Annotated in this window: 51 protein-coding genes and 1 pseudogene (1 of these 52 running past the window's edge); 32 read left to right on the top strand and 20 right to left on the bottom strand. The window is 71.1% G+C overall.

Annotation, left to right across the window (positions count from 1 at the left end; all coding sequences use genetic code 11):
• The 7 genes from A3CQ_RS0136265 to A3CQ_RS0136235 form a co-directional block, all read left to right on the top strand.
• Nucleotides 1-58, top strand: the final stretch of a protein-coding gene (locus A3CQ_RS0136265; protein ID WP_020515861.1) for an ABC transporter substrate-binding protein. The gene continues 1295 nt to the left of window position 1, outside the view; only the last 58 of its 1353 coding nucleotides appear in the window; the start codon falls outside the window, past its left edge; the stop codon is at nucleotides 56-58.
• Nucleotides 59-982 (top strand): carbohydrate ABC transporter permease, encoded by a 924-nt coding sequence (locus A3CQ_RS0136260; protein WP_020515860.1) that lies wholly within the window; start codon nucleotides 59-61, stop codon nucleotides 980-982.
• Nucleotides 979-1794 (top strand): carbohydrate ABC transporter permease, encoded by an 816-nt coding sequence (locus tag A3CQ_RS0136255; protein ID WP_020515859.1) that lies wholly within the window; start codon nucleotides 979-981, stop codon nucleotides 1792-1794. Before A3CQ_RS0136260 ends, A3CQ_RS0136255 begins: the two co-directional genes overlap by 4 nt.
• Entirely contained in the window at nucleotides 1791-2780 is a 990-nt protein-coding gene (locus tag A3CQ_RS0136250; protein WP_020515858.1) for a zinc-dependent alcohol dehydrogenase family protein, read from the top strand. The genes A3CQ_RS0136255 and A3CQ_RS0136250 overlap by 4 nt, the downstream gene beginning before the upstream one ends.
• A 94-nt stretch (nucleotides 2781-2874) precedes the next feature.
• Entirely contained in the window at nucleotides 2875-4437 is a 1563-nt protein-coding gene (locus tag A3CQ_RS0136245; RefSeq protein ID WP_020515857.1) for an APC family permease, read from the top strand.
• 20 nt (nucleotides 4438-4457) lie between these two features.
• Nucleotides 4458-4943, top strand: a complete 486-nt coding sequence (locus A3CQ_RS0136240) for a hypothetical protein (protein WP_020515856.1) — start codon at nucleotides 4458-4460, stop codon at nucleotides 4941-4943.
• A complete protein-coding gene (locus A3CQ_RS0136235; protein WP_020515855.1) occupies nucleotides 4931-5221 on the top strand; it encodes a hypothetical protein in 291 nt (96 codons plus the stop codon). Before A3CQ_RS0136240 ends, A3CQ_RS0136235 begins: the two co-directional genes overlap by 13 nt.
• Nucleotides 5222-5268: 47 nt before the next feature.
• On the opposite strand, the gene A3CQ_RS0136230 is transcribed toward A3CQ_RS0136235, so the two are convergent.
• Nucleotides 5269-8496, bottom strand: coding sequence for a S8 family serine peptidase (locus A3CQ_RS0136230; protein WP_157296770.1), 3228 nt, complete (start codon nucleotides 8494-8496; stop codon nucleotides 5269-5271).
• A 69-nt stretch (nucleotides 8497-8565) separates the two neighbouring features.
• On the bottom strand, nucleotides 8566-10848 hold the full coding sequence (locus A3CQ_RS0136225; RefSeq protein ID WP_020515853.1) for a putative bifunctional diguanylate cyclase/phosphodiesterase: 2283 nt from the start codon (nucleotides 10846-10848) through the stop codon (nucleotides 8566-8568).
• A gap of 58 nt (nucleotides 10849-10906) precedes the next feature.
• Here A3CQ_RS0136225 and A3CQ_RS0136220 point away from each other — a divergent pair, with 58 nt between their 5' ends.
• Both A3CQ_RS0136220 and pseI read left to right on the top strand, forming a co-directional pair.
• Nucleotides 10907-11332, top strand: coding sequence for a hypothetical protein (locus A3CQ_RS0136220; RefSeq protein WP_020515852.1), 426 nt, complete (start codon nucleotides 10907-10909; stop codon nucleotides 11330-11332).
• Nucleotides 11332-12360, top strand: coding sequence for a pseudaminic acid synthase (pseI, locus tag A3CQ_RS0136215; protein ID WP_020515851.1), 1029 nt, complete (start codon nucleotides 11332-11334; stop codon nucleotides 12358-12360). Before A3CQ_RS0136220 ends, pseI begins: the two co-directional genes overlap by 1 nt.
• 193 nt (nucleotides 12361-12553) lie before the next feature.
• Here the strand turns inward: pseI and A3CQ_RS0136210 are convergent, their stop codons facing one another.
• From A3CQ_RS0136210 to A3CQ_RS0136190, 5 genes are all read right to left on the bottom strand, one after another.
• The gene (locus A3CQ_RS0136210; protein WP_020515850.1) at nucleotides 12554-14389 is read right to left on the bottom strand and encodes a hypothetical protein; all 1836 of its coding nucleotides are present in this window, start codon (nucleotides 14387-14389) and stop codon (nucleotides 12554-12556) included.
• Nucleotides 14390-14900: 511 nt separating this feature from the next.
• Nucleotides 14901-17102: an MMPL family transporter gene (locus A3CQ_RS0136205; RefSeq protein WP_026206594.1), complete on the bottom strand. Its 2202-nt coding sequence runs from the start codon at nucleotides 17100-17102 to the stop codon at nucleotides 14901-14903.
• Between the two features lie 74 nt (nucleotides 17103-17176).
• On the bottom strand, nucleotides 17177-17821 hold the full coding sequence (locus A3CQ_RS0136200; protein WP_026206593.1) for a response regulator: 645 nt from the start codon (nucleotides 17819-17821) through the stop codon (nucleotides 17177-17179).
• Between the two features lie 13 nt (nucleotides 17822-17834).
• Nucleotides 17835-19139, bottom strand: a complete 1305-nt coding sequence (locus A3CQ_RS0136195; protein WP_020515847.1) for a sensor histidine kinase — start codon at nucleotides 19137-19139, stop codon at nucleotides 17835-17837.
• A gap of 71 nt (nucleotides 19140-19210) precedes the next feature.
• The gene (locus A3CQ_RS0136190) at nucleotides 19211-19732 is read right to left on the bottom strand and encodes a GNAT family N-acetyltransferase (protein WP_040433698.1); all 522 of its coding nucleotides are present in this window, start codon (nucleotides 19730-19732) and stop codon (nucleotides 19211-19213) included.
• A gap of 86 nt (nucleotides 19733-19818) precedes the next feature.
• Here A3CQ_RS0136190 and A3CQ_RS0136185 point away from each other — a divergent pair, with 86 nt between their 5' ends.
• The 4 genes from A3CQ_RS0136185 to A3CQ_RS0136170 are packed head-to-tail and all read left to right on the top strand — an operon-like array spanning nucleotide 19819 to nucleotide 22417.
• Entirely contained in the window at nucleotides 19819-20070 is a 252-nt protein-coding gene (locus A3CQ_RS0136185) for an acyl carrier protein (protein ID WP_026206592.1), read from the top strand.
• A complete protein-coding gene (locus A3CQ_RS0136180) occupies nucleotides 20067-21293 on the top strand; it encodes an AMP-binding protein (protein WP_020515844.1) in 1227 nt (408 codons plus the stop codon). The genes A3CQ_RS0136185 and A3CQ_RS0136180 overlap by 4 nt, the downstream gene beginning before the upstream one ends.
• Nucleotides 21286-22032 (top strand): SDR family NAD(P)-dependent oxidoreductase, encoded by a 747-nt coding sequence (locus A3CQ_RS0136175; RefSeq protein WP_026206591.1) that lies wholly within the window; start codon nucleotides 21286-21288, stop codon nucleotides 22030-22032. Before A3CQ_RS0136180 ends, A3CQ_RS0136175 begins: the two co-directional genes overlap by 8 nt.
• Entirely contained in the window at nucleotides 22019-22417 is a 399-nt protein-coding gene (locus A3CQ_RS0136170; RefSeq protein WP_020515842.1) for a hypothetical protein, read from the top strand. The genes A3CQ_RS0136175 and A3CQ_RS0136170 overlap by 14 nt, the downstream gene beginning before the upstream one ends.
• A gap of 6 nt (nucleotides 22418-22423) precedes the next feature.
• On the opposite strand, the gene A3CQ_RS0136165 is transcribed toward A3CQ_RS0136170, so the two are convergent.
• On the bottom strand, nucleotides 22424-24745 hold the full coding sequence (locus tag A3CQ_RS0136165) for a glycosyltransferase family 2 protein (protein ID WP_084699386.1): 2322 nt from the start codon (nucleotides 24743-24745) through the stop codon (nucleotides 22424-22426).
• Nucleotides 24746-25017: 272 nt separating this feature from the next.
• Between A3CQ_RS0136165 and A3CQ_RS0136160 the strand changes: the two genes are divergently transcribed.
• Both A3CQ_RS0136160 and A3CQ_RS58050 read left to right on the top strand, forming a co-directional pair.
• Nucleotides 25018-25833 (top strand): hypothetical protein, encoded by an 816-nt coding sequence (locus A3CQ_RS0136160; protein ID WP_020515840.1) that lies wholly within the window; start codon nucleotides 25018-25020, stop codon nucleotides 25831-25833.
• On the top strand, nucleotides 25830-27512 hold the full coding sequence (locus A3CQ_RS58050) for a hypothetical protein (RefSeq protein WP_020515839.1): 1683 nt from the start codon (nucleotides 25830-25832) through the stop codon (nucleotides 27510-27512). Before A3CQ_RS0136160 ends, A3CQ_RS58050 begins: the two co-directional genes overlap by 4 nt.
• Before the next feature lie 6 nt (nucleotides 27513-27518).
• Here the strand turns inward: A3CQ_RS58050 and A3CQ_RS55315 are convergent, their stop codons facing one another.
• A complete protein-coding gene (locus A3CQ_RS55315) occupies nucleotides 27519-29810 on the bottom strand; it encodes a hypothetical protein (RefSeq protein ID WP_020515838.1) in 2292 nt (763 codons plus the stop codon).
• Nucleotides 29811-30082: 272 nt separating this feature from the next.
• Between A3CQ_RS55315 and pseB the strand changes: the two genes are divergently transcribed.
• From pseB to A3CQ_RS0136120, 6 genes are all read left to right on the top strand, one after another.
• Nucleotides 30083-31066, top strand: coding sequence for a UDP-N-acetylglucosamine 4,6-dehydratase (inverting) (gene pseB, locus A3CQ_RS0136145; protein WP_020515837.1), 984 nt, complete (start codon nucleotides 30083-30085; stop codon nucleotides 31064-31066).
• Nucleotides 31066-32190 (top strand): DegT/DnrJ/EryC1/StrS family aminotransferase, encoded by a 1125-nt coding sequence (locus A3CQ_RS0136140; RefSeq protein ID WP_020515836.1) that lies wholly within the window; start codon nucleotides 31066-31068, stop codon nucleotides 32188-32190. Before pseB ends, A3CQ_RS0136140 begins: the two co-directional genes overlap by 1 nt.
• A 14-nt stretch (nucleotides 32191-32204) precedes the next feature.
• On the top strand, nucleotides 32205-33050 hold the full coding sequence (locus A3CQ_RS0136135) for a hypothetical protein (RefSeq protein ID WP_020515835.1): 846 nt from the start codon (nucleotides 32205-32207) through the stop codon (nucleotides 33048-33050).
• Complete coding sequence (locus tag A3CQ_RS0136130) at nucleotides 33047-34474, top strand: hypothetical protein (RefSeq protein WP_020515834.1); 1428 nt, start codon at nucleotides 33047-33049, stop codon at nucleotides 34472-34474. Before A3CQ_RS0136135 ends, A3CQ_RS0136130 begins: the two co-directional genes overlap by 4 nt.
• An 18-nt stretch (nucleotides 34475-34492) precedes the next feature.
• Complete coding sequence (locus tag A3CQ_RS0136125; protein ID WP_020515833.1) at nucleotides 34493-35218, top strand: cytidylyltransferase domain-containing protein; 726 nt, start codon at nucleotides 34493-34495, stop codon at nucleotides 35216-35218.
• Nucleotides 35219-35282: 64 nt separating this feature from the next.
• Nucleotides 35283-36284, top strand: a complete 1002-nt coding sequence (locus A3CQ_RS0136120) for a PseG/SpsG family protein (RefSeq protein ID WP_020515832.1) — start codon at nucleotides 35283-35285, stop codon at nucleotides 36282-36284.
• Here the strand turns inward: A3CQ_RS0136120 and A3CQ_RS0136115 are convergent.
• From A3CQ_RS0136115 to A3CQ_RS55305, 5 genes and pseudogenes are all read right to left on the bottom strand, one after another.
• A complete protein-coding gene (locus A3CQ_RS0136115; protein WP_020515831.1) occupies nucleotides 36271-37284 on the bottom strand; it encodes an NADPH:quinone reductase in 1014 nt (337 codons plus the stop codon). The genes A3CQ_RS0136120 and A3CQ_RS0136115 overlap by 14 nt on opposite strands.
• A 10-nt stretch (nucleotides 37285-37294) precedes the next feature.
• Nucleotides 37295-37801, bottom strand: a complete 507-nt coding sequence (locus A3CQ_RS0136110; RefSeq protein ID WP_020515830.1) for a GNAT family N-acetyltransferase — start codon at nucleotides 37799-37801, stop codon at nucleotides 37295-37297.
• Nucleotides 37798-38751, bottom strand: a pseudogene (locus tag A3CQ_RS63260) (HipA domain-containing protein). Before A3CQ_RS63260 ends, A3CQ_RS0136110 begins: the two are co-directional and overlap by 4 nt.
• A gap of 87 nt (nucleotides 38752-38838) precedes the next feature.
• Nucleotides 38839-39087 carry a HipA N-terminal domain-containing protein gene (locus tag A3CQ_RS62295; protein ID WP_020515827.1) on the bottom strand — a complete coding sequence of 83 codons (249 nt, stop codon included), beginning with the start codon at nucleotides 39085-39087 and terminating at the stop codon, nucleotides 38839-38841.
• Nucleotides 39084-39347, bottom strand: coding sequence for a helix-turn-helix domain-containing protein (locus A3CQ_RS55305; RefSeq protein ID WP_020515826.1), 264 nt, complete (start codon nucleotides 39345-39347; stop codon nucleotides 39084-39086). The genes A3CQ_RS62295 and A3CQ_RS55305 overlap by 4 nt, the downstream gene beginning before the upstream one ends.
• A gap of 163 nt (nucleotides 39348-39510) precedes the next feature.
• On the opposite strand from A3CQ_RS55305, the gene A3CQ_RS0136095 reads away from it, so the two are divergent.
• Entirely contained in the window at nucleotides 39511-39993 is a 483-nt protein-coding gene (locus tag A3CQ_RS0136095) for a response regulator transcription factor (RefSeq protein ID WP_020515825.1), read from the top strand.
• A 50-nt stretch (nucleotides 39994-40043) separates the two neighbouring features.
• A complete protein-coding gene (locus A3CQ_RS0136090) occupies nucleotides 40044-41522 on the top strand; it encodes a DHA2 family efflux MFS transporter permease subunit (RefSeq protein WP_020515824.1) in 1479 nt (492 codons plus the stop codon).
• On the opposite strand, the gene A3CQ_RS0136085 is transcribed toward A3CQ_RS0136090, so the two are convergent.
• Together A3CQ_RS0136085 and A3CQ_RS0136080 are read right to left on the bottom strand one after the other, a co-directional pair.
• A complete protein-coding gene (locus tag A3CQ_RS0136085; protein WP_020515823.1) occupies nucleotides 41513-42532 on the bottom strand; it encodes a S66 family peptidase in 1020 nt (339 codons plus the stop codon). The two genes, A3CQ_RS0136090 and A3CQ_RS0136085, sit on opposite strands and share 10 nt — an antisense overlap.
• Before the next feature lie 9 nt (nucleotides 42533-42541).
• A complete protein-coding gene (locus A3CQ_RS0136080; protein ID WP_026206590.1) occupies nucleotides 42542-43165 on the bottom strand; it encodes a helix-turn-helix transcriptional regulator in 624 nt (207 codons plus the stop codon).
• A 226-nt stretch (nucleotides 43166-43391) separates the two neighbouring features.
• Between A3CQ_RS0136080 and A3CQ_RS0136075 the strand changes: the two genes are divergently transcribed.
• The 6 genes from A3CQ_RS0136075 (at nucleotide 43392) to A3CQ_RS0136050 (ending at nucleotide 52415) form a co-directional block, all read left to right on the top strand.
• Nucleotides 43392-46688 (top strand): ATP-binding protein, encoded by a 3297-nt coding sequence (locus A3CQ_RS0136075; RefSeq protein WP_020515821.1) that lies wholly within the window; start codon nucleotides 43392-43394, stop codon nucleotides 46686-46688.
• 148 nt (nucleotides 46689-46836) lie between these two features.
• Nucleotides 46837-47916, top strand: a complete 1080-nt coding sequence (locus A3CQ_RS0136070) for an ABC transporter substrate-binding protein (RefSeq protein WP_026206589.1) — start codon at nucleotides 46837-46839, stop codon at nucleotides 47914-47916.
• A gap of 102 nt (nucleotides 47917-48018) precedes the next feature.
• Nucleotides 48019-49548: a sugar ABC transporter ATP-binding protein gene (locus A3CQ_RS0136065; protein ID WP_040433685.1), complete on the top strand. Its 1530-nt coding sequence runs from the start codon at nucleotides 48019-48021 to the stop codon at nucleotides 49546-49548.
• A complete protein-coding gene (locus tag A3CQ_RS0136060; RefSeq protein WP_020515818.1) occupies nucleotides 49545-50501 on the top strand; it encodes an ABC transporter permease in 957 nt (318 codons plus the stop codon). The genes A3CQ_RS0136065 and A3CQ_RS0136060 overlap by 4 nt, the downstream gene beginning before the upstream one ends.
• 34 nt (nucleotides 50502-50535) lie before the next feature.
• Nucleotides 50536-51549, top strand: a complete 1014-nt coding sequence (locus A3CQ_RS0136055) for an ABC transporter permease (RefSeq protein ID WP_020515817.1) — start codon at nucleotides 50536-50538, stop codon at nucleotides 51547-51549.
• 5 nt (nucleotides 51550-51554) lie between these two features.
• Nucleotides 51555-52415, top strand: coding sequence for an oxidoreductase (locus A3CQ_RS0136050; protein WP_020515816.1), 861 nt, complete (start codon nucleotides 51555-51557; stop codon nucleotides 52413-52415).
• Here the strand turns inward: A3CQ_RS0136050 and A3CQ_RS0136045 are convergent.
• The 3 genes from A3CQ_RS0136045 to A3CQ_RS55300 form a co-directional block, all read right to left on the bottom strand.
• Nucleotides 52412-53122, bottom strand: a complete 711-nt coding sequence (locus tag A3CQ_RS0136045; protein ID WP_020515815.1) for a zf-HC2 domain-containing protein — start codon at nucleotides 53120-53122, stop codon at nucleotides 52412-52414. The two genes, A3CQ_RS0136050 and A3CQ_RS0136045, sit on opposite strands and share 4 nt — an antisense overlap.
• Entirely contained in the window at nucleotides 53119-53679 is a 561-nt protein-coding gene (locus A3CQ_RS0136040; RefSeq protein WP_245577487.1) for a sigma-70 family RNA polymerase sigma factor, read from the bottom strand. Before A3CQ_RS0136040 ends, A3CQ_RS0136045 begins: the two co-directional genes overlap by 4 nt.
• Before the next feature lie 119 nt (nucleotides 53680-53798).
• On the bottom strand, nucleotides 53799-55085 hold the full coding sequence (locus A3CQ_RS55300) for a neprosin family prolyl endopeptidase (protein ID WP_245577485.1): 1287 nt from the start codon (nucleotides 55083-55085) through the stop codon (nucleotides 53799-53801).
• Nucleotides 55086-55362: 277 nt separating this feature from the next.
• Between A3CQ_RS55300 and A3CQ_RS0136030 the strand changes: the two genes are divergently transcribed.
• Entirely contained in the window at nucleotides 55363-56355 is a 993-nt protein-coding gene (locus A3CQ_RS0136030; RefSeq protein ID WP_211216745.1) for a magnesium transporter CorA family protein, read from the top strand.
• Between the two features lie 51 nt (nucleotides 56356-56406).
• Nucleotides 56407-56787, top strand: a complete 381-nt coding sequence (locus tag A3CQ_RS0136025; protein ID WP_026206586.1) for a protein kinase family protein — start codon at nucleotides 56407-56409, stop codon at nucleotides 56785-56787.
• On the opposite strand, the gene A3CQ_RS64115 is transcribed toward A3CQ_RS0136025, so the two are convergent.
• A complete protein-coding gene (locus A3CQ_RS64115) occupies nucleotides 56784-57185 on the bottom strand; it encodes a zinc ribbon domain-containing protein (protein WP_369076495.1) in 402 nt (133 codons plus the stop codon). The genes A3CQ_RS0136025 and A3CQ_RS64115 overlap by 4 nt on opposite strands.
• Here A3CQ_RS64115 and A3CQ_RS63255 point away from each other — a divergent pair.
• The coding region (locus A3CQ_RS63255; RefSeq protein WP_245577321.1) for a hypothetical protein at nucleotides 57072-57311 on the top strand (240 nt) is incomplete at its 3' end. The genes A3CQ_RS64115 and A3CQ_RS63255 overlap by 114 nt on opposite strands.

The raw sequence follows: 57311 nt of genomic DNA, 5'->3' as shown, positions 1-57311 counted from the left end.
CAAGGCCCTCGCCGACGGTCAGAAGCAGGCCGAAGACGTGGCGAAGAACTACAAGTAGATGACCACCACGGTCACCCGGCCGGACGTGCGGATCCAGCCGCCCGTCCGGCCGACCCCAAGGAAAGAGCGCTGGATACGCCGGGCTCCCCTGTTGCCGGCCCTGATCTTCGCGATCCTCATCACGCAGATCCCGTTCCTCTACACCCTCTACCTCTCCACGCTGCACTGGAACGCGCTCAAGCCGGGCAATCACCCGTTCGTCGGCCTCGACAACTACGTCACCGTGCTGACCGACGACCGGCTGCGCGCGGCGCTGGTCAACACGGTGATCCTCACGGCCGGCGCGGTGATCTTCTCGATGATCCTGGGCCTGGTGCTGGCCCTGCTGCTCGACCGCAGCTTCATCGGGCGACCGGTCGTCCGGACTCTGTTGATCACACCGTTCCTGGTGATGCCGATCGCGGCGGCGCTCCTCTGGAAACACGCGATCTTCAACCCGGCGTACGGCTTGATCAATGGGATTTTCGGCGGCTCGACCGACTGGATCTCGTCATACCCCAAGGCCGCCGTGATCACCACGCTGGTCTGGCAGTGGACGCCGTTCATGATGCTGATCCTGCTGGCCGGCCTGCAGTCGCAGTCGTCCGAGGTGCTCGAGGCGGCCCGGGTCGACGGCGCGAACGCCTGGCAGATCTTCCGCCGGATGACCCTGCCCCACCTGCGGCAGTACCTCGAGCTTGGCGGCCTGCTCGGCTCGATCTACCTGGTCAACACCTTCGACGCGATCTTCAGCATCACCCAGGGCGGACCCGGCACGGCAACCACCAACCTGCCGTACGAGATCTACCTGACCACGTTCCGCAAGTTCGAGTACGGCGAGGCGTCGGCGGCCGGCGTGGTTGTGGTGATCCTGACGATCATCGTGGCGACGTTCGCGCTGCGGGTCATCTCCAGCCTGTTCCGGATGGAGGAGGGCCGATGAACAAGCGCCTGAGCAACACGATCTGGGGCACCGTCGCCTGGATCGCCGGGATCATCTTCGTCTTCCCGGTGATCTGGATGGTGCTGACCAGCTTCAAGCAGGAGCAGGACGCCGCCAGCAACCCACCGTCCTGGGTCTTCACGCCGACCCTCCACCAGTACGCGCAGGTCTTCGACCGCAACATCACGCCGTTCCTGCTCAACTCGCTGATGGCCAGCATCTTCTCCACGCTGCTGGTGATCCTGCTGGCCACGCCCGCCGCGTACGCCCTCTCGATCCGGCCGGTCGCGAAGTGGACCGACTCGCTGTTCTTCTTCATCAGCACCAAGATGATGCCGGCCGTCGCGGCATTGCTACCGATCTATCTTCTGGCGAAGCATCTAGGGATGCTCGACAACATCTGGACCATGGTCATCCTCTACACGTCGATGAACCTGCCGCTCGCGGTCTGGATGATGCGGTCGTTCCTGCTGGAGGTGCCGCGCGAGGTGCTCGAGGCCGGCGAGGTGGACGGCGCGTCGCTGCCCACCTCGATCCGGAAGATCATCATGCCGATCGTCTCGCCCGGCCTCGCCGCGACCGCGCTGATCTGCTTCATCTTCGCCTGGAACGAGTTCTTCCTGGCCGTGAACCTGACCGCGACCGCGGCCGGCACCGCGCCGATCTTCCTGGTCGGGTTCATCTCGTCCGAGGGGCTCTTCCTGGCCCGGCTGTGCGCCGCGGCCACCCTGGTCTCGCTGCCGGTGCTGATCGCCGGCTGGGTGGCGCAGAACAAGCTGGTCCGCGGCCTGTCGATGGGAGCCGTCAAGTGAAAGCAGCCGTCGTCGTCACCCCCGGGACGATCGCGATCGAGGAGGTACCGGACCCCGTTCCGGGACCGGCCGAGGTCGTGGTCAGGCCGGCGGCGGTCGGCATCTGCGGCACCGACCTGCACATCATGGACGGTGAGTTCGCCCCCGCCTTCCCGATCGTGCCCGGGCACGAGATGGCGGGGGAGATCGTCGCGGTCGGGTCGGCGGTCACCGGTTACGCGGTCGGTGACCAGGTGGCCGTCGACCCGTCGCTGTACTGCGGTCACTGCTACTACTGCAAGCGGGCCCGCGGCAACCAGTGCGAGAACTGGGCCGCGATCGGCGTCACGGTCAGTGGCGGCGCGGCGGAATTCGTCGCGGCGCCGATGGCCAACCTGTTCAAGCTCCCGCCGACGCTGGCGGCGCGGGACGCGGCGCTGATCGAGCCGCTCTCCTGCGCCGTGCGCGGCTTCGACGTGCTGCCCCGGCTGCTGGCCTCGTCGTACCTGATCTACGGCTCCGGGACGATGGGCCTGATGATGCTCGAGCTCGCGAAGCGGTCGGGAGCCGAGTCGGTGTCCGTGGTGGATCTCAATCCCGAGCGCCTGGCCACGGCGTCCCGGCTCGGCTGCTCCGCAGCCGTCACATCGGCCGACGAACTGGTCGCGCCACGCGGTTTCGATGTCGTCATCGACTGTACGGGGGCAGAGGCCGCCATTCGGGATGGACTGGGGCGCGTCGGTCGGGGTGGCACCTTCCTGCAGTTCGGGGTGGCGAGCTACGACGCCCGGGTGGCGATCGAACCGTACGAGATCTATCGGCGGGAGATCACCATCACCGGGTCGATGGCCGTGCTGCACAGCTTCGACCGCGCCGGGCAGATGCTCGCCGCCGGAGTCCTCGACCCATCGATATTTGTCTCTCACCGACTCCCGCTGACCTCGTACGCGACCGCGCTCGATCAGTTCCGTCGGGGCGAGGGTCGGAAAATCCTCATCGAACCCTGAGGTCGGGGCCACTTTATGCCAACCCTATGACCGAAAGTGAGTGAGTCGATACGGGTAGTTGTCAGATGCCTACCCCATGAGGCTCAATGGATCCGTGGGCACACTCGAAGATCCTCCGCCGCCCCCGGAGGCGCTCGGGTTCTCCGCGCCCTCCGAGAGATCGGGCGCCGGTCTGAGCACGGCCCGCATCGGCGCGACCGCCGTGACGTTCTTCGCGATCGCGGCCGCCGCTCCCCTTCTCGTCCTGATCACCGTCGTGCCCGCCGCCTACGCCCGCGGCGGCGGGCCGCTCGTGCCGCTGTCCTTCGCCGCCGTCGCGGTCGTCCTGCTGTTCCTCGCGGCCGGGTACGCCGCCATGGCCCACCGCGCCCCCTATGCCGGCGCCCTGTACGCCTACATCTCGCGCGGCCTCGGCCGCCCGTGCGGGGTCGCCGCGGCCTGGCTCGCGCTCGCCTCCTACCACGCCCTCCAGCTGGGCATCTACGGCGTCGCCGGGGTCGCGGCCGCGCCGCTGCTGCACAGCTGGTTCGGCGTCGAGGCGCCCTGGTGGGCGGTCGCCGCCGGCTGCTGGCTGATCGTCGCGGTCTTCGGCACGGTCCGCGTCGAGATCCTCAGCGGCCTGCTGGCCCTGCTCGTGCTGGCCGAGATCGCGGTCGCCGTGGGCTACGCGACCGCCAGCGTCATCGGCCCGGCCGGCGACCGGTTCCCGCGCGACTCGATCGTGCCGGCGCCGGCGATCGACCGGCCCACGCTCGGCCTGCTCCTCGCGGTCGGGGCGCTCGCCTTCGTCGGCTTCGAGACCACGGGAACGTACGCGGAGGAGACGATGCGACCGCGGCGGGAAGCGGGCCATGCCACGTACGCGTCGATTGTTGTCCTTGCCCTTGTTCTGATCTTCGCCTCATGGTCGGTGAGTGTCGGGGCCGACCCCGGCCAGGTCACCGCGCTCGCCCGGGCCCGCGGCTCGGAGCTGTTGTTCGACCTCGCCGGCGCCCGCCTGGCGCCGTGGGCCGTCACCACCGGCCGGATAGTGCTCCTCGCTGCCCTGGTCGCCGCCGCGCTCGCCCTGCACAACGCGATCGCCCGCTACCTGTACGCCCTGGCCCGCGAGCACGTGCTGCCCGCGCCGCTGGGCCGGGTCGCCCGCCGCACCTGGGCGCCGCGCACCGCCTCGCTCACCCAGTCGCTGATCGCCGGGGTCGTCCTCGCGGCGGCCGCCCTCGCCGGTGTCCGATCGCCGGCGGTGGTCGCGCACCGCCTCAGCGTCGTCGGCGGCCTCGGCGTCCTCGTGCTGCTGCTGGCCACCGCGCTCGCCGCGCTGCTGCACCTCAACCGCGTGCCCAACGGCGAGGGCACGTGGGGCCGGTTCCTCGCCCCGATCCTGTCCACAGTGGGCCTCGGCACGCTGTGCTACCTGGCGTTCTGGAACATCCCGTCGCTGCTCGGGGTGCCGCCCGACTCGACCCTCGTGTGGTTCGCGCCGGCCGCCCTCGCGACGGCCGCCGGGGCCGGGCTCGTGCACGGGGTCGCCTTGCGCGGGGTCCGGCCCGAGCTGTACGCGGGCGTCGGGCAGGGCGGGAACGCCGTGATCGTGACACCGAGAGTGCCGCGTCCCCGGGAGCCGGGGGCGCATCGACCGGAACGGGTGAATCGCTGACTGACGGGAGGTGACCGGACTTGTCGACCTTTACCCTGGCTCTGCCGTTGACGTTCAACGGCCGGGCCGCAACGGTTTCGCCGGCGGCGCTTCTGCCACCGGCCGCCGCCAGCCGGGCGGGGCTGGTGGCGGAGCGCGAGCGGGTCTGGCTGCTCGGGCTGGACGCGGCAACCGGGCGGTTCCGCCCGAACGAGTCGGAGACGGCGGTGCTGATCGAGACCACCCTGGGCGTACGCCTGACCCGCGCACCGCGATGGTCCCGCGCCGACTGGTTCGACCAATATGGAGTGTCGTACGACGCGGTCGGACCGTTCGCGGCCGGCCGTTTCGATCAGCAGTGGCGGCGCTTCTCCGAGCAGATCCTGCTGCACCTGCGCAAGGCCGACATCGTCCCGGTCGACGTCTCCCTGTTCACCCGCGCACAGGCCGAGACCGTCGAATCGTTCATCGGGGGCCACCGGCTGGGCCCGCGCGTCTTCACCTTGGGGCACACATGGCTGCGCTGATCATGGTTCGCCCCGACCGCGACTGGCAGTCCTCGGGTGGCCTCTTCGACTGGACCCTCGAATACCTGATCCCCCGCCTCGCCGACGAGAAGACCGCCGAATGGCTGCGCACGATCGTCGACGAGAACCTCGGCAACCTGTGGATCCCCGACCTGCCCGACGAGGCTCAGGAGGAGATCTACGACCTGCTCCGCGCCGGCGTGGTCGCCGCCGCCGCGCACGAGCTCCCACCGGCCGCCGTCGACCAGCTCCGAGAGCTCGTAGCGCTCACGTATTGAACGGCCGTCCCGCGCCCGGGAGACTCGGCTCCCGGGCGCGGGACGGGTCATGCGGCTCGGTAGGCGTCGATGATGGTCTGCTCGATGCCGCTGCCGGCGCTGCCGGTGGCCGCTACGCGCAGCGACACGGTCTGGCCGGCGGCCGGTTGCGGCAGCTGGGCGCGGTAGACGCCCGCAGCGGTCCGCCGCGCCGCCGCCGGGAGCCACGTGGCGCCGCCGTCAAGGGAGACGGAGACCTTGAAGTCGGTGACCACCTGCGGGCGTACACCCTGGGATTGAAGCACCGAGAACGTCGCCTGGCCGGAAGCGAGCGGGTGGTTGGCCGCGTCCAGCGGCAGGTTGTAGTCGACGGACAGCAGCGGCAGCGGAGTGCTACCCGTGCCGGACGGGCCGGACGAGCGGAACGTCCACTGTGTCGTCGTCCGGGTGGAGACCGGCAGCGCCCCGCTCGCGTCGACGTCGAAGGTCAGCCGGTACGCCCCGGCCTGCTTCGGAACGGCGAAGTCGGCGATCGAGTCGTTCACCTCGCCGATTGGCCGGCCGTCGCGGGAGAGGCTCAGAGTGACGCCCAGGTCGAGGCCGAAACCACCCTGCAGGCAGTCGAAACGGCCGTGCCGGTCGACGAGGGTCACCAGCTCGACATGCATGTTTCCGCTGGTGCGCGACGGCTGCGCCGGAACGCACCCGCTCGGCGAGCCGGCCGGGTCGTCGAAGAAGTCGGAGCGCAGCGGCTGCCGCAGCCACGTCTTCTCCTGCCGGCTGCCGGACCGGTAGGTGCGCAGGCCCTCCTGGCTGACGACCCCGTTCCAGAACGCCTCGTCGATCCAGGTGACCCCGGGCGTGACGTAGTCGGTGCGGTACCCGCTGACGTCATCGGTCTCGTTCTCGGCGACGAACATGCCCTCGGGACTGAAGCCGTACCGCTTGTGCCCGGTGACCGAGTCGGGGATGTCGACCTGGTGGAAGTGCTGGTCGATGCGGGCCAGGCCGGCCTTCTCGGCCGGGCCGACCCGGTAGGCCGGATCGGCCGGGATCCCGTTGCCGTACGCGTGGACGAGGTCGTAGACATCGCCGTTCGCGGCCCGCAACCCGAACCCGCCGTAGGTGCGGAAGGTGCCGATCGCCGCGCCGTCGTTGGGCACGACGAAGACGTTCCGCGCCGCATCGCCCCAGCCGAACGCGAAGTCGTTCCAGGCCTGACCGCGCCGGCCCGCCTGGTAGTAGGTGAGCCCGATCGCGGTCGGGGTGGTGTCGACCCCGGCCACGCTCGCGGTGACCGGCCGGGCCGCCGAGAGGTCGAGCCGCATCGTCGTGTCCCCGCCGATCGCGACGTCGGGGTCGCCGGCGAGGGCCGACCACTGCTCGTCGTCGGTGTACGACATGAACGACGCCATCACGCTGTACCGCCCGTCGGGCACCCGGACCGTGATGGTGCTGCCCGGGTCGCCGCCGTCGATCTCGGAGAAAACGGCCGGGTCGTCGAGGTTGACGACCTGCAGGATGACGTACCCGTCGGCCCCGGCGGGCGTTCCCGGGATCGCGGTGGTCTCGACGGTGAGATCGTGGCTCGGCGCCTCCACTTCAAAAGCGATGGGGGTACGCGTGACCACCGCGCCGCCGACCCGAGCGGTGACCCACGCGCTGTAGTAGCCGGGCTTCAGGCCGGACCGATCGATGCTCAGTGTGACCGCGCCCGTGGCACCGGCCGCGAGCGTGAGCCGCCGTTGCGAGAGGGTGGCGGCACCGGCCGGCGCGGTCACTCCACTGTGGTCGCGAACCGCGACGTCGAGCGCGACGGCGGCCGGCGCGGCACCGGTGTTCACCCAGCTCAGCGCGGGCCCGGCCACGACGCCGGAGAGGGCCCGCGCCACGTTGAGCCGCCCGGCGCCGCTCGTGTACGGGTCGCCGCCGGCGATCGGATCGGCCGCCCCGATCAGCGCCGCCTTGAGTTGCGCGCCGGTCCAGGACGGGTGCCGCTGTGCGAGGATCGCGGCCGCGGCCGCCACGTGCGGCGTGGCCATCGACGTGCCGGAGGCGGCCACGTACCGGTCGTCGATCGGCCGGCCCTCGGTCGTACCGGCCGCGCGGGCGGCGACGATGTCGACGCCGGGCGCGACCAGCTCGGGCTTCGCGGCGTGGCTGCCCACCAGCGGCCCGCGGCTGGAGAAGTCGGCCACCACGTCGTCGCCGTCGACCGCGCCGACGGTGAGCGCGCTGGCCGCCGCGGCCGGCGAGGAGACGGTGCTGTCGCCGGGACCGTCGTTGCCGGCGGCCACCACGAAGAGCGTGCCGGTCTGCCCGGAGAGCGTGTCGAGGGCGAGCGAGAGCGGGTCGCTGCCGTCGCTGGGCTCCCAGCCACCGAGGCTCATGTTCACCACCGGCGCCCGGGTCGCGGCCCACTCCATGCCCTCGATGACCTGCGAGTCGGTGCCGCTGCCGTCGTCGCCGAGCACCTTGCCGACGACCAGCCGCGCGCCCGGCGCCACCCCGGTGCGGGCGCCACCCGAGGCGGCTCCGGTGCCGGCGATCGTGGCCGCCACGTGGGTGCCGTGACCGACGTGGTCGACGGCGTCGCCGCCGTCGACCGTGAAGTCCTTCGTCTCGGCGATCTGGCCGGCGAGGTCGGGGTGGGTGGCGTCGATGCCGGTGTCGAGCACGGCGACCTTGGCGCCCACACCGGTGTAGCCGGCCTTCCACGCCTGGGGCGCCGAGATCTGGATGAGGTTGGTGTCGAGGGCGGTGGCGCGCACCGGCCGGTCCAGCCAGATCTTCGCGGCCGGGGCGGCCGAGCGCAGGGTGGCGGCGCCGGCCGACACCGAGCGGATCAGCGCGGCTCCGTCGGTCTTGGCGCGACGGCCGGCGATCGCGCCGAGGCTCGGCAGCGACCGGGAGCCGGCGAGCAGCGGGGTTGCGGCCAGCCGAGCCGGCGAGGCGCCGGGGCGGACGATGAGCGGCAGGTCCTTGGTGCGGGCGTCGTCGTAACCGTCGAGGATCAGCGTGGTCACGTCGAACAGGTCGGGATCGAGGACCTTGCCGAGCAGCGGCGCGACCTGGGCCGGCACGACGTGCACGTGGCCGTCGGGCCCGCAGCTGCGGTTGAGCACGCCGCTCTTGGCGACCGGGCGCACCGAGACCGCGGGGCATCCGCCCGGTCCGCCGCTCACGGTCACCACGTCACCGGTCAGCAGCGTGACCGTGTAGGACTGGCCTGGGGCTGGAGGCGGGGGCGGCGCCGCGGACGCCGGCGTGGGGGCAACTCCGAGGGCGGCCGCCACGACACTGATCGCTATGGATGTCAGAACCTTCACATCCATAGGACGTGGTCGAAGTCTCCCAGGGTTGCTTCAGGCGGCTTGGGCGGACGTCAGTAAATCGCCGAACTCCTCCGGTGACAGCGGCTCGGCGAAGAGGAAGCCCTGCGCCGACCGGTAGCCGAGCTCGTGCAGCCGCGCGGCCTGATCGGGCGTCTCCACGCCCTCGGCGATGGCCCGCAGCCCGAGCGAGTCGGCCACCCGAAGCACGGTCGCCGCCACCGGCGCCCGGCCCGGCTCGGCCTGGGTGAAGGAGCTGTCCAGCTTCAGCTCGTCGATCGGGCAGTCGTGCAGCATGGTCAGCGTCGAGTGCCCGGTCCCGAAATCGTCGAGCGAGACGCGTACGCCCAGGGACCGCAGCGCCGAGAGCGTCGGCGCCGACTCTTGCGGGTCGACCGGCATCGACTCGGTGACCTCGAGCGTGATCCGGTGCGGGGCCACGCCGTACTCGGCCAGAAGAGCGGAGACCGAGGCCGCGAACCCGGGCTCGCGCAGGTCCCGCGGAGAGACATTGATATTGAGTACGGCCGGAGCGTCGTCGCCATGCGCCGAGGTCCACGCCGAGAGCTGGCTGACCGCCGTCCGCAGCACCCACCGGCTCAACGGCACGATCAGCCCGGTGCGCTCGGCCAGCGGGATGAACGTCTGCGGCGCCATCGTCCCGTGCGCCGGGTGCTCCCAGCGCACCAGCGCCTCGGCCCCGATGACCCGCCGGTCCGGCAGTGCCACGATCGGCTGGTAGAGCAGGAACAGCTGCCCGGAGTCGATGGCCTCGCGCAGCTCGGCGCCGAGGTGGGCGTTGTCCGCCCCGGCCTGGGCCATGTCCGGCGTGAAATGCAGGCACGCGGTGCCCGTGATGGTCTTCGCGGCGTACATCGCGATGTCGGCGTGCCGGAGCAGCAGGCTGGGGTCGTCGCCGGAGCGGCCGTCGGCGATGCCGATGCTGGCCCGGATCGGCAGCTCGTGCCCGTCGGCGACGACCGGCGGGCGCAGCGCGTCGATCATGCGCTGGGCGGCGAGGTCGGCCGCGATCGGGTCGGCGCCGTCGAGGACCACCACGAACTCGTCGCCGCCGAGCCGGGCCACGGTGTCCTCGACCCGGATGCAGCCGTTCAGACGCTCGGCCACCGCGATCAGCAGCAGGTCGCCGACCTCGTGCCCGAGGGTGTCGTTTACCTCCTTGAAGTCGTCGAGGTCGATGAGGGCGACCGCGACCGAGCGCTCGCCGGGCGCGTTGAGTGCCTTGTCGAGCCGCTCGTGGAAGAGCGTGCGGTTGGGCAGCTGGGTGAGCGCGTCGTGGGTGGCGCCGTGGTCGAGCCGGTTGAGCAGGCGGCCGTTGTCGAGGAACGCGGTGATCTGACGGACCAGGACCAGGGCGGTCAGGACCACGGCACTGATCACGATGACCTGGCGGTCGGGCGCGGCCGCCGGCAGGGCGACGCTGAGCAGCAGGCCGTCGACGGCGGCGATGGCCACGTACGGCAGGAAGCTGAACGACCGACGGCGGGGCTCGCGGACGCCGCGGCGCGGGCGGTAGTCGGCTCGGCGCTGGCGCTCGGCGGCCCACGAGGCGAAGAAGAAGATCAGCGGCATCGTGACGATGTCGGGGAACAGGTGCGGGTCGGCCGGCTCGATCATCGGCCGCAGGGTGGGTCCGACCGCGCCGATCAGCACGCTCGCGCCGATCATCCGCAGCGCGCCCCGGTCGAGGAACCCGGCCGGCCGGGTCAGCACGACCTTGGCGACCGCGAAGACGGCGAGCAGGGCCAGCGTGGTGAGCGCCAGCGAGATGTAGATGATCCGGGCGTCGCTGTGGGCGAGGGCGTACCGGGTGGAGAAGTGCCAGACGAAAACGGCGCAAGCCAGCATCACGGTGCCGGCGTCGAGGACGATCCGGAACAGCTCGCCGACGCTCTGCCGGCCGAACGGCAGCCGCAGCAGGGCGTAGATGATCAGGACGATCGCGAGGCCGTCGAAGACCATCTGACCAGGGCTGACGTGCTGGCCGGACGGGTCGTCGGTGGTGATGATGTCGTACGCCTGAGCCAGGCTGCCCAGGGCGACCAGGACCGTCACCACGAACATGTGTCGCCAGAACCGGCTCGCCCGCGCGGGCAGGTGCGCGGCCCGGGCCGTACGGGAAAAGTTGATCACCATGAGTCCGGAGCCGGTGATGCTCGGCAACCACAGCAGGAACCAGGGCAGCACCGGGTGGATCGCGTTGATCGTGAAACCGGCCAGCGCGACCACGGTGAGCAGGGCGGAGACGCGCAGCGGACGGGAGGCGGCGGTGAACCGGGACCAGAGCACGCCCATCCGTCAGCCTCCTCGTCCAGCCTTTGCGGGCCCTTGGATCGGCCGCGAGGGCCGCAACGTGAGGAATTGCTCCGCGAAGCGCCGCCCGGACAACGACGACTGGCTGCCCGCCGGCCGGATCGCCGCGCTCGATCGGGTCTGCCACCAGTACCGCATCGGCCGCCCGGGCGCGATCACGGCCACCCGCAGCGATCGCCACTTCGAGGCCTTCGACCAGTACGACCGGTACCGGCGGCACCGCCCGGCCGGCCACCTCCCACCGAGCGGGATGACCGGGCTGAAGCACCAGCTGGTGGCGTCCGGCGCCTATCCGGTGTACGCGCTGCTCAGGGTCGGCTACCGGGTCGCCGGGCGAGGCCGCCGGAAGCCCGGACGGCCCCCTTCCGGCCGCCGCGTACTCTCTCTACCCGGATACGGTGGGCCGGGCGGCCGGCTCGTCGACGGCGAGATGAATGCGGTCGTCTGGAGCGAGAGAGGTAAGTAATGGCACAGTTCGGACCCGACAAGCGGCCGTACATCGTCGCGGAGATGTCCGGGAACCACAACGGCTCCCTCGACCGGGCCTTGGCGCTGGTCGACGCCGCGGCGGACGCCGGCGCCGACGCGATCAAGATCCAGACGTACACCGCGGACACCATGACCGTGGACGTGAAGCACGAGCGGTTCCAGCTCTCCAAGGGTCACGAGCTCTGGGGCGGCGAATACCTCTACCAGCTGTACGAGCGGGCGCACACGCCGTGGGAGTGGCATCAGCCGATCTTCGACCGGGCCCGCGAGCGGGGCATCACGCCGTTCTCCAGCCCGTTCGACCGCACCGCCATCGACCTGCTGGAAAAGCTCGACGCGCCGATGTACAAGATCGCTTCGTCGGAGATCACCGACCTCCCGCTGATCCGCATGTGCGCGAGCACCGGCAAACCGGTGATCATCTCGACCGGCATGGCGTCGGTCAAGGAGATCGCGGCCGCGGTCGAGGCCGCCCAGGGCGCCGGCGCCACCGACGTGACCGTGCTCAGCTGTACGGCCTCCTACCCCGCGCCGCCGGAGGCGACAAACCTGCGCCGCATCCCGGTGCTGGCCCAGATGCTCGAGCTGCCGATCGGCCTCAGCGACCACACGCTCGGCATCGGCGTGCCGGTCGCCGCGGTGGCCTTCGGCGCCTGCCTGATCGAGAAGCACGTGACGCTCGACCGGGCCGACGGCGGCGTCGACTCGGCCTTCTCGCTCAACCCGGCCGAGCTCAAGCTGCTCCGCGAGGAGTCGGAACGGGCCTGGCAGGCGCTCGGCACCACGCACATCGGCCCGACCGAGGCCGAGAAGGAGGGCCTGCGCTTCCGCCGCTCGCTCTACGTGGTCACCGACGTCAAGGCCGGCGACCGGGTAACCCCGGAAAACGTCCGCTCGATCCGCCCCACCGGCGGCCTCGACCCCGACGCCATCGGCGCAGTCCTCGGCCGCACCTTCACCACCGACGCCGAAAAGGGCACCCCCTTGACCTGGGACCTCATCTGACCCGCCCTGGTCACTGCCCTCTTTCCGGTGACGCGGAACCATGGAACTGCCCGCGATCGCCCCGCTGATGAGGAGGCAGTCGATTTTCCGTCGCCGCGGGGTTTGCGGCGCCGGGAAATCGCCTGACTCCTCATCAGCGTAAAAGGGGCGATCGCCCGCGGAGCGAAGCGGAGCCAGCCAGCTCAGCCCTCCGTCAACCTTTTCGAAGGCGGCGGAGGGCCTTTCCGCTGTCTCGGCGGGCTGCGCGGTACGCCGCTCGGCCGGCCATGACCGCGCGACCCGTCCAGCCCTTGCGGTAGAACTGGATCTGCAGGTCGAGCCGGCTGAGCGTCTTGTCCCGCGACTCGATGATCTGCTCGGTCCACTCCATCATCGCGAGCAGGTGGCTGGCCTCGTACCGCTGCCGCCAGAGCGCCTCGGTCAGCTCCCGGTAGCCCGGGATGTCGACCGGGCCCGTGCCCGCCGTGACCGCGAGCAACGCCAGCAGGCGCTGCTGCTGGTCGTCGAGGGTCAGCTCGTACTCGGCGGTCTCCAGCCGGACGTGCAGCTCGACGGCGGCGCGGACCTCCTCGTCGGTCATCCCGTGCGCGACCATGCCGAGCAGGATCGCGGTCAGGTCGACGGCGTTCGAGGTGATCGGCCACGGGTGCGGCAGGGCCGAGGTGATCAGCTGCACCGCGAAATCCCAGAACGTACGGACCAGGGCGATCTCGTACGCCACGGGCTCGACCGGCTCCCATCGGGTGGGCAGCAGGGCCGGGCCGTCCGGGGTGACGAAGACGTCGGCGAGACCGGCCAGCGCCACCGGGCCGGCGAGCGTGCCGTCCACGGCCTGACTACGCAGCCACGACTCGAACTGGGTCAGCTCGATCCGCATGTGCCGCAGGTCGGCGGTGGCGCACAGGTGGAGCAGACGCTCCTCGAGTACGTAACCGGAGGCGGTCCCGGCGGCGGACGGTTCGGCGATCCGGCGCAGGCCCTCCCGCTCGATCGGGTGCTCCAGCGGCTGGAGAACGGTGGTGCGCACCTCACCGCCGGCGGCGACGCTCACCTCGTACGCGAAGGTGCCGCGGGAGTCGCCGACCAGAAGGTCATGGCTCTCGACGGCCGGCACGGCGGCCGTTCCGGGCGCCCGGGCGACAACCAGCCAACCCGGCGCTAGCGTGTCCTCGGCCCCGGCGCGCAGGGCCCGGACGGCCAGCCGGCGCGGGTCGCTGAGCACGGGACGGCCGCGGAAGCCGGCAGCCAGCGCGCTCGACACCGCCGTGCCGAGCCGCGGACGCAGCGGGGAGGAGACGTTGCCGAGCAGGCCCGGGCCGATCAGCACGGTCGGCGTGGTCGGCTCGGGGAACGCGGCGTAGGCCGCGTCGACCACCAGTCCCGAGCCGGCGAGCCGGTCGACCAGCTGCTCGCGGGAGGCCGGGCGGTGCGTGTCGTAGTCGTCCAGCGGGTACCACGCCGCGTCCTGCGCCTCGCGCCCCCCGGGCGCCAGCCGGACCGTGTGGTGCAGGCCGAGGTGGTTGTCGTGCATGAGCAGCAGTACGCCGTCGGGCCGCACCGCCTCGGCCAGGCGGTCGATGAGCTCGGCCGCGGACATCTGCTCGCCCTCGACCGAGTTGAGCCGGTCGACCCCGTCGACGGCCACGACCAGGTCGAATCGCTCGGCCGGGTCGACCTTGACCGCGGCGCCGGCCAGCACGGTGACCGCGGGGTGGGCGCGGGCCACCTCGTCCGCGTCGACGAGCGAACGCAGCAGCCAGGTGACAGTGGCGCCGGCGTCGACCAGAGCGGCGACCAGATCGTCGTCGGTGGGGCCGGCGACCAGGACGGCGCGGCCGGGACCGGCGAATTGCCCGATCAGGTGACGGAGCACCGCCCCGCGGGGCAGCTCCGGGCCGCGATGAGGATCACGGTCGGTCCAGGAGAACATCTCACCGCCGAGGCGCCGCAGGTTGGCCAGCGGCGGCACACTGAGGGCGGCTGCGTAGTCCGTACCCTGCGTCGGAATCAGGGCAGCGGAGTCGGACATACTTCGTACCTCTCGTTGACGTACAGGCAAGGCTCGTCGAGGTCTGCCACACCGGAAACCGAGTGATGCCCCCTCAGGTCGGCGGACCCTACCACCCAAGGATAAATCAGAGGTGGATTCCGGTACTGTGCAGTAACATCGGTCGATTGCCGGATTTGCCCCGCTAGTCACGTGAGTGAGTGGCATCACGTTACTCCAGGCCCGGAAACGCGTTTGTTGCGACCCGGAACAACAAACCGGCCCCGGAGTCGCCTACAGTGGACAGCCGCAACGTGAATAATTTTCAGAGCACCGCGGTCGAGCCCTCCCCCGGGCTCCCTCGGTCCGGTCGGGGTGGACGCCGCCACGTCCCTCCGGCCGCTCGCGGCCGGCCCGGCGCGGGGTCGCCCCCACTTCGCGTCGGGTCGGCTTGCGTGTTCGTCGAACGAATGAGTGCCCCGCCCAGGTAGGCGGGGCACTCATTCTCCCCCGATCGCGCCCCCGGTGAGGCCCCCTCGAGCCCCGGGGTGGCTCAGGCCACCGGAGCGAGCTCGCGCTCGTCCCGGGCCGGGCCGCCCGCGGGCGGCAGAGGCGCGGGCTCGTGTGCCACCTGCGGCAGCCAGTTCAGCCAGCGGGGCAGGTACCAGTTCGCCTCGCCGAGCAGCGCCATCACGGCCGGCAGCAGCACCGCCCGGATGATCGTCGCGTCCAGCAGGACGGCGGCGGCCAGGCCCACGCCGAGCTGCTTGGTCGAGGCCAGCGGCAGCGTCGCGAACAGCGCGAACACCGCCACCATCACCACCGCGGCGCTGGTGATGACCCCGGCCGTACGGCCGATGCCCTCACGCACCGCCTGCCGGGTCGGCAGGCCGCGGTCGTAGCCCTCGCGGATCCGGCTGAGCACGAAGACGTGGTAGTCCATCGAGAGGCCGAACAGGATGATGAACAAGAAGAGCGGCATCCAGTTCGTCAGGCCGCTCGACGCCTGGAACTGCAGCTGCTTCTCGAAGTGGCCGTACTGGAAGACCCAGACCAGCATTCCGTACGCGGCGCCGACCGAGAACAGGTTCAGGACGACGCCGGTGAACGCCACGACCACCGAGCGGAACGAGACCAGCAGGAGCAGGAAGGCCAGGCCGAGCACGAAGCCGAACACCCACGGCAGGCTCGCGTCGAGCCGGGCGTTGAAGTCGGCGTTCCCCGCCTGCTCCCCGGTGACCAGCGCCGTCGCGCCGCCGATGTGGCCGAAGGTCGCGGGCACCACGTCCTCGCGCAGCTTGTCGAGCGCATCGTCGCCGACCAGGCCGACCGAGACGACCGCCACCGTGCCGGCCGGGTTGATCCGCACCTCGACCGGGCCGGTGAGCTTGCCACCACTGCCGGCCACGGCCTTCTTGAAGCCGGCCAGCTGCTGGTCGAACTGACCGCCCTTCACCGAGGACGCCTGCACCACGACCTCGGCCGGCGAGGTCTTGCTCGGGAAGGCCTCGTCGACCGTCTTGTACGCCTGGACGATCGGCGCGTTGGGCGACAGGTCCTCGATGCCCTGCCCCTTGGTGCGCAGGTCGAGCACCGGCGAGGCGATCGCGGCGAGCGCGCCCACCGCGAGGAGAGCCGAGATCAGCGGCTTGGCCAGCACCAGCTTGAGGAACCCGTTCAGCAGGCGGCCGTCACCGCGCCGCCGGTAGAGCCCGGGGATCTTGATGGCGTCGACCTTGTTGCCGAGCGCCGACAGCATGGCCGGCAGCACGGTCAGCGAGCCGAGCACCGTCGTCGCCACGACCAGGATCGTGCCGACCGCGAAGCTCACGAACGTGGTGTCGAAGGTGAGGAACATGCCCGCCATCGCGACGATCACGGTGAGACCGGAGACCCAGATCGAACGGCCCGACGTCTGCGCCGCGACCACCAGGGCGCGGTGCGCGTCGGCGCCGGCGCGCCGCTCGTCGCGTTCCCGCTTGATGTAGAACAAGCAGTAGTCGACCCCCACCGCCAGGCCGACCAGCAGCATCACGTGCATCGTGGTCTCGTCGGCCGGCGCGAGCCGGCTGGCCGCCGCGAGCAGCCCGATCGAGCCCACCACCGCGGTGATCGCCAGCGCGACCGGCAGCAGGGCCGACACCACCGCGCCGAAGGCGACGAGCAGGATGCCGAGGGTGACCGGGATGGAGAGCATGCCGAGCCGGTTCAGCCCCTTGTCGAGGTCGTCGCCGATCAGCTTGTCGCCGCTCGCGTCGCCGCCCTCGGCGATGTAGAGGTCGCCGTGTGCGGCCTGCACCCGGGCCACCGTGTCGAGGGCCGGTCCGACCCGGTCCTTGGCCGTGTCGGGGTCGCCCGCGACGCCGAAGGTGACCAGCGAGGACCGCTTGTCCGGCGACTCGATCGCCGGCTGCACGTCGACGACGTTCGGCGTGCTCTTCAGCTGCTTGGTCAGGTCGGCGATCGCGGTCGCGCGGTCACTGAGCCCCTGGGATTTGGCAGCGCGGTTCTGCACGATGACCATCTCGCCGGCCGGCTGCACCGGGAACCCGGCCTGCTGAACGATGTGATCGGCCCGGCCCGAGTCGCCGTGGCCGTAATCGGAGTCGACGGCGTCCCGGGTGCCGATCTGTCCACTCAGGATGGTCACGCCGACCACGAAGGCGATCCACCCCAGGATCGCGAGCGTCCGATGGCGGGCGCTCCACATCGCGGCCCGGGCCGCGATCCCCTTGACGTTCTCCATGTTCCTCATGGGGAAAACGCTATGAAGAACCGCGATCCCGATCGATGAAGCAGGCGCCCGTCTTCGTGGTAGTGCTAGCCCTACTACCCCTGGAGGTACGCGAGCACGGCGAGCACGCGGCGGTGCTGCTCCTCGTCCTGGTGGAGCTCGAGCTTGGTGAAGATGTTGCGGACGTGCTTCTCGACCGCGCCGTCGGTGACGACCATCTTGCGGGCGATCGCCGTGTTCGACAGGCCCTCGGCCATCAGGCTCAGCACCTCACGCTCGCGCGGGGTGAGGTTGCGCAGCGGGTCGTCGCGGCGCCGGCGCACCAGCAGCTGGCTGACCACCTCGGGGTCGAGCACCGTGCCGCCGGTCGCCACCCGGCGCAGGCCGTCGAGGAACTCGGCGACCTGGGAGACCCGGTCCTTCAACAGGTAACCGACCGCGCCCAGGCGGTCGGCCAGCAGGTCGTCGGCGTACGAGACCTCGACGTATTGGGAAAGCACGAGGATCGGGGTGCCGGGCACCAGGCCGCGCGCCTCCACGGCGGCGCGCAGCCCCTCGTCGGTGTGCGTGGGCGGCATCCGGACGTCCACGATGGACACGTCCGGTTTGTGCTCGGCGATGGCGGACACGAGGGAAGGCCCGTCGCCGACGGCCGCCACCACCGTGTGGCCGTTCTCCTCGACGAGCCTGATCAAACCCTCACGCAGCAACACCGCGTCATCAGCGATTACCACCCGCATACCGCCAATGCTGTCAGATCGGCAGCGCCGCCGTGAGCCGCGTCCCGCCGCCGACCGGGCTGTCCACCGCCAGGACGCCGCCGGCCGCGCGGACCCGGTCGTCGAGCCCGGCCAGGCCATGCCCCTTGGCGAGGCTAGCGCCGCCGACACCGTCATCGAAGACCGTCACCATCAGGCCGGTCGCGATGCGCTGCACGCTCACCTGCACCTCGGTGGCCTGGCTGTGTTTCGCCACGTTGGTCAGCGCCTCGGCGACCACGAAGTACGCGGTCGACTCGACGGCCGGGGCGAGCCGCTCGATCGACGGCGCGTCCAGGTCGACCGGGACGGTGCAGCGCCCGGCCAGCGCGGTGAGCGCCGCCTGCAGGCCGCGGTCGACCAGGATCGGCGGGGCGATGCCGCGGGACAGGGCGCGCAGCTCGTCGAGCGTCTCCCGGGTCTGGCTGAGCGCCTCGGCCACGGTGGCCCGGGCCGCCTCGGGGTCGGTGGCGAACTGCTGCTCGGCGCGGCCGAGGTCCATGGCCAGGCGGACCAGGCGCTGCTGCGGGCCGTCGTGGATGTCGCGCTCGAGCTTGCGCAGCGCGGTGGCCTCGGCCGAGACGGCGGCCGCCTTCTGCTGCTGGGCAAGCTCGCGACCGGCCTCGGCCTGGGCGACCTGCTCACGCAGCTCGTTGACCCCGCAGAGCAGACCCCGGGCGAAGTACGCCTCGAGCAGCGCGGCGCCGCGGAGGACCCAGAACAGGGTGCCGGCGAAGAAGACGCCGACGGCCAGGTAGAAGGCGACCTTGGTGCCGTAGCTGCCGTCGAAGCCGAGCAGCTCGGGCAGGTCCTGGTCGTCCGGCCCGTTGGGCACTGACCAGCCCCACAGGCCCCAGGTGAGGCCGCCGAGCGCGCCCGCCCACCAGGTCACGACGAACGCGAACGAGATCGTGCTGGGGATGAAGCGGAACAAGCCGTGCACCAGGTCGAGCCAGCTCTGCCCGTCGGAGAGCGGGGTGAACACCCGCCGGAAGAAGGTGTCGTCCTTCGGCTTCTTGTAGAACGGGTGCTGGAGGCGGCGGCCGAAGACCGGGCCGATGCGGGCGCGCTCGAGCACGGCGAAGCCGCGGGCGACGTACATCGTGGCGAGCAGGATCGGCAGCCCGACCCAGATGATCACCGTGCCGACGCCGGTCCAGAACAGGGCACTCAGCAGCGAGATCGTGAGAATCCCGATCGGGAAGCCGACCAGGACGTACTGCGTGTCGATGCCGATCTGGCGCAGGATCCGGGCACGCGGGGCCGGGGTGACCGCTGCTTCGGCGTAGGTCGTCGTCATGTCTTCGACGCTAGGCATCGACGACCTCCCCTCCGATCCCGCTGACCGCCGAATCTACGGTAGGGCTAACCCTACTGGGGCTGACGGCGCCGCCGGTTCTCCCGCTTCAGGGAGATCGGTATCACCGTGATCGTCCGCCCGTCCGCCTCGCGCGACTCGGGCTCCCCCTCGACGAACCGGAACCGCCGGTTCATCTGCCGCACGACGACGTTGTCCGCCAGCACCTCGCCGGTGAGCTCGTCGAGCCCGAGCGTGTCGAAGGCGTGGTCGGCGGCCTCGCGCATCACCTCGAGCCAGGCCGGCAGCGTCTCGCCGCGCTCGCCGAGGCCGGCGGTGTCCAGGAAGAACCCCCACGATCCGGTCCGGCCGGGCCCGGCCGCCGACAGGTCGAAGAAGTTGACCACGCCGGACGGCACGCCGTCGCGCTCGTAGATCAGGACCTGCCGCGACGGGTCGGTACGCGTCCGGGACCACCACGCCGCGTGCTCGCCGGGAGTGATCTCGTGGCTGTTGATGCTGACCTCCCGGTTGGGCGGCTGGTTGCGCCACGCGTGCATCGCGTCGAGGTCGTCGTCGGTCGCCGGTCGGAGCATGTGATCGCTCACCCCTTCATCGCTGTTCGCCTGAACGCTACAAGTCGCCCGGGTGCGCCGGATCGGACCGGGTATGCTTCGGCATCATGAATTCGCTGAGTCGGTCCCAGGTTCGCGACCTCATGGCACAGGTCATGAAAAACCAGGGCAAAGTTCTCCCCGACGACGACAGCGCAGATCTCCGTGAGATCGGTTTCCGGTCCCTGGACTTCTCCGAGCTGGCCCTGCGGGTCGAGGACGAGACCGGCGACGAGCTGAACTTCGACGCCCCCGGCCTGCGGCAGATCGCCACGGTCGGTGACGTTCTCGACTTCCTCCTGCAGCTGCAGTCGGAATGAGCGCCGGCGAGGACAACCGCATCGTCGCGAGCGGGCGCCGGCTGACCTGGCGCGAGCTTCCCCTCGCCGACCTGCCGTCGCCCGTCGCCGTTCTCGCGGCCACCGGCCTGGACGCGCTGGTCGCCGCCCGGCAGCATGCCGTGCAGGGGACGGAACTCGTGCTCAGCACCCCGACCCGGGTCGACCCCGAGTTGCGCGACGAGCTCGCCGACGCCGGCTTCACCGTCGTCCGGCTCGACGACGGCGACGTCACGGTGGTGGAAAAGGGACGGCAGCGCGCCGCCGAACCGGAACGGCTGTGGCTGCTCACCTCGGGCTCGACCGGCCGCCCCAAGCGGGTCGGCCACACCCTCGACTCGCTGACCACCGTGCGTGGCACCCAGGAACCGCGTACCTGGCTGTGCCCGTACTCGCCGGGCACGTACGCCTGGTGGCAGGTGGTGACGCTCTCCCTCACCCAGCCCGGCCAGGACCTCGTCGTGATCGAGCCGAGCCAGCTCGACAACTGGGCGCAGATCGCGAGCGAGCACGGGGTCACGGCCGCGTCGGGCACACCGACGTTCTGGCGGCAGGCGATCTACCGGGACGGCGAGGCCCTGGCCCGGGTGCCGCTTCGGCAGATCACGCTCGGCGGCGAGCCGGTCGACCAGGCGATTCTCGACCAGCTGCGAGAGATCTTCCCCGCCGCGCGGATTTCGTGGATCTACGCGTCCTCCGAGCTCGGCGCCTCGATCGTCGTGCACGACGGCCGGGCCGGCTTCCCGCGGGAGTGGCTCGACCGGTCGGCGGCCGACCGGCCGTCGATCTCCGTCGACGGTGACGAGCTGGTGATCCGGTCGCCGTACCACGGCGTCGGCCTGACCGGCGCGGTTCGCACCGGCGACCGCGTCGAGATCATCGACGGCCGGGTACACATCGTGGGCCGGCTCAACAGCGACGAGATCAACGTGGGCGGGTCCAAGATCTCGGCCGGGCTCGTCCGGCACGTGCTCACCGCCCATCCGCAGGTGGCGTGGGCCCGCGTGACCTCCCGCAAGGCACCGATCGTGGGCCGGATGGTCCAGGCCGAGGTGGTCCTCGCGCCGACGGCCGACCGCACGGTCATCGATGAGTCCGCCCTCGTAAAGTGGTGCGGCGACCGGCTGCCGGACTACGGCGTGCCGCGCCGCATCCGCTTCCTGGACGAAATCCCGGTCAAGGAGACCCTGAAAAGCGATGTCTGACGCTGCTGTGATCCCGCCCTCGACCGTCGTGCTCGTTTCCGGCGGCTCGCGCGGACTAGGACTCGCCATCGTCTCGGGCCTGCTGGCCGACGGCCTGAAGGTCGCGGCCTTCGCGCGCACGGTGACGCCCGAACTGCGCGAGCTGGCGGTCAAGTACGAGGGCAGACTGCACATCGGCTCGGTCGACATCACCGACGCCGCGGCCTGCAACGCGTTCGTCCGGGAGGCCGAGGAGCGCCTCGGTCCCATCGACGGCCTGGTCAACAACGCGGCCATCGGCCAGGACTCGCTCCATGTGCACACCTCGGTCGACCAGATCGAGAAAATCGTGAACACGAACCTGACCGCGCCGCTGGTGCTGACCCGGCTCGTCCTGCGGCGCATGCTCGCCAAGGGCCTGAAGGGCCGGCTGGTGAACGTCACGTCGATCTGCGCCCAGCGCGGCTACTCCGGCCTGGTCGCCTACTCGGCCACCAAGGGCGGACTGGACTCCGCCACCCGGACGATCGCCCGGGAGCTCAACGGCCGGGTGCTGGCCAACTCGGTGGCGCCGGGCTTCTTCGCCTCGGAGATGTCGGCCGTGCTCGGTCAGACCCAGCTCGACCAGATCACCCGGCGGACGCCGACCGGTCACCTGACCGACCCCGACGACGTCGTGCCGGTGATCCGCATGCTGCTGTGCGAGAACACCAACATCAACGGCCAGGTGATCGAGGTCGACGGCGGTGCCTCGATCTGATCGCGCCGCGGTCCGGGAGTTCCTGGACCGCGCCGAGGATCATCTGCGGATCGACGGCGGCGGTGCGGCGCTGAGCCGCTCGCACACTGCCGACTTCCGCACGGTCGGCTGGTACGGCCCATCGCCGGCCGGCCACCGCCTCGCCATCGACGCCGAGCTGCGTGACGCCCCCGTGCCGCCGGCCCTGGGCGGCCGCTACGGGACCGCGGACTTCTGGCCGCGGTGGACCCGGGCCGAGAGCTTCTGCAAGGCGTACGACCTGCCGATCCTGCTCTGGCTCCGCTGGTACGGGCTGGACCTGCCGCCGGACCGGACGGCGGTGTGGCGGACGCTGACCCTCGACGACCTCGTCGTGTCGGTGGCCTGCGTGCCGGTCGAGCGGTAGGCCGAATCAGTAAATCTGCAGGTGAACCGTGCTCGCCCGGGGCTGCACTTTGATCCGCCGGCCGTCGACCTGAAGCTCGATCGGCAGCCGGTCGATCAGGAAGACATCGAGCTGAACCGCGTACGCCGACTCGCCGCGCGCGTGCTCCGCGAACAGCGTCCAGTCGATGAGACCGGCCTGCGGGTCGAGCGGCGGGTGCTCGATCATCTCGGCCGTCGGCAGCAGTTCGGCGAGGGCGATACCGGCCGACCAGTGCTCGTCCGCACCGCTCACCTGGCACTGGGCGTCCACATAGTCGTTGGAGTTGTCGAAGAAGCGGCGCCAGACAAACCGGGTGCCGGCCTCCAGGCGTGGTCCGCCGACGGTCACCCGAGGGCCATCGGCATCGGACCCGACCTCGAGCGTCTCGGCGACGGGGCGTACCGGCCCCTCATGAAGATTGACGTAGTTGGCCGGCGAGCGGGTCAGCCGGAACAGGCGACCGTCGTGAACGGCCGACACGGACCGGTCCAGGCCCGTTGCCAGCAGCCAGTTCTGGTCGCCCTCGCCGACGCTGGGCACCCGGACCGTGCGCTGCGTGAACGGGTCATCGGGGTTCGCGGCGTCGTGGATCGCGTCGAGGGGCAGCCGGGCCGTGAACGTCGGGCCGTCGTCGTTTTGGATCTGCATCGGCATCACGGCGCCGCCCGACGACCGGCTCAGCCGGAACTGGGCGCCGGTCTCCACCCCGGGGAGCCGGCCGGACAGGACGAACGCGCCGTCCTCGACCCGGGCCGAGGTCAGCTCGTACGGCCGGAGCATCTGCATCAGCACCAACTGGCCGTTGCCGGCGCGGGTCGGCTGGATCCAGACGTCGTCGGTGACCCAGGCGCCCAGCGGGTAGTGCGGATTGCCCGGACGCAGGTTGCGCAGTTTCGACTGCCGGCGCAGCAGGCCCCGGCGCATCTCGAGTTGGAAGTGGGCCAGCTTGTCGCCGAGCGGGAGGCCGGCGAGCACCGCACGGGGCACGCGAGCCTCGAAACCGACGTCGGCCGGCACTCCGTGCGAGTTGACGGCCTCGAACCGGCTGATCTCCAGCGGGAACCGCTGCTCGTCGTGGACCAGCGAGACCCGCAGTGTCGACTTCTCGTCGTTGACCAGGTGGCGGATCTCCGCCGTGCCACGAACGATCAGATCGCCGTCGTCCCAGCCGATCGAGGTCACCGAGTTGTACAGGTCGATCAAGGGGCGCGGCAGCTGGTAGAGCTTGCTCGGCAGCGGCCGGGGATGGTCCTTCAGGCCCGGGTACTGGTTCTCGAACCGCCAGGGCAGCACGGGATGCCGACGGGCCGGCGTGCCACCGCGCAGACCGCCGTCGAGCCGGAACTGGGCCAGACGGCGCAGAAGATCGACGTCGCCGGCCTGCAGGGCGTGGTACTGGAGCCGGTCGTACGGGGTCACGTCCCGCCGCAACTGCCGGTCCAGCCGTCGCGCGAGCCGCTGGCCGAGTTGGATCAATTTGTCCTGTTCGTGCTCGGGCACCGAGCTGAACGCCAGCACCAGCGCCGTGAGGTCGATCTCGGCGAGCAGGCCCTGCACCTCGCCGCGCAGTTCCGGCGCCTTCTCGTCGATCATGTCCAGCACCAGCTCGGCCGAGACCACGCGGTCGTAGAGGTTCGAGTATTCGAACTTCAACTGGGTGATCGATTCGCCCGACTCGCGTTCCCGCCAGTAGTAGACGGGCGTGGCCAGGCAGTCGACGGTGACCGCCTCGATGTGGGCCTTCAGGGTGACCGGCCAGTCCTCGTACCGGATGGCCGGGAACTCGTAGCCGAACCGATCCCAGAACGACCGCCGGTAGACCTTGTTCCACACCATCCGGTCGCGCGCCAGGGCCGGGAACTCGAACACGTGAGTGGCCGGCCGGTCCAGCGCGAACGGCGTCGTGTGCACCCACGACGGGCGGACACCACCCGTGTTGTTGAACCGTCGCGCGTTGCCGGCCACGAACGACGATCCCGTCTCGTCCAGCGACCGCACCATGATCTCGTACGCGTGACGGGTGACCAGGTCGTCACTGTCGACGAAGGTCAGGTACTCGCCCTCGGCGTGCCGGGTCCCGGTGTTGCGGGCCGGTCCCAGCCCCTGGTTCTCCTGCATCACCAGGCGGAACCGGTGGTCCCGCTCGCAGAAGGATTTCGCCACCACACCGCTGCCGTCGCGTGAGCCGTCGTCGACGAGGATCACCTCGAAGTCGTCGAACGTCTGGCGCACCAGCGAGTCGAGACAGTCTCCGATGTAGTCCTCGACGTTGTAGAACGGCACGACCACACTGAGCCGGGGTTTCACGCTGCTTCCTCACGGATGCGAGTGGCGGACATGGCGACGCGGCCGGGGGGCACGTTGGGAGTCGGCACAATACCAATTTCGACGAGGGGCACGATGACCAAGACGTTACCAACGACAAATCACGTTCCAGGTAACGAATGCCCCGGTGGGCTGTGGGCCCCGTCACCTTGCCGATCCCGGGAGCGGGGTCGGCCCGAGCTTGTTCGACGGAGAACTCGGGCCCAAAGTATAGTCCCCGGCGACATCGCGGGCCGACGGGGAATGCGAGCTTCATGGACTCCAGCAATCACTGGTACGGGCATGCCCACATCCTGGCCGCCTACTGCGGCAAGGACGCGGCCAGGCCGCCCCGGATCAACGGGGTCGTGCAACACGGCTGGAACATCCTGCACGGGTTCGGCCCGGGCCACGAACCGCCCGCCGGTTTCATCAAGTACGTCTGGTCCGACGTCGCGCGCCGCCGCGGCCACCTGATCGGCTGGCGGGACTACGCGGTGATCGGCTCGCCGTGGGCGTACCTGCTGGCGCAGGAGACGGAGCAGCCGAAAGAGCGGTCGGGCACGATCTTCTACCCGTTCCACACGTGGGAACAGGGCAGCATCGAGGGCGACCACGGCGAGCTGATCGCCCGGATCAAGGAGATCGAGCCGGGGCCGGTCACGGTCTGCCTGTACTGGATCGAATACGACATGCCCGAGGTGCGGAGCGCCTACGAGGACGCCGGGTTCCGGGTGATCTGCCACGGTCAGCGTGGTACGTACTGGAAGGGCACCGATACCCGGTTCCTGTACAAGCAGCTCGCCGAGCTGCGCCGGCACAAGCGGGTGGCATCGAACCGGCTCACCACGGCGATCTTCTACGGGGCGTCGGTGGGTTGCGAGGCCGGCGTGTACGGCCCGCAGATGGACTTCGTCGAGGACCGCGGCGGTTTCGACGGCAAGCACTACGTGCAGCGGTTGCATCCCGGACTGCACGGCGAATCTATCGATCCGGACCTTCTCGCCGAAGTGACCCGGTCCGAGCTCGGGCTCGACCAGCTGCTGAGCCCGCAGGAACTGAGCTACGAGCTCGGATGGAGCATGGCATGAGCGATCACGACCTGCCCGGCCGAGTGCGGCTGATCGGCGGCGAAATGCCCACCTGGTCGGACCTCGAGTCGGCCTGGGAACCGGCCCGGAGCGGTGCCCAGCTCCCGATCCTGCTCGCCGCCCTGGCGGGCCGGTCGCGGGTGCTGATCGCCGGGCCGCACGAACCCGACCTGATCGCGGCCGTCGCCGGCGCGATCGACGGCGAGCTGACCTGCCTGGTGCGCTCGATCCCGGACGCGCGGCTGCTAGGCGAGACCTTCGATGCGGACGCCGGTGACGGCCGGGTCCGGATCGTCTGCGGCAGCCTCGAGCGGTTCGACGACACCGGGTACGACGCGGTGGTCGCGCTCGACGACATCGTCCGGCTGTACTCGACCGAGGGCCCGGAACCCGTCTTCGGCACCGCGCTGGCGGACCTGCGCCGGCTGCTGACGCCGGACGGCCTCCTGGTCGTGATGGTGAACAACGAGCTGGGCGTGCACCGGCTGACCGCGGAGGTCCAGCCGGAGGCCGACGAGTCCGAGCCCGCGTGGACCCGGCCGGCGGATTCGGACAACAGCCGTCCGCGGGGACTCGCCGATCTCGCCGAGCAGTTCGGGCCCGGCGCCGCGATCTGGCCGGTCTACCCGCTGCCGTCGGCGCCGGTCGTCGCCTGGGGCGCGGCCGTCGGGTCGGTGGACCGGACCGAGCACGCCGGGTTGCTCGCGGCGCTGTCGGAACCGGCCACGCGGTCGCTCGAACGAGCCCGGCCGACGGCCGACGTCGCCTCGCTGATGCTCCGCGTCCGGTGGTCCGGGCGGCTGCCCGAGTTCGCCGCCGGCTGGCTGGTTGTCGCCGGACCGGGCGCCGACCGTTCCCCGGCGCCGGACGACGTGGTGGCGTGGCTGGCCACTGACCAGGGCGAGCCGTTCGCCGTCCGGCTGGCCGACGGTAGCCCGGTGCTGCCGGACGGTTCGGCCGTGCCCGCCGGTTGGCTGCTGCCGGACGTGCTGGCGCAGGCGGTCGTCGCCCCGGACCAGGCGGCCCTGCGGTCGGCGATCCGCGGTTACGCCGACTGGCTGGCGACGCTGAGCGACGTGGCCCCGGCCCCAGCCGGGCGGGTCGTTCTCGATGCCGCCGGCGAACACCGGGTGCTGGCTCTCGGCGGGGTCGGGTCGACCTCGGTGGCCAAGACCGCGGACGAGCAGCTGCTGATCGCCGTGGCCGATCTGGTACGCCGGGTCGAGCGGCACGGCTACCGCCGCACCTGGCCCTCACACCTGACGCCGGCCGAGGCGGTCGCCTGGGTCGCCGCGATGCGTGGCACGCCGGTGCCCGACGACGTGCTACGGCAGGTCGTCGCGGAGACGGGACTGGACCGGCCGCTCGACCCGCGGTCCGGCGAACCGATCGCGGTCGAGGCGGCCGCCGAGCGGTTCGAGGAGTCCAACGCCTCCCGTGCGCGCTGGTTCGAGACGCGGCTCAAGGCGGCGGAAACGCAGCTCACGACGGCCTGGGTCGAGGTCGAGAAGGCCCGCCGGGCGTACCGCGAGCTGGCGAGGGTCGACAACGCCCGGCTGCGGAACCGGCTGAAGACCGCCGCCAAGGAGGCCGCTCCCCCCGGCGCCAAGCGGATCGGCCGGGCCGTCCGGACGCGCCTGGGGCGGGTCAAGCGACTGACCCGCCGGCTTCGCGGCTGAAATTCCCTACCGCGGCGGATCGACCAACTCGTAGATCGTCACCGGGCCGGCCGTGTGCCGTACGACGCCGGCCCGGGCAAGCTCGGGCGAGACCGGGCCGTACCGGCGATCGGCGAAGAGCCAGCGGACGTGGTACGTGTCGCGCACCGTGGCCACGTCCGCCGGGTCGCCTTGGGCGAACACCCGCTCGTTGAGGGCGAACCGCGCCGGGTATGGCGCCGGCTGGAGGAAGTACTTCTTGCCGTTCGTCCCGGCGGCGGCCAGGGCCTGGTCGGTGTATCCCCAACTCTCCACGAGCGCGCGGCGGCCGGTCAGCGCCGACACCCAGAACGCCCGGGCGTCGCACGTGCCCGGAGCCTGGGGGAGCAGACAGTGCACGTTGGTGGCGATGATGTCGTCGGCGCCGGCGTGCCGGTCCAGCCACATCGCCGCGGCCATCTCGTCCCGGCCGACCGCGGGTTTCGCGAGCGTGGCCGGGTGCAGCGCCTTCGGAAGATCGGTGGCGACCCGATCGGCGAAGCCGCCGACGCCGGCGCCGAGCACCGCCGCGAGCAGCGCCGCCGGCAGCGCCCGCCACGTGCCGCGACCTCGCCAGAACGCCACCGCCACCACGACCGCCGTTACCGCCGCGGTGAGCAGCAGCGGCCTGAGCAGCGCCAGCGACCAGGACGCGACCGTGTGCTCGGGGGCGCCACCGAGCTTGGGCGCGAGCACCGCCCAGACCGCGCCGGCGAGCAGACCGGCGACCACGGTGCGGCGGGACGGAGCCCGGTCGGCGAGCAGCCAGACGGTGAGGACAGTGGCGAACGGGAGCACGCCGAGCCAGAAATAGGCCTGGCTGGCCGAAGGGTGCCAGAACAGCCACATGCCGCCGACGCCGGCCACCGTGACGCCGGCGAGCAGCCAGGCGGCCGGGTCGCGCCGGGCCCGGCCGGCGCCGAGCAGGGCCAGGCCGGCCAGCCGGCTCACCTGCATGAGCAGCCACCAGGCGACCAGCGCCGCGACGAAGGCCAGGCCGCCCGCCGAGGCGTGCGCGATGCCCTGCGGCAGGGCGCCGTTGTTCAGGTCGTACGCGCCGAGCGTCTGCCGGTACGGCGCGAACGAGAACATGATCGCCAGCGGTGACACGGCGAGCGTGCCCGCGCCGCCGCCCGCGAACAGCTGGAAGCCGATCACCATCGCGACCAGGACGAGGGCGAACAGCGCCAGCGCGGTCCGCAGCCGGTCGCGCCGCCAGATCGCCATCGCCACGCCGGCCGCCGCCAGACCGGCCACCACCGGCGGCAGCCCGCTCGACTTCGCCCCGGCGCAGGCCAGCGCGAGCGGGAAGATCAGCACCCAGGCCGGACCGATCGCCCGGCCGCGCAGCGCGTCGACGGCGATCACGAGCAGCAGCCCGACCAGCGGCAGCTGGTAGCTCTCCGAGGGGCTGATGTAACTGATCGCATTGCCGCCCAGCGCGGTGATCGGCGAGCCGAGCACCAGCGGCAGGCCGGCCACCGCGAGGACGCCGCCGAGAGCGCCGGCCCACCATTTGCCGGTGACCTGGCGGCCCAGGGCCGCGGTGACCAGCGCGGTCAGCGCGATGATCGGCGGGAGCCAGAGCCGCAGCAGGACGGTCGCCGGGTCGATCCTGGTGATCATCGAGGCGGTCGCCATGTCGGCGTCGGAGAGGTAGTGGTAGCGCAGGGTGTCCCCGGCGACCTCCGGCACCTGGAACGGCATCGAGCGCATCATCTCGCGGACGAGCGCGAGGTGATAGTCGAGGTCCGGGTACCAGGACGCGTCGGCCGGCGGCAGCGGCGTGGCGCGCCAGGTCGGCCAGAGCGACAGCACGGCCAGCGCCACCGCCCCGGCGAGCGCCCACGACCAGCGCAGCGGCAGCGGTCGCGGGTCGGCGATCCGCCAGTGCCGGCGCAGCGCGGGCACGGCCAGGAACACCGCGATGATGAGCAGAGGCCAGGCCGGGAGCAGCGCCTGCAGGCCGGTGGCGGCGGCGAGCGCCCAGCCGGCGATCGTCAGGAGCAGGCCGGTGGCGCCGCCGAGGCCGAGGTCCTCGGCGAGGTTGCCGGAGCTGCCGCGCACCGCCCGGTGCACGAGCGTGCCGGGCAGCAGCACGGCGACGAGGAAGTACGCGGCGTAGCCCAGCACGGCCCAGGGTGGCGTGCCCGTCGTGAGCAGGAGCGCGACCAGCACCGCGGCCGGGACGAGCCAGGGCAGCGCCGGGGCGGGCCGACGGCGCGCGGGCGTCGGTGCCGGGCCTACCTCGGGGGTCGTGTCCAGCATCACCTCGGTCACAGGAGGACCCTGGTCATCTGGGTCATTTGATGTTCACCCCGTGATGGCCGAGAATTCGTACGCCCTACGCTGGCTCGACCAGCGATTTGCGCACGACCGGAAGGACAGAGGACTCTCACTGTACTTGCCGGGCCTCGGCCGCGATCACTTACCGCGGTTGAACCGCAGTTGAACGAGTGCAGTTCTTTCACATCTAGACTGGAAACGCGAGCGATTCTAGCTATGCTTCCCGCTCGTACTGCCTGCCATAGCCGACCCCTCGGAGCAATCACGTGTCTGAAATCAGCGGATCCTCGATCCTCGTCACCGGTGCCACCGGATCGTTCGGGAAGGCGTTCCTCAATTACGCCCTCACCCACCTGGACCCGCAGCGGATCGTCATCTTCTCCCGGGACGAGCTGAAGCAGTACGAGGTCCGCCAGATGTTCGGCGACGACAAGCGCCTGCGGTTCTTCCTCGGCGACATCCGCGACCGCAACCGGCTGTCCCGCGCCATGCACGGCGTCGACTACCTGATCCACGCGGCCGCGCTCAAGCAGGTCGACACCGCGGAGTACAACCCCTCCGAGTTCGTGGCCACCAACATCAACGGGTCGCAGAACGTGATCGACGTCGCGATCGACGCCGGCGTCAAGAAGGTCGTGGCGCTCTCCACCGACAAGGCGTCCAGCCCGATCAACCTGTACGGCGCCACCAAGCTCGTCGCCGACAAGTCGTTCATCGCCGGCAACCACTACGCCGCCACCTTCCCGACCCGGTTCTCCGTGGTCCGCTACGGCAACGTGATGGGGAGCCGCGGGTCGGTCGTGCCGCTGTTCCGCAAGCTGGCCGCCGAGGGCAAGAGCCTGCCGATCACCGACAAGCGGATGACCCGCTTCTGGATCACGCTCCCCCAGGCCGTGAAGTTCGTGGTCGACTCCTTCGACAAGATGGCCGGCGGCGAGCTGTTCGTACCGCGTATCCCGAGCATGCGGATCATGGACCTGGTCGAGGCCGTGGCGCCCGGCTCGGAGACCCACGAGACCGGCATCCGCCCGGGCGAGAAGCTGCACGAGGAAATGATCGCCTCCGACGACAGCCGCCGTACCCTGCGCTTCCCCGACCGCTACGTCGTGCAGCCGGTCGTCGCGAGCTGGGGCTACCAGTCGCCCGAGGGCGGCGAGGACGTCGCCGACGGCTTCAACTACCGGTCCGACAACAACGATCTGTGGCTGAGCATCGAGGACATGCGCAAGCTCATCGACGAGGAAAAGTGATGCTGCCGTACGGGCGGCAGTCCATCGACCGATCCGACGTCGAAGCGGTCATCGCCACTCTCGGTAGCGACTGGCTGACGACCGGCCCGCGGGTCGCGCAGTTCGAGAAGGACATCGAGGCGGTCGCCGGCGCGCCCGCGACGACCGTCACCAATGGCACGACCGCCCTGCACGCGGCGTACGCGGCGGCCGGCGTCGGCCCCGGCGACGAGGTCGTCGTGACCCCGATGACGTTCGTGGCCACCGCCTCGTCGGCGTCCCTGTTCGGCGCCACCGTTGTCTTCGCCGACGTCGAGGACGAGACGGCCAACCTCGACCCGGCCGCGGTCGAGGCCGTGGTCACCGACCGCACCCGGGCGATCGCCGCGGTCGACTACGCCGGCCACCCGGCCGAGTACGACGCGCTCCGCAAGATCGCCGAGCCGCTCGAGGCCGTGCTGATCGGCGACGCCGCGCACGCGATCGGCTCGACCTACCACGGCCGGCCGGTCGGCACGCTCGCCGACCTCACCACGTTCTCGTTCTTCCCGACGAAGAACCTGACCACCGCCGAGGGCGGCGCGGTCGCCTCGACCAGCCCCGAGCTGCTCGAGCGAGCCCGCACCTTCAAGAACATCGGCATGGTGCGCGACCCCGCCCGGCTCCGCCGGCCCGACGAGGGCGGCTGGTGGTACGAGGTGCACGGGTACGGCCTGAACTACCGGCTGCCCGACGTGCTGTGCGCGCTCGGCAGCTCGCAGCTGAGCCGGCTCGCCCAGTTCAAGGCCAAGCGGCAATACCTGACTGCCCGCTACGACGAGCTGCTCGCCGACGTGCCCGGGCTGCGGCTGCCGATCCAGCGCGAGGGCGTCGACCCGATGCGCCACCTCTACCCGGTGCGCATCCTCGACGGCCGGCGTCGCGAGGTCTACGACCGGCTGCGCGCGGCCGGGATCGGCGTCCAGGTCAATTACATCCCGGTGTACTGGCACCCGGTCTACGAGGACCTCGGCTACCGCCGCGGCATGTGCCCGGTGGCCGAGCGGTTCTACGCTGAGGAGCTGTCGTTGCCGCTCTTCGTCGACCTCACCGATGACGACCAGGATCGCGTCGTGGAGGAGCTGCGGACGATCCTCATCGGGTGATCGGGAGCTGACGAGTGCACCACGCCAACCACTTCTACGGCCACGCGCACGTGCTCGCCGAGTACTGCGGGCTCGACGCCGAGCATCCACCTCGGATCGACGGGTACGTGCAGCACGGCTGGAACGTGGTGGACGGGCTCGGCATCGGCACGCCGTATATGCCGGGCCGGCCCATCTTCGTGTGGTCCGAGCAGACCCGGCGGCGGGCGTGGTCGATGGGCCGCCGCCAGGCCACGGTCATCGGCGCGCCCTTCCTCTACCTGCTGCGCTTCGCCCCGCCGCCGCCCGAGCCCGTGACCAGGGCTGGCACGATCTGGTACCCGTTCCACGGCTGGGAGAGCCAGCGGGTCAAGGGCAGCCACGGACGGCTCGTCGACGAGATCATGGCGACCGAGACCGGCCCGGTGACGTTCTGCCTGTACTGGAACGAATACCGCAACGACCGGGTCCGCGCCGAGTACGAGCAGGCCGGCCGGGTCGTCTGTCACGGCTACCGCGGCTTCCAGTTCCGGGACACGGATACGAGGTTCCTCCACAACCAGCTGGGTGAACTGCGCCGTCACGTTCGGGTGGCATCGAACAGGTTGAGCAGCGCTGTCCTCTATGGGGTGGCAGCGGGCTGCGAGCCGGCGGTCTACGGTGACCCGATGCATCTGGAGCGGGAGGACCTCGCCACCGCCGAGCGCATCCGCCGCCAGTGGCCGGAGCTGCACGGCAGGCACCCGGAGTCGGAGCCGGCTCGCCGGTCCGCGCTGGCCGAGCTCGGCGACGGCTACCTCGCGTCCCCGGCCGAGCTGCGCGCGATGCTGGGCTGGACGCCCGACCGCCTCGCCGCCGAGCGCGTGGCGGTGCCCGCGTGATCCGGCTGATCGGCGGCGAGATGCCCGGCTGGCGCGAGGACCGTCCACCGGCGGGCGGCGCCCTGTACGGATACCTGGCCGACCAGCTCCCGGCCGGGACGAGCGTGCTGGTCGCGGGGCCGCACGAGCACGCGCTGATCGAGTCGCTGGCCGCCCGCACCGCGGTGACCTGCCTGGTCCGTTCCCAGCCCGAGGCCGACGAGCTGGCCGCAAGCGGTCTCGACGTGCTCTGCGGGACACTCGCGAAGCTCACCGACGCCGATCGCTGGGACGTGGTGGTCGCGCTCGACGGGCTCGGCCGGCTCTGCTCGGTCGAGGGCCCGCAGTACGACTGGGCCGAGTGCCTGCGGGCGCTCAAGCGCGCCCTGCGCCCGGGCGGCACGCTGCTGCTCGCCGTGGAGAACGAGCTCGGCGTCCACCGGCTGGTCGACCCGGCCGTGGCCACCGCGGCGCAGACCGACGACGCGTGGCGGCCGATGGGCGAGTTCGACGACAGCAAGCCGGGCACCCCGGGCCGGCTCGCCGAGGCGCTCGTGTCCGAGGGCCTGGCGGTCGACTGGCTCGGCGCGGCCTGGCCGTTCCCCGGGTCGCCCACGATGATCGCCACGCCGGGCGCGCTGCGGGACGGGCCGGTGGACGCCCTCGGCGCCGCTGTCGCCGGTGCTGTGGCCTCCTCGTACGAAAAAAGGAATGCTCTCAGCGATCCTCGCCGGCTCGCCGCCGCGGCCGTGCGTGGCGGTCTCGGACCGGAACTCGCGGCGGCCTGGCTGGTGATCGCTCACCTCGCGCCGCGCCCGGCCGTGGCGCTCCAGCTTCCGCCGGTCCTGATCGGCGACGGCCCACTGGCCAGGACGCTGCCGCCGGGTCGGCTGCTCGAGGAACTGCTGCTCGCCGCCTGCCTGCGGCACGATCTGCCCACCGCGCGCCGCCTGCTCTCCGGCTGGCTGGCCGCGCTGCCCGACGTCGCTCCCGGCAACGTGGTGGTCGACGGCGAGACGTACACGAAGCTCGACCCCAGCGTCCCGCCGCGCGCCGACGTGCTGCGCGGCTTCGCCACGACGCTGCTCACCGGCGGGTACGCACACCCGTGGCCCGCCGCCACCGACCTGCGGACGCTGACCGCGATCCTGCACGGCGCCGCCGGCCTGCCCGGCGACGTCCCGGCGATTCCGCCCGGCGAGGACCCGCCGGTGCCGGACACCCGCCGCGAACACGAGGAGCAGGTGCGTACCCTTCGCCGCCTGCTCGCCGAGGCCGATGCCCGCGCCCAGCAGTACGAGCGGGATCTCGCCAAACGTGATGCGGAATTGACCAAGGCGCGTGTTCAAATTGCCGCTTTCGGCGGTACCTTCGGCTACCGGGTGGCAAAGCTGGGGTATGGGGTAGCACGTAAGGCCCGTAACCGCCTCAAAAAACGAGCATAAGTCCCTAAAAGGATACAAATGACATCCCTCGGCATCATCCAGGCGCGGATGGACTCGTCCCGCCTCCCCCGCAAGGTGCTGCTCAAGCTCGGCGGTCGTTCCGTGCTCGAGCGGGTGGTCCGCGCCGCCCAGGCCAGCGGGGTCGTCGACGAACTGGTCGTGGCCACCACGGTCGAGGAGGGCGACGACGCGATCGTGGCCGAGTGCGCCGCGATCGGTGTGCACTGCTACCGCGGCCCGGTCGACGACGTGCTCGGTCGTTTTCTCGGCGTGCTCGACGAGCGCGAGAGCGACACCGTCATCCGGTTCACCGCGGACAACCCGCTGATCGACCCGGCGATCATCAGCCGGGCGCATCGGGTCTTCGTGGCGTCCGGCGCCGACTATCTGAGCACGTCGCTCGCGCACACCCTGCCGCGCGGGCTGGACGTCGAGATGGTGCGCACGCCGGTGCTGCGGCAGATCGACGCCCTGGCCACCGAGCATCACCGGGTGCATGTGACGTCGTACATCTACACGCACGCCGACGACTTCGACGTCATCGGGCTGACGCTGCAGCCCGACCTCTCCCACCTGCGGCTGACGCTGGACACCGAGGACGACTGGAAGCTGATCGAGGCGATCGTCGACCACTTCGGCGACGAGCCGGTCGACCTCAAGACCCTGGCCGCCTGGCTGACCTCTCGGCCGGACCTGATCGAGCTCAATGCTCACGTGCTGCAGAAGGCCCTTGTGCAGGCATGACCGACTGCACCGGAGTGGGCGCAGCGGGCATAGGGCCAGAAGGGCATGCCCAAGGCGGCTCAGTGTGACGATCGTCGGAATTCGCTGCGACGCCGGTGCCCGCACCGGCGTCGGGCATCTGGTCCGCTGTGTGGCGCTCGCCGAGGAACTGGTCGCCCGCGGTGTCGGGGTCCGGTTCCTCAGCGACCTGGGCGGCGTCGCCTGGGCCGAGGCGCAGCTCGAGCAGCGCGGGCTGCCCTGGCACCCGCCGCCGTTCGACCCGGTCGGGCTGGTGGCGGCCGTCGAGCGGCTCGAGATCGACGCGCTGGTGATCGACTCGTACACGCTGCCGCCGCAGCACAGCGTCGCCGTGCGCAAGGCCGGTCACCGGGTGCTCGCCATCGTGGACGGCGATTTCCGCGGGCAGACCGCCGACATCTACGTGGACCAGAACCTCGACTCGGAGATCCACGTCGAGGACGCGGTCGGGCTGGCCGGGCTCGACTACGCGCTGCTGCGCTCCTCGGTGCGATCGCTGCGTCCCCCGGCCGCGCCGGTGCACCGCTCCGGGCGTACGCCCAAGGTTGTCGCCTTTTTCGGCGGAACCGACGCCTACCGCGCGGCGCCGCAGGTGGCCGCGCTGCTCTCCCGGGCCGGCGTTCCTTTCGACGCCACGATCATCGCGGCGAACGAGGAGCTGCACGCCGAGCTGTCGGCGATCCCGGCCGGCCCGGGGCAACGCTTCGAGATCATTCCGCCGACCGACGACCTGCCGAAGCTGCTCGCCGGCGCCGACCTCGCGGTCAGCGCCAGCGGCACCTCGACCTGGGAACTGCTCTGCCTGGGCCTGCCCGCCGCGCTGGTCTGGGTGGTGGACAACCAGATCCTCGGGTACGAGCGGGTGATGGCCCGTGGCCTCGGCGCCGGGCTCGGTCAGCTCGGCCATTTCGGCGACGACGCGGTGGACACCCTGCGCCGGCTGCTCACCGACGCGGCCTGGCGTACCGACCTGGCCGCCCGGGCGTGGGCGGCCGTCGACGGACGCGGCGTGGAGCGGGTGTCCGACGAACTGCTCAGGGCTTCGTGATCTCGACCACGACCTTGCCGACCGCGTGCTGCTCGACCGCCTCGTGCGCGTCGGCGACCCGCTCGAACGGGTAGCGCAGGATCGGCAGGCCCGCCTCCTCCCCCACCCGGAAGGCGCCCGTGTTGACCGCCTCGGCCACGGCCGCGACCGCGTTGTCCTTCTCCTCGATCGTGGTCGTGTACGTCAGCACGAAGTCGAGGCTGACGTTCTTGAGCATCGCCTTGAAGCTCGGGATCGTCACCTCCCCGCCCACGTAGATCGCGATGTTCCCGCCGGCGGCGACCGCGCTCAGGTCGGTGCGCAGGTTCTCCGTGTTGACCTCGACGACGATCTGGGCGCCGCCGGGCGCGAGCTCCTTGACCCGGGCCGCCACGTCCTCCTCGCGGTAGTTGATCACCGCGTCGGCGCCGGCCGCGACGGCCAGATCGCCCTTGTCTTTGGAGCTCACGGTGGTCAGCACGGTCGCGCCGGCCCACTTGGCGAGCTGGATCGCGGCGTTGCCCACGGCGCCCGCGCCCCCGGCGACCAGCACCGTGCGGCCGGTCAGCGCGCCCGGCTCGAGCCGGGCCGGGCCGTCGCTGGCGAGGGTGAGGCAGCGGTGCGCGGTGAGCGCCGGGATGCCGAGGGCGGCGCCGACCTCGAACGGCACGTCGTCGTTCATCCGCACGACCTGGCGGCGGGGCAGCACGACGTACTCCTGGGCGGTGCCGTTCGCCCGGGCGTAGGAGGCGTCCCACACCCAGACCCGGTCGCCCGGCTCGAGGCCGGTGACGCCGTCGCCGACCGCGTCGACCACGCCGGCGCCGTCCTGGTTGGGCACCCGCGGCGGCGCCACCCCGTCGGGCACGCCGCGCCCGGCGCGGGTGCCGGTGTCGGTCGGGTTGACTGCGGACAGGACCACCCGGACGCGGACCTCCCCGACGCCGGCGAGCGGCGTCTCCCGCTCGACGATCTGGAGGACGGCGGCGGGCCCGGGCTCTTCAAAGACGGCAGCAAGCATGCATCACACATTAGGACGTCAGTGGCCGTCGCATTCCCACCCGCGGCCATTGATCGAGACCGTGCGCGGCCTCGGCGGCCCGGATCCGGCGCAGCCCCGGCGTGACCTCGTCGTCGGCGAGCCGCCGGAAGCCGAGCCGCTCGTAATAGGGAGCATTCCAGGCGACCTCCGCGTACGTGGTGAGGGTGAGCGCCGGCGCGCCGTGCTCGCGGGCCCACCCGGCGACGTGCTCGACGAGCGACGCCCCGATCCCCCGCCCGGCGTACGCCGGATCGACCGAGACCTGCTCGATGTGCACGTTGCCGTCGACCCACTCGGCGATCAGGTACGCCACCGCCGCGCCGGCCTCCTCGGCGACCCAGGCCCGCCCGTCCCGCACGTACTCGAGAAGCTCCTCGGCCGTCCCCGGATCGTCCTCGGCCACGAAATCCATGCCGACGGCCGCGAACATCCGCCCGGCCGCCACCTCGATCGCGATCATCGCTTCGGCGTCCTCATCCCGCGCCGCCCGGATCATGCGTCCTCCAACCTCCGCCGGCAGGCATCGACATGCTTCTCGACCGCGGCCGCCAACCGCTCCGGCAGTGCGGAGCGCAGGGCCACGACCGCGTCCGCGCTCGCCGCCTCGCGGAACGCCTCCGGCAGCCGGCGGGCCAGCTCGTCGATCCGCGCGGCCGTCCGATCCGGGTCGAGGCCGTTCTGCTCGGCGAAGGCGCGCCAGTGCCGCCCGGTGATCGCCTCCACCCGGTACTCCGACGCGATCCTCATAGCGAGCCGCAGCCGGGGCAGATACATGTCGTCGTACGGCAGACTGCTCGCCACGTCGTAGAGCGGCGCCAACCGGGTCTGGCCCCGGACCAGCAGGATGGAGTAGTTCTTGGCGTGCGCGTCGGTGCCCGCGATGAGCCAGTTCAGCGCGAGCGCGTCGACGAACCTCTCCACCTCGAGCCCCGCGACCGGCGGCCCGATCACCCGTCGTACCAGCGTGATGATCTGCTCGGGCGAGGGCCCGCCCTCGCTCTGGTATTTCGCGCTGGGCGGCAGGCCGAGGGCCTGGCACATGTCCTCCTAGTGGATCCGGCCGACCCGCCCGTCGCCGAACGGGAAGCGGTCGTATCGCTCGACCACAATGGCCCGCTCCTCACCGAATGAGGTGATCCGCGAGGTGGCCGCGCGCAGGCCGGCTATTCGGGCCGCGCGCAGGCAGAGATGCTCGTTGAGGTCATGATCGTCGAAGCCGGCGATGGCGGGCTTGAGGATATGTGTCGTCGGCACCGCCCCGGACGGGTCGCCCCATTCCCCCGTCGAGAGGTCGAGGTGGAGTGCGGTCTTGGCCTGGGCGCCGGCCAGGCTGAACTGGCCGGTGCCGGCCAGGTGCCATGCGGACGGATCCCGCCGCAGGGTTCGTAGTCGTTCCGCGACGCGCTCCTCGGTGAGCGGAGCGATCGCGCCCGACCGGGCCAGCATCGCCTCGACCCGCTCGGGCCGGACGAACTGGACCGCGCCGGCGCAGTCCTCGCCCACGTGGCCCAGCAGCGCGAACGGGTTGCCGGGCTACACCTGGAAATCGCGGCCCCACCGTTCCAGCACCCCCTCGTTGTCCGGCAGAAGACCCTGGCAGAAGGCGCGGACCACCCGGGCGGCGTGGATCAGGTCGGTGAGCGGCATGGACACCGAGATCGGTATCGCACCCACCTCGTCCCGATAGTCGGCGTCGTACGCGATCGACAGGGCACCGGCCTCGCCCTGGGACAGCCGGCCCACCACTCGTCCGCCGAGCAGCACCGTCAGGTCTTCGCTCACGGCTCACCGCCGAGGGAGTCGAGGTAGGCGTCGAGGTCGATCTCAGGTTCCGGCTCGGGGCGACAGTCCACGTACAGACCCAGGGCGGAGGTCACCTTGAAGACGAGGCCGAGCTCGACGGTGGGCTTGCCCAGCTCGAGGTCGGACAGCCATCGCCGGCTCACCGTCGCCCGGGCCGCCAGGTCGGCCTGGCTGAGGCCGGCGGCGCGGCGCCGGTCACGCACGTATCGCCCGAGGTCCTGGGCGCTGCTCAGCCGCATGCACTCCTCCGGTCTGCGCGCGTACGTGCACATCCTGGGAAGTGTGCACGTACGTGCACACTTTACGTCGTGAGAACGTACGTGCACAACCGCGAAAACGGCTCAGCGGGTTCCGACGGGGTGCCGAACAACACTGTGACCGCCCACAGCCCTGGAGGCACCCGTGTCAACCGTGCTCATCGCCGACGACGACGCCGACCACCGCGAGCTACTCACGCTCGCCCTGCGCCGGGCCGGGCACCACGTGGTCACGGCCGACGACGCGACCGCCGCGATGACCGCCCTGCGCACGGGTGGCATCGACGCCGCGCTGCTGGATGTCCGGATGCCCGGGGAGTCGGGCATCGAGCTGTGCCGCCGGTTACGGGCCGACCCGGTGACCGCCCTGCTCCCGGTGATGCTGATCAGCGCCGACGTCAACGACCAGCGGATCCTCGCCGCCCTGCAGGCGGGCGCCGACGACTACCTGACCAAGCCGTTCCACCGGACCGAGCTCTGCGCCCGGCTGGACAACCTGATGCTGCGCAAGCCGGTCGCCGCCGGGAAGTCGGCGACCGCCGCCGCGGCCGCCGCGATGGCCGCCACCCGGGCGGTCCGCACCGCCGCGATCCCAGCGCCGGAGCCGCGTCGCCGGCATTCGGCCTGAAGTCAGATGATGGAAGCGGAGAGTTGATCCGCCCGGCGTAGGGTCGGCGCATGGCCGTCGATGACACGCTGCTCCGTTACCGATCCGCCCGAGGCCGCTGGGTGCTGCTGGCCACCGTGCTCGGCTCCGCCCTCGCCTTCATCGACGCCACGGTGGTCAACATCGCGCTGCCGTCGATCGGGCGCGACCTCAACGCCGACGCCGCCGGCCTGCAGTGGACGGTCAACGGCTACGCGCTGAGCCTCGCCGCGCTGGTCCTGCTGGGCGGATCGCTCGGCGACCGGTTCGGCCGCAAGCGCGTCTTCATGATCGGCATCGCCTGGTTCGCCGTGGCTTCGCTGCTGTGCGGGCTGGCGCCGAGCATCGGCCTGCTGATCGCGGCCCGGGTCCTGCAGGGCATCGGCGGCGCGCTGCTCACCCCGGGCTCACTGGCGATCCTCGAGGCGTCCTTCGACCGGGAGGACCGCGCCCGGGCGATCGGCGCTTGGTCGGGCCTGGGCGGCATCGGCGGCGCGCTCGGCCCGTTCCTCGGCGGGTGGCTGGTCGAGGCCGGCAGCTGGCGGCTCGTCTTCCTGATCAACGTGCCGGTCGCGGCCTTCGTGCTCTGGGCGTCCGCCCGGCACGTGCCCGAGTCCCGCGATCCGGCCGCGGCCCGCCGCTTCGACGTCGCCGGCATCGTGACCGGCGCGATCGGGCTCGGCGGTCTGACCTACGGCTTCACCGCGTGGCCGATGCGGGGTGGCAGCGACCCGGTCGTGCTGCTCTCGCTCGCCATCGGCGTGGCCGGGCTGGTCGCCTTCGTGCTGGCCGAGCGCCGTTCGCCGCAGCCGATGGTGCCGCTGGAGATCTTCCACCACAAGGCGTTCACCGGCGCCAACCTGGTCACCTTCCTGGTGTACGCGGCCAACGGCGGCGTCTTCTTCCTGTTCGTCATCAACCTGCAGGTGGTGGCCGGGTACAGCCCCCTGACCGCGGGCCTCGCGATGCTGCCGGTAACAGTGATCATGCTGCTGCTGTCGGCCCGCGCGGGCGCGCTCGGCCAGCGCATCGGCCCGCGCATCCCGATGACGGTGGGCCCGCTGATCTGCGCCGTCGCGCTGCTGATGATGGCGATGATCGGCCCGGACGCGTCGTACCTCACCGACGTGCTGCCCTCGGTGATCATCTTTGGGCTGGGTCTGACGGCGCTGGTGGCGCCGCTGACCGCGACCGCGCTGGGCTCGCTCGACGACGCGCACGCCGGCATCGCCTCGGGCGTGAACAACGCGGTGGCCCGGGCCGCGAGCCTGCTTGCCGTCGCGGTCCTGCCGCTGGCCGCGGGGCTGGGCGTGGGCAGCCTCACGGTCGCCGACCAACTCCAGCCGGTCTACCGCAACACGATGCTGATCTGCGCGGGCCTGATGGTCGGCGGCGCGGTGCTCGCGTTCCTGCTGATCCCCAACCGGGTCGTGAAGCCGATGCCGGTACGGAGTTTCTGCGACCCGTGTTCCCCGCCGGTGACGAGCGCGCCGGTGGCGGCTCAGAAGTGAGCGACGATCCGCTTCGCCGGGCCGTCCACGGTCATCCGGCCGCCGTACGGCAGGACCCACTGCGGCGCGGTGTGTCCGAAATCGACACCGAAGACCGCCATCGCTGACGGGTTGTACTCGGCCAGCGCCCGCAACACCGCCTCCCGCTGCTCGTCCCGGTACCGGGCCCGCTCCTCCTGCGGCGGCCGGTTGTCGATGTTGCTCGCCTTCGCCGTGCCCACCAGCACGGCCGGGAACTGCTCGAGCAGGCCGCGCTCGCCCGCGTTGCGCAGCATCCGGAACACCTCCTCGCCCGGCGGCATCTCCTCGGAGGTCTCCAGCAACAGGATCGACCCGGCGTACGCGGCGTTCGCCTTGATCCACCGGTTCGCGGCCAGGTTCCAGTGCAGGATCTCCAGGTTGCCGCCCCAGGTCGGCCCGGCGACCACCCGGTCGGCCTGGTGCCAGTGGAAGCCCGGGCTCGGCACCCCCGGCGCCGAGGTGGTCAGCGATGCCGGGTCGGCCCAGCTCAGCTCCTCGTCGCTGAACTCGGCGACCGGCGTGATCTCCAGGTCGACCGTCTCGAAGAGGGCCGCCCGCAGCGAGGCGAGATGCTCGGGCTCGACGCCGGCGCCGCGCGCGAGGTGCACCATCGTCGAGCCGCCGTGATAGGCGGGCACGCCGTGCAGCCAGAGCCAGTTCAACAGGTTGGTGTTGTCGGAGTAGCCGAAGAACGCCTTGGGGTCGGCCACGAACGGCGCCGGGTCGAGGTGCGGCAGCACGGTCAGCTGGTCGCTCCCGCCGATGGTCGCGAACACGGCCCGGATGCCCGGATCGGCGTAGGCGGCCATGAGGTCGGCGGCCCGCTCGGCCGGCGATCCCTGCGTACGGGTGGTCGGAAACTCCACCGGCTCGAGCCCGAGCAGGTCGCGAAGCCGCCGCATCGCGAGATCATGGGTCTCGGGATAGACCCCCGGACCGGCCCAGGACGGGGACACGATGGCGACGCGATCGCCGGCCCTCACCTTCATGAATACGGATTAGATCATCCCGGCGCGCAACGCGTAGGCCACGGCGTGTGATCGGTTGCGCAGCTTGAGCCGGTGGGTGACCCCGTAGATCACGTTCTTCACGGTCCGCTCGGAGTAGCAGAGCTTGCCGGCGATCTCGTTGGTGTCGAACCCGTCGGCCATCAGCCGTAGCACGTCGATCTCGCGCGGGGTCAGCCCCGACGCGTTGAGCCCGTTCGGCGCGAGCACGTCCCGCTGCATCCGGTCGACCTGCTTGAGCAGCTCGCCGACCAGGTTGGGAGGAAGAACCCCGCCACCGGCCGCGGCCGCCCGCACGCTGTGCGCGAGCCGCTCGGTGGTCACCGCGGCCCGCGGGAGGATCGCCACCACCCGGCACTCGACCGCGGTCATCAGCTCGGCCTCGGTGACCTCCTGGCAGACCAGCACGATCGGCGCCCCGGTCTCGGCGCCCGCCCGGCGCAGCGCGGCCACCGCGTCGGTGGTGAGTCGTTCGGCGGCGGCGACCAGCACGTCGGCGTCGGCCCGCTGCTGCGGGCGTAGCACCGTGAGATCGCCGCGGAACTGGAGGAGAGCGGCCAGCCCGGCATGGCTGACCGGATCCATCGCCTGCAACGCAACCCTGACCTGTTCCACGTCCGGCCCCTTCCTACGCGACGTGGAGCAAGTGTCGAAGAAGGTTCTTCAGAGAATCTTCAGAGATCCTTCATCCCGGAATAGAGGTCGATAGGCCAGTTCAGCAGAGGTGCGATTCGGCACGGAAGGCTTGCGGCGGAGGTGTGCCCGTCCGTGCGGTTTGCGTTATCCATTGACACCCGGCCCGTCTCCGAAGAAGTTGGGTTTCACCGACCCGGGAGGACACGTGCCGGACGTTCTGCGCGTAGGCGTGCTCGGGCCGGTCCGTGCCTGGATCGGGGAGCGCGAGATCGACCTGGGCGCGGCCCGGCAGCGGGCGGTGTTCGCGGTCCTCTCCGCCCACGCCGGGCGGCTCGTCGGCCGGGACGAGCTGATCACGGCGATCTGGGGTGACTCCCCACCGGCGACGGCGGCCGGCAGCGTCTACACGTACGTCTCGGGGCTGCGTCGCGCCCTCGAGCCCGGCATGCTCACCACCGCCTCGGGCGGTTACCTGCTGCACGTCGAGCCGGAGGACCTGGACGCCGAGCGGTTCGGCCGGCTGCGGTCGGCCGCCGCCGAACTGCTCGCCGCCGGCGACAACCGCGGCGCCGCCGACCGGCTGGACGAGGCGCTGGCCCTGTGGCGCGGCGACGCGTACGCGACCCTGGCCGGGCCCTTCCTCGAACTGGACCGCCAGCGCCTGGCCGAGCTGCGGCTGGCCACGGCCGAGCAGCGGGCCCGGATCCTGCTCGACTCGGGCGGCGACGACGGCCTGATCGCCGAGCTCACCGGCCTGGTCAACGACAACCCGCTGCACGAGCCCCTGCACGAGCTGCTGATGCGCGCCCTGCACCGGTCGGGCCGGCACGCCGAGGCGCTCGAGGTCTTCCGCGCGGCCCGCCGAACGCTGGTCGCCGAGCTCGGCATCGAGCCGGGCCCGGCCCTGCGCGAGCTGCAGCGCCAGGTGCTGGCCGGCTCGGCCGAGCAGGCGGAGGCGCTGCCGGTGCCCGAGCCGCTGCGCACGGTGGTGCCGACCGCGGTGGCCAAGGCACTGCGCGACGGCCTCGCGGCGCGCGACTGGTTTGGCCGCGAGACCGAGATTGATCAGCTGCGCGACCTCGTGCGGCGGCTCGCCGCGGGCACCGGCGGCGCGGTCTGGATCGAGGGCGAGCCGGGCATCGGCAAGACCGAGCTGCTCACCCACGCCTTCGCCGAGGCGTCGCGCTGCGGCTGCCGGGTGGCCTGGGGCGCGGCCGACCAGCTCGGCTCGCGGGTGCCGCTGCAGGTGCTGTCCCGGGCGCTGGGCCTGGAATCGGCCTCGCGCCGGCCGCGCAGCCCGCTCGCCGAGCCGGACATCGCCGAGGACCAGATCGTCGCCGCGGTGCGCGCCGCGTGCGCGGCCGCGCCGCTGATCCTCATCGTCGACGACATGCAGTGGGCCGACACCGCCACCGTCCGGGTCTGGGACCGGCTGCATGCCCTGGTCGGCCGCCTGCCGCTGCTGCTCGTCGCCTCGTCCCGGCCCGGCGACCGGGCGGCGCCGGCCCAGGCCATGCGCCTGCGTCCGCTGCCCGCCGCCGAGCTCGACCGGTTGGTGACCGCGCTGGTCGGCGCCCCGCCCGGTGGAAATCTGCGCGCGCTGGTGGCCCGCTCGGGCGGGAACCCGCTGTTCGCCCGGGAGCTGGTCGGCGCGCTGCGGCAGCGGGACGTCATCGAGGTCGCCGGCGGCCGGGCCGACATCGGACCCGAGGTGACCGTCGAGCCGCCGCGCACGCTGATGGCCGCCGTGCACGCGACGCTCGACCTGCTCTCCGGCCCGACCCGCGAGGTGCTGCGGCTGGCCGCGCTGCTCGGCTCGGAGTTCTCGGTGAGCGAGGTGGTCGCGGTGACCGGCCGCTCGGCGCTCGACCTGGTCGGCGCGCTGGAGGAGGCGCTGGCCGCGAGCGTGCTGGTGGACAGCGGCACCGACCTCGCGTTCCGGCACGCGTACCTGCGGCAGGCGCTGGTGGAGAGCGTGCCGCAGGCACTGCGGGCGGGCCTGCACCGGCACGCGGCCGAGGTGCTGGCAGCCGGCGGCAGCCCGATCACCCGGGTGGCCGAGCAGCTGGTGGCCGAGACCCCGGCCGTCGACATGTGGGTGCTGACCTGGCTGCTCGCGCACCACGCCGACGTGGTCCGGCGGGCGCCGCAGATCGCCGGCGACCTGATCCGCCGGGCACTGCGCACCGACCTGCCCTCGGCCGCCCAGCGCGGCGTTCTGCTGGTGGCGCTGGTCAAGCTGGACTTCCGCCGGGAGCGGTACCCGATGACCGAGGCCGAGGAGGCGATGAGCCTCGCCACCGACCCGGCCGACCGCGCCGAGATGCGGCACCTGCTGGCCACCATGCGGCACCGCCGGGGCGAGGAGGCCGAGGCGGTCGCGATGCTGCGGGACGCGGTGGACGATCCGCGGGTGCCGACCATCTGGCGCACCCGGCACCGGGTGCTGCTGGCCAACTTCCGCCGCGGCGACCTCGACGACCTCGACCGGGCCGAGCGGCGGGCGCGGGTGGTGCACGCCGAGGCGGTGGCGGCCGGGCAGCCGTACGAGACCGCGTTCGCGCTGCAGACGATCTGGCTGACCAGCTCGATCCGGCGCGACCACGAGCGCGCGCTGCGGCACGTCGACCAGGCCCTGGACGTGGTCTCCGGCAGCACCGAGCTCGCCGGAACGTACTTCGACCTGCTCGACAACCGGCTGTTCTCGCTGCAGAACCTCGACCGGCTGGACGAGGCGCAGAGCACGCTGCGCCGCGCCGCCGAGTTCGCGGCCGAGCACCGGCTGCCGGCCGGCCTGCAGGTGGCGACCGCGGTGCAGGACTACTGGCTGGGCCGCTGGGACGAGGCGCTGGCCGAGGTGTCGGCGGTGACCGAGGACGGCCCGGGCATCACCCTGCACGGCATGCGCGAGCCGGGTGCGGTGACGATGCTGCTGCACGGGGTGGCCGCGCTGATCGCCCTGCACCGGGACGCCCGCGACCTGGCCGCCGCGCACCTGGACGCGGCCGACGCGGTGCCGGCCAGCGAGGCGGAGCGGGAGAACTGCGACTTCCTGCTGGTGGCCCGGGCCCTCGCCGCCGAGCAGCGGGGCCGGGACGCCGAGGCGCTGGAGTTGCTGGCCCCGCTGCTGCAGCCGTCGTACGCGCCGATGATGCTCCGCCACCAGTGGCTGCCCGACGTGCTCCGGCTGGCCCGCCGCATGTCCAGGATGGACATCGCGGAGCGGGCCGCGTCGATCTGCGCGGCGGAGGCTGCCCACGAGGTACGCCCGGCCCGCGCGCAGGCGGCCCACCTGCGCTGCCAGGCGCTGCTCAGCGGCGATCCGGCGCCGGCCCGGGCCGCCGCCGAGCACTACCGGGGGGTGGGCCGCCGGTTCGAGCTGGCCGCCGCCCTCGAGGACGCGGCGCTGCTCAGCGGCGAGCGCCCGGACGAGGCATTGCGCATCTACACCACGATGTCGGCGCGCTGGGACATGGCGCGTACATCGACCGCCGTCGTTTAATCTGCTCAGAATCCTCCTGCGTGCGCCGCGACGCGTGCGTTTCTGATTGGTTCTGATGGAGGACCTTGACAGGAAAAGTTTGATAGTGCGTGAATGTGTTTCCAGGCGGTTACTCCCCGATGTCTCATCACCGCTAAGGAGCTCAGTCATGACCACATACCGGGGCCTTTTGCGCCCTGCTGCCGTTACCCTCGGTACGGCTCTGCTCATGCTCAGTGCCTGCGCCAAGTCCGAGGACTCCGGTTCGGACGGCACGGGCGCGCCGGCCAGCGCCGCCGCTCAGGTCGCCCAGTCGGCCGCTCCCGGCGCCGCGACCTGCACCATCGACCAGTACGGCGGCACCAAAATCGACCTCAAGACGGCGAAGGTCGGCTTCTCCCAGTCCGAGAAGGAGGCCAACCCGTTCCGGATCGCCGAGACGCAGTCCATCAAGGACGAGGCGGCCAAGCTCGGCATCACTCAGCTCACGACAACGAACGCGAACTCCCAGTTCAACAAGCAGATCAGCGATGTCGAGCAGATGATCGACTCGGGCGTGCAGCTGCTGGTCATCGCGCCGCTCAACTCGGACGGCTGGGACTCGGTGTTCGCCAAGGCCTCGGCCAAGAAGATCCCGATCGTCACGATCGACCGGAAGATCAACGCGACGGCCTGCAAGGACTACCTGACCTTCATCGGGTCGGACTTCGCCGAGCAGGGCAAACGCGCCGCCGACGAGATGGCCAAGGCGATGGGCAACAAGGGCAAGGTCGCGATCCTGCTCGGCGCGCCCGGCAACAACGTGACCACGCTGCGGACGAGCGGCTTCAAGGACGAGATCGGCAAGGTAGCGCCGGATATCAAGATCGTCTTTGAACAGACGGGCAACTTCGCCCGCGAGGACGGGCAGAAAGTCACCGAGCAGCTGCTTCAGTCCAATCCGGACATCAACGGCATCTACGGCGAGAACGACGAGATGGCGCTGGGCGCGATCACGGCCCTGAAGGGCGCCGGCAAGAAGGCCGGCGACGTCAAGGTGGTGTCGATCGACGGCACCAAGGGCGCGGTTCAGGCCATTGTGGACGGCTGGGCGAACGCGGTCATCGAATCCAACCCGCGCTTCGGGCCACTCTCCTTCGCCACGGCGCAGAAGTTCTTCGGGGGCGAGCCGGTCGGGCAGGACATCATCATCCAGGACCGGCAATACGACTCGAGCAACGCCAAGGCGGACCTCGGCAGCGCGTACTGATTTCGCAGCTAAATGTTCGTCTGTGTGCCCCTCCGCTCGAGCCTTCCGGCGGAGGGGCACGTGACCGCACATCCGCGACTGCCGCAAGGACAAGACCGAAAAATGCCGCTATTGGAAGTCAGCGATGTCTCCAAGACCTTCCCCGGCGTGCGCGCGCTCGACCAGGTGTCGTTCACGCTGAACCCGGGCGAGGTGCACGCCCTGGTCGGCGAGAACGGCGCCGGCAAGTCGACTCTCATCAAGGTCATCACCGGCGTCTACCAGCCAGACGACGGCGAGCTGCGCTACCAGGGCGAACCCGCGCGGTTCGGGACGCCGATGGACGCCCAGCACGCCGGGATCTCGACGATCTACCAGGAAGTCAACCTCATCCCGCTGATGAGCGTCTCGCACAACCTCTTCCTCGGCCGCGAGCCGCGCAACCGGCTGGGGCTGCTCGACGAGGGGCGGATGCACCGCGAGGCCCGGGCGATCCTGGCCGGCTACGGGGTCACCGCCGACATACGGCTGCCGCTGGGCACGCTCGCGCTCGGCGCCCAGCAGATGGTCGCCCTGGCCCGGGCCGTGATGATCGACGCCAAGGTCGTGATCATGGACGAGCCCACGTCGTCGCTCGAACCGCGCGAGGTGGAGACGCTCTTCGGTGTCATCCGCGAGTTGCACGCCCGGGGTATCGGCATCGTCTACGTCAGCCATCGGCTCGACGAGCTCTACCGCATCTGTGACGCCGTCACGATCCTGCGCGACGGCCGGGTGGTGCACACCGGACGGCTCGCCGACCTGGAACGCATCCGGCTCGTGGCCCTGATGCTGGGTCGCGAGATGTCGGAGATCCGCCGAGAAGGCGCCACGGCCTTCTCGTCCGAAAAGGCCGTCGACACCGGCGCGGCACCGATTCTGCGAGCAAGCGGTCTGACCAGCCGGCGCAAGCTCCACGACATCACCTTCGACGTACGACCGGGCGAGGTGGTCGGGCTCGGCGGACTGCTCGGCGCCGGCCGCAGCGAGACGATCAAGGCGATCGGCGGCGCGTATCCGCTGGACGACGGGGACGTGCAGGTCGACGGCGTGGACCTCAAGCGGCCGACGACCGTCCAGGCGGTGCGGAACGGCATCGCCGTGCAGCCGGAGGACCGCAAGGCCGAGGGCATCGTCGCGGGACTCTCCGTACGCGAGAACATCGCGCTCGCCGTGCTGCCCAAGGTGTCCCGCCTCGGCCTGGTCTCCGACGCCCGGATCGACGCGATCGTCGAGCGGTACATGACCCGCCTGCGGATCAAGGCGTCCAGTCCCGACCAGCTGGTCGGCGACCTCTCCGGCGGCAACCAGCAGAAGGTGCTGCTCGCCCGTCTGCTCGCCACCGGGCCCAAGGTGCTCCTGCTGGACGAGCCCACCCGCGGCATCGACGTCGGCGCGAAGGCCGAGGTCCAGTCGCTGATCGACGAGCTCGCGGCCGAGGGCATCGGCGTCGTGCTGGTCTCCTCGGACGCCGAGGAGCTGATCGAGGGCGCCGACCGGGTGGTGGTGCTGCGCGACGGCGTGGTCGTCGGCACGCTCACCGGCGCGTCGGTGACCACCGAGGACCTGATGGCCACGATCGCCGCCGCCGCACCGCCGGAGGAAGCAGAATGACCACTGCCACCCTCACGCTCACCACGAGAGACCTCAGGGCCTGGCTGCCGAAGTACGGCGTCTACCTGGCGATCGTCCTGCTGGTCCTCTACAACATCTTCTTCACCCCGTACTTCCTGACCTGGAGCAACCTGCGCATCCAGCTGATCCAGGTGGCGCCCGTGGTGATCGTGGCGCTCGGCATGGCGCTGGTGATCGGGACCGAGGGCATCGACCTTTCGGTCGGCTCGGTGATGGCCCTGGCCGCGGCGCTCATCCCGCTCTATCTCGGGTACGGGGTGGCAGCGGCGGTCCTCGTGTCGCTGCTCGCCGGCGTCGCGGTCGGTCTGATCAACGGCGTGCTCGTGGCCCGGGTCGGGCTGCAACCGATCGTCGCCACGCTCGCGCTGTTCGTGGGCGGCCGGGGTCTCGCCGTCGTGATCAGCGGCGGCCAGCTCAAGGACGTCCGCAACCCCGATCTGATCCGGCTCGGCTCGGGCGATCTGCTCGGCATCCCGATCCTGGTCTGGGTCGCCGCCGTGCTCGTGCTGGTCGTCGCGTTCGTGGTGCGCCGCACGGTCTTCGGCCGCCGGCTGCTCGCGATCGGCGGCAACCGCCGGGCCACCGAGCTCGCCGGCCTCCCGGTGAAGCGCGTGCTGATCACCGTGTACGTGATCTGCTCGGTGCTCGCCTCGATCGCGGGCCTGCTCTCGGTGGCCCGCATCCAGTCCAGCGACGCCTCCGCGGTCGGCCTGCTCATCGAGCTCTCGGCGATCACCGCGGTGGTGGTCGGCGGCACCCCGCTCACCGGCGGCCGGGTGCGCGTCCTTGGCACGGTGGCCGGCGCCCTGCTCATGCAGCTGGTGATCGCCACCATGATCAAGCACAACCTGCCGCCGTCGACGACCGAGATCGCCCAGGCTGTGATCATCCTGGTCGCCGTCTATGTCGCGCGAGAGAGGAAGGCCCGATGACCACGGCCGGTGTCCCGCGAGAGAGGAAGGCGCGGTGAGCACCGAGGTGGCGAGAGAGACGCCCGCGGCCGCGGTCGAGGACGCCCGCCGGGCCGAGCGCACCGACCGGATCGTCGGGACCATCCAGCGTCAGGGCGCGCTCGCCGTCCTGATCGTGGTCGTCGTGATCTCGCTGATCGCGTTCCCGAACTTCCGCAGCTTCGACAACACCGCGACGATCCTGGTCGCGGCCGCCCCGCCGATGCTGATCGCGCTCGGCATGACGTTCGTGATCATCACGGGCGGCATCGACCTGTCCGTGGGCTCGCTCTACGTGCTCGGCGGGGTGCTGGCCGCCTGGGCCTCGCAGTACGGCTTCGCCGCGGCGTTCGCGGCCCCGCTCGTCGTGTGCGGCCTCATCGGCGTCGTGAACGGTGCTCTTATCGCGTACACGAGAATGGCGCCTTTTATCGTGACGCTCGCCGCCCTGCTCGGCGCCCGCGGGTTGATGCGGGCGATCAGCGACGAGGGCTCCGAGACCTACCTGGTCAAGAACGACGCCTTCAAGCAACTCGGCAACGGCTCGTTCCTCGGCATCGGCTACCAGGTGTGGCTCGCCGCGGTGCTGGTCGTGCTGGGGATGGTGCTGCTCTCCCGCACCCGCTTCGGCCACTCGGTCTACGCGGTCGGCGGCAGCGAGGACGCGGCCGCGCTGATGGGCGTTCCGGTCCGCCGGATCAAGGTCGGCGTCTACGTCATGTCGGGGCTGCTCGCCGGGCTGGCCGGGGCGATCAACGCGGCCAAACTCGGCTCGGGCGTCACCGTGCTGGGCACCGGCATGGAGCTCGACGCCATCGCCGCCGTGGTGATCGGCGGGACGCTGCTGACCGGGGGCGCCGGCACGATCGCCGGGACCGTCGCGGGCGTACTCCTGCTCGGGGTGATTCAAAACCTGATCAACCAGGTCGGGAACGTCAACAGCAACTGGCAGCAGGTGATCAGCGGCGCGTTCCTGGCGCTGGTCGTGGTCGCCCAGACCTACCTCGTCAAGCTGCGACGGGTTAACTAGAGATCGTGACGAACGAACAATGGGTCATCGGCGGGGATCTGCCCGTCAACCGTGTCGGCTACGGAACGATGCGGCTCACCGGCTGGCCGCGGGGCGACCGGCCGGATCGGGACACCGCGCTCACGGTTCTCCGGCGGGCGGTGGAGCTGGGCGTCAACCACCTGGACACCTCGAACTACTACACGCGGGACGGCGTGGCCGCGAACGAGCTCATCCGCACGGCGCTCGCCCCGTACCCGGACGATCTGGTGATCGTGACAAAGGTCGGTTCGCTGGTCGAGGGCGATGACATCGCGCTGCCGGCGTCCGAGCACCGCGGCCTCACCCCGGACGGGCTGCGCCGCGGCGTCGAGGCCAACCTGCGGTCGCTCGGCGTCGACCGGATCGACGTGGTGAACCTGCGCATGGGCGACCGCGGCCACGATGGCACGGGGTACGAGTCGGCGCTGGAGACGCTGATGGCGCTGCGCGCCGAGGGCCTCATCCGGCATCTGGGCGTCTCCAACGTGACCCGCGACCAGGTAGTCCGGGCCCGCGAGGTCGCCGAGATCGTCTGCGTGCAGAACCTCTACAACATCGGCGCCCGCGACGACGATCCGGTGATCGACCTGTGTGCCGAGGCCGGGCTCGCCTACGTGCCGTTCTTCCCGGTCGGTGGTGGGTTCCAGCCGCTCGCGACCGAGCGGCTCGGCGCGGTGGCCGGCCGGCTCGGCGCGACGATCCAGCAGGTGGCGCTGGCCTGGCTGCTCGCCCGCTCGCCGAACATCGCGATCATCCCGGGCACCGGCTCGCCGGCGCACCTCGAGGAGAACGTCGCGGCCGGCCGGCTGCGACTCAGCGAGAAGGACCTGGCCGAGCTGGGTTAGTCAACGTTCGCCGTGCCGAGCACGTGACCGTCGTGATCGGCGACGGTCACCGACTCGACGTCGTTCACCTGGAACGAGCTGGCCCCGATGACCTTGGCATTGCCGCTCGGGGTCGGCCCCCAGGCCGCCGCCTGCTCGACCTTGCCGCCGGTGCTGTGCACCTGGCAGAGGAACGGTCCGCCGCCGCGCAATTTGGTCACGTCGAGCGCCACCGAGACGCCCCACGTCTTCGGGGTGAGAACCGCCTGGCCGGAGAGCCCGCTGCCCTCGGCCGCCTCGAACTGTGCCGTGATCAGCTGCGGGCTGGGCAGCACCTGGATGGGCTGGGCCTCCCGGTTGGTGCGGATCACGCCGATGCCGATCACGGCGGCGACCAGGACCACGGCGGCCGCGGCCAGCCACCGTACGCGGGCCATGCGGTTTTCCCGGTTTCGCTCGGCGCGCATGCGCCGCAGCAGGCCCTCCACGTTCTCCTGGCTCGGGCGGGCGGACATGTTGATCGGTGGTTGCGCTCCGCCGGCGAACGAACGCTGGGCGTCGGGCAGGCGTTGCAGCAGCTCCGGTACGGGGGAAAGCCGCTCCAACTCGTCCCGGCACTCGTCGCAGTCCCGCAGGTGGGCGTCGAGCCGGTCGGTGTCCCCGTCGTCGAGGCCGCCGAGAAGGTAGCCGCCGAGCAGCCGGCGCAGGTCGTCATGATCGGGGCTCATCGCAGCACCCCCATCTCCTCGAAGGCCGTCCGCAACGCCCTGACCGCGTAGTACGCCCGGGATTTCACCGTTCCCTCGGGCACGGACAATCGCCGCGCCGTCTCGGCCACGCTCTGCCCCTCGTAGTACATCGCCCGCACCACGGCCTGGTGATCGGCCGACAGCCGCTCCAGCGCCTCGGCCACCAGCCAGCCCTCGACCAGCTGGTCGACGTTGTCCTCGACCGGCATCGTGTCGACCGCGTGCTCGTCGGCCACCAGATGCGGGCGGCGCTGCTCGGCCCGCCAGGCGTTGGTCACCACGTTGCGGGCGATCGTCAGCAGGTAGGAACGGGTGCGGCCCTGGTCGGTGTCGAGGTGGTCGATGTGCTTCCAGGCCCGCAGCAGGGTCTCCTGCACCATGTCCTCGGCGCGATGCCGGTCGTGCACGTACCGCAGGACGAAGCTGAGCAGGACCGCGTAGTGCTCGTTGTAGAGCGCGGTCATCAGCTCCTCGTCGGGGCTCACCCGTCGCCTCATCCGCGCCATGCCCTTCGCCAGCGTCCGCCTGCCACCCACTTGTACACCGTTACGGTGAAGCCGGTTCGATCGGAGGCTGCTTGGCACCGAACAGGGCGATGCCCGGACCCCCTCGCCGGGACCGGGCATCGCGTCACAGAGAACCTCAGCTGTCGCCTTCAGCCGGTGGTTTCGCCATCAGTGGTGCTGTCACTCGGGCTAGGGCTGTCACTCGGGCTAGGGTTGGCGCTGTCGGTGGGGCCGTCGCTGGGACTGGGGTCGGGGCTGGCGCTCTCCGTGGCAGCGGGGTCGGGGCTGTCGGAGCAGCTGCCCCGGCCCGGTCCGCCGTACCGGAAGGTCCGGGTGCTCAGGATGCTGAGCGGGTAGGCCTTGGTCGTCGAGCGCATGTACATCGAGACCGCCGGACCGTTCAGGTACGAGATGCTCGCCATGTACGCCGAGGTGCTCTTGTCCGCGTCGGCCCGGGCCCCGTTGCCCATGTCGGTGCAGGGGTCCTGGGTGGTCGCGGCCACCTCGCCGAAGACCTGGATCAGGCCGGACTTGCTGAACTTCACACCCTCGTCGTTCCACAGCTGCTCGGGGAAGTAGCCGACCCACTCCGAGTCGAACGCGATCCACCAGGCGCCGTTGAAGTACTGGACGCCGAACTTGTTGGCCTTGTCGTAGGCGAGCGTGTCGCCAGGCTTGATGTTCTTGCTGTACTGCACGAAGCCGCAGCCGTTGTAGCAGCTCTCCTCGTGGTTGACCCAGTGGTAGACGAACAGGTGCGGGTCGTCGTCGCCGTTGACCAGGCGGTCGACCGTCCAGCCGACCTCGACGATCTGAGCGCCGTCGGCCGACTGCAGGGCCAGCTCGCCGAGCGAGTGGTAGTCCTTCTTGTCGAGCTCCGGCTTGGATACGTAGACGTTGGTATAGAAGCCGTCCGTCTCGGCCGCCTGCGAACCGACGTTGTACAGGTAGTAGACGCTCTTGCTGTCGCTGGCGGCGCCGCTCGGCTCGGGCGCGGGTGCGGAGTTCGAGTCGGAGCCCGAGGGCGCCGGCGGCGCGACGTCGGCCTTCTCCTGCCGGAGGCCCGTGTTCTTCGCCCAGCGGCCCTTCGGCGCGTACCGGCCGCGGGGCTGGGTGGAGCCGCTCGTGTCGTTGGCCGCGGCGTCGACGCCCTCGGCCCGCAGCGTCCGGCTGGAGGCGCCGGGCCGGCCCTTGCGCACCCTCTCCGGCCGCTGGCCCCAGGGCAGTCGGGACGGGGGTGTCGCCACGCCGGCCAGTGCGTCGGGCGCGGCGTCCGCGGCGGCGGTCTCCTGGTCGGTCGCCTGCTGCTCCGTCGCGTGGTCGGATGCGCCCGAGATCTGTTCCGCGCCCGCGTTCAGGGTCGAAGCAAAGCCCAGGGCGCCGACCACGGCAACCGCAAGTCCGGCGGCAAGCAAGCCGCGGCGTGACTTCAACACGTGTCCGTCCTCGTTGATCGTGGGGTCGGAGGTGTGGGCGAGGTCGCCTCCGGCACCGGGTTCTCGGCGGCGCAGGTCACCATATAGCTTTCTCGATTCGAGTAGCGGCGGCCGACGGGTTTTCCGCCTTAACGGCTGAGGTGCCGAACCGATCCGGTGATTCAAACCTCAATTTCCGCGACGGAGCGTATCCACGCGATCGCTGAGGGGTGCTTTTCACGCGTTGTTCGGAAAGAGGCAAAGTGCTACGAGCTTCTTTCAGGTCTAGCGTATGGCCATGGGCGGTATACGGGTCTTGTCACTATCCGCCGACGGGGTCGAGGAGCACGCCCTGTCCGAGGTCGAGGCCCTGTTGGAGCGCCCCGGCGCACTGGTGTGGGTGGACGTTCCGGAGTGCAGTGACGAGGCGATCGCGTTGCTCACCGACGTGTTGCGGTGCCATCCTCTCGCCGTACGCGACTGTATGCAACGGAATCGCGTGCCCCGTGTCCGGATTTATCCGCATCAGCAGCTGTTGATCCTTCACGGTCCGGAGCGGGGTCCGTCCGGGCATGTCCACTATCTCGAACTCGACCAGATAATCGGCGAAAAGTACGTCGTCACCGTGCACGGACCGATCAATCCGAACCTTTCTCTCGAGGTCGCTCTGCGCGAGACCGACGGTGTCCGGCGACGGCTCGCGTCGGGCCGGTTGCGTCCCGATTCGCCCTATGAGTTGTCGTACGCGATCACGTCCGCACTCATCCACCGGCTCGAGGCGTTCATCGAGGAGATCACCACCGACGTCTGGCACCTCGAGCAGCGGGTCACCGGCGGGCACATGGGCAACCCGGAGGAGTTCCTGGAGGAGCTGTTCCAGGCCCGGCACGGCCTACTCGCGGTGCGCACGATGGGCGCGCTCGGCGCCGAGGTGTACGGCCGGATCGCCGCGCTCGAGGCCCGCGTACCGGCCGACGACCTGCCCCTGGTCAACGACGTGGTCGACCAGCTCACCCGGATCCGCGGCCTGGCCGACGGCGAGCGTGAGTACCTCCAGGGCGTGATCGAGTTCTACCGCGCCCGGGCCGAGACGAAGATGACCGTGGCCGCCGAGCGCCTCGCCGTGATCGCCGTGGTCACGCTGCCGATCACGGCCTTGTCCTCGGTGTACGGCATGAACATCATCGTCAACGACCACACCAAGGTTCCCCAGCTCACGGTCGTCCTGCTCGTCATGGCCGTGATGTCCGCGCTGCTGCTCACCTGGGCCAAGCGCCGCGGCTGGTGGTGAGCTCTTTCTAGGCGCGCCCATCCGCGCGGGTGCACGCTCCGAAGCAGGGGCATGACCGAGGCATGCGTGCTTACGCGGAGCGGCGGGGAGTTCGGACCCGAACGGGTCGACGACCGCTACCGGCTGATCCGGGTGATCGGCGAGGACACCGTGGGCCGGCTCTGGCTGGCCGAGGACGAGTTGCTCTGGCGCCGGGTCGCACTGCAGGAGGTCGCGGCCGGGCAGCCGATAGGCGTGGCCCTGGCCCGCCTGCACCTTGTAAAGGTCTACAACGCGGTCCTCTGGGCCGGCCGCTCCTGGATCGTCATGGAGTACCCCGGCGAGACCGCGGTCGGCGTGGCCCGCCCGGTCGGCCCCTGCATCCCGCCCCCACGCACCAACGGCCGAGGCTGGCGCGGACGTGCCGCCGTTCCCACTTCCCGGAATAACTAGTGCGGTGTCCACGAACGTTGACCGGGTGGTTTCCGGTGGTGTTGTGGATCCTCGCTCACGGGTGTGGGCGAGCGACTCCCCTGTGATGGGGCGGGCCTCCGCCGGCCAAGGGACCCGCCGGTCGCCGGTGGTCGGCGGCGGGGGTCACGCCGTGCCGTGGCAACTCCGGGGAGGTGTCGTCCGGCTCGACGGTGCGTGACCACCCCACCCGGTATGCGGGTGGGGGTGGTGGGTGCGCCGCCCGGGGTGCGGGTGGCGATGGTGAACGCCGCGGCGAGATCGCGGTGCCCGGCGAACTGGCAGTGTCGGCAGGACATGGTCCGGCCGGCGGGTTTGGGGATGCGTTTCTTGCACTGGGGGCAGGTCGAGGAGGTGCCGCGTTCGTCGACCAGGTGCACCCGGATGCCGGCGAGGGTGGCTTTGTCGTGCAGGATTTGCAGGGTGCGGCCGATCTGCCATTGCCGCAGCCGCAGGTTGTGTTTCCGCCCGGCCGGCTGGTTGAGGACCCCGCGTGGGTCGCCGAC

The sequence above is a fragment of the Paractinoplanes globisporus DSM 43857 genome (assembly GCF_000379645.1).
GTDB classification, from domain to species: domain Bacteria; phylum Actinomycetota; class Actinomycetes; order Mycobacteriales; family Micromonosporaceae; genus Actinoplanes; species Actinoplanes globisporus.
The sequence above is the reverse complement of the archived record's forward strand: the minus strand, read 5'-3'. Positions and strand labels throughout refer to the sequence as shown.

Bases quoted from the DNA above. Each gene is read 5' to 3' on its own strand.
- A3CQ_RS0136185 (WP_026206592.1), top strand. From the start codon at position 19,819: ATGAATTCGCTGAGTCGGTCCCAGGTTCGCGACCTCATGGCACAGGTC.
- A3CQ_RS0136210 (WP_020515850.1), bottom strand. From the start codon at position 14,389: ATGTCCGACTCCGCTGCCCTGATTCCGACGCAGGGTACGGACTACGCA.
- A3CQ_RS0136110 (WP_020515830.1), bottom strand. From the start codon at position 37,801: ATGATCCGGGCGGCGCGGGATGAGGACGCCGAAGCGATGATCGCGATC.
- A3CQ_RS0136175 (WP_026206591.1), top strand. From the start codon at position 21,286: ATGTCTGACGCTGCTGTGATCCCGCCCTCGACCGTCGTGCTCGTTTCC.
- A3CQ_RS0136225 (WP_020515853.1), bottom strand. From the start codon at position 10,848: ATGGGCGTGCTCTGGTCCCGGTTCACCGCCGCCTCCCGTCCGCTGCGC.
- A3CQ_RS0136070 (WP_026206589.1), top strand. From the start codon at position 46,837: ATGACCACATACCGGGGCCTTTTGCGCCCTGCTGCCGTTACCCTCGGT.
- A3CQ_RS0136140 (WP_020515836.1), top strand. From the start codon at position 31,066: ATGCTGCCGTACGGGCGGCAGTCCATCGACCGATCCGACGTCGAAGCG.
- A3CQ_RS0136060 (WP_020515818.1), top strand. From the start codon at position 49,545: ATGACCACTGCCACCCTCACGCTCACCACGAGAGACCTCAGGGCCTGG.
- A3CQ_RS0136045 (WP_020515815.1), bottom strand. From the start codon at position 53,122: ATGAGCCCCGATCATGACGACCTGCGCCGGCTGCTCGGCGGCTACCTT.
- A3CQ_RS0136205 (WP_026206594.1), bottom strand. From the start codon at position 17,102: ATGAGGAACATGGAGAACGTCAAGGGGATCGCGGCCCGGGCCGCGATG.
- A3CQ_RS0136255 (WP_020515859.1), top strand. From the start codon at position 979: ATGAACAAGCGCCTGAGCAACACGATCTGGGGCACCGTCGCCTGGATC.
- A3CQ_RS58050 (WP_020515839.1), top strand. From the start codon at position 25,830: ATGAGCGATCACGACCTGCCCGGCCGAGTGCGGCTGATCGGCGGCGAA.
- A3CQ_RS0136200 (WP_026206593.1), bottom strand. From the start codon at position 17,821: ATGCGGGTGGTAATCGCTGATGACGCGGTGTTGCTGCGTGAGGGTTTG.
- A3CQ_RS0136115 (WP_020515831.1), bottom strand. From the start codon at position 37,284: ATGCTTGCTGCCGTCTTTGAAGAGCCCGGGCCCGCCGCCGTCCTCCAG.
- A3CQ_RS0136190 (WP_040433698.1), bottom strand. From the start codon at position 19,732: ATGCTCCGACCGGCGACCGACGACGACCTCGACGCGATGCACGCGTGG.
- A3CQ_RS0136025 (WP_026206586.1), top strand. From the start codon at position 56,407: ATGACCGAGGCATGCGTGCTTACGCGGAGCGGCGGGGAGTTCGGACCC.
- A3CQ_RS0136085 (WP_020515823.1), bottom strand. From the start codon at position 42,532: ATGAAGGTGAGGGCCGGCGATCGCGTCGCCATCGTGTCCCCGTCCTGG.
- A3CQ_RS0136260 (WP_020515860.1), top strand. From the start codon at position 59: ATGACCACCACGGTCACCCGGCCGGACGTGCGGATCCAGCCGCCCGTC.
- A3CQ_RS0136125 (WP_020515833.1), top strand. From the start codon at position 34,493: ATGACATCCCTCGGCATCATCCAGGCGCGGATGGACTCGTCCCGCCTC.
- pseI (WP_020515851.1), top strand. From the start codon at position 11,332: ATGGCACAGTTCGGACCCGACAAGCGGCCGTACATCGTCGCGGAGATG.
- A3CQ_RS0136160 (WP_020515840.1), top strand. From the start codon at position 25,018: ATGGACTCCAGCAATCACTGGTACGGGCATGCCCACATCCTGGCCGCC.
- A3CQ_RS0136090 (WP_020515824.1), top strand. From the start codon at position 40,044: ATGGCCGTCGATGACACGCTGCTCCGTTACCGATCCGCCCGAGGCCGC.
- A3CQ_RS0136235 (WP_020515855.1), top strand. From the start codon at position 4,931: ATGGCTGCGCTGATCATGGTTCGCCCCGACCGCGACTGGCAGTCCTCG.
- A3CQ_RS0136065 (WP_040433685.1), top strand. From the start codon at position 48,019: ATGCCGCTATTGGAAGTCAGCGATGTCTCCAAGACCTTCCCCGGCGTG.
- A3CQ_RS55305 (WP_020515826.1), bottom strand. From the start codon at position 39,347: ATGCGGCTGAGCAGCGCCCAGGACCTCGGGCGATACGTGCGTGACCGG.
- A3CQ_RS0136180 (WP_020515844.1), top strand. From the start codon at position 20,067: ATGAGCGCCGGCGAGGACAACCGCATCGTCGCGAGCGGGCGCCGGCTG.
- A3CQ_RS0136030 (WP_211216745.1), top strand. From the start codon at position 55,363: ATGGGCGGTATACGGGTCTTGTCACTATCCGCCGACGGGGTCGAGGAG.
- A3CQ_RS0136195 (WP_020515847.1), bottom strand. From the start codon at position 19,139: ATGACGACGACCTACGCCGAAGCAGCGGTCACCCCGGCCCCGCGTGCC.